Source organism: Cryobacterium sp. N21 (genome assembly GCF_002929575.1).
Classification (GTDB): Bacteria; Actinomycetota; Actinomycetes; order Actinomycetales; family Microbacteriaceae; genus Cryobacterium; species Cryobacterium flavum.
Genome location: NZ_PJJQ01000028.1, coordinates 55,019 through 112,287, shown reverse-complemented (window position 1 = coordinate 112,287; position 57,269 = coordinate 55,019). Strand labels below are relative to the sequence as shown.

The following is a 57,269-nucleotide window of genomic DNA, read 5'->3' as shown; positions in this document are numbered from 1 at the left end:
CTCTTGATATTGCCGCAGCCATGATCGGCGCCATGGAGGACCTCGACTCGCAGGTGCGCGAGTCCCTGGTAGCCGACCTGTCGGCTGAGGTGTCGGTGACCAGCCAATACATCGCCGAGCAGCTCGACGAGATGGACCAGGAGGCGATTGAGAACGCCATCATCTGGGATTCCGGCGACCAGCAGATCGACTTTCTGCGCTCACTGCGCCTGCAGCGCATCGGCTTTCACCCGCACCACAACGGCAGCGAGGCGCACTTCGCGGTGCTCGAGTACGCCATCAGCCCCGACGACACCGACGGCCTGCTGGTCGTGACGATCGACGTGCACGGCGACACGGTTCTGGTAGCCCTCGACAGCTGACCCTGCACGAGGTGCTTTATGGCCGGGTCCTTCAGGGACGGGGCCCGGGCCCCGTCCCTGGGCCCAGCTTATAAACTGGGCCCGTGGCTGGAAGGTGGGCCCGGAGCCCCGGACGGCTACCCCAGGTGCACCGCAGATCCCGCGCCGAGCAGGTCCTCCTTGCGCGGGCGCACCAGGAAGAACGCAATCGGCGCCGCCGCGAAGATGATGATGGCCGCCCACAGGAAGGCGGACTGGTATCCGCTCACGAGGGCGCCGAACTGCGCGGCCTGTGACGGTTCCTTATCGGCCAGATACGAGCTGACGGCTGCGGTGTACAGCGCGGTGAACAGGGCCGTTCCGAGCGATCCGCCGATCTGCTGCATGGCCGTCACTGCCGCGCTCGCAGCCCCGGCGTCGTGGTCGACGATTCCCGACAGTGCCACGTTCTGCAGTGGCACGAAGATCATCGCGAGGCCGGCACCGAGCAGGATCAGCCCGGGCAGCACCTCGAGTGTATAGTTGCCGCCCACCGTGATGCCGGTCAGCCAGAGCAACCCGGCCGCGCCGACGACCGGTCCGACGGTCATCGGAATGCGCACTCCGGTGCTGGCCAGAAACTTCGACAGCACGCCGGCACCGATCATGATCGTCACGGTCATCGGCAGCGAAGCAAGGCCCGACTGGATCGGGGTGTAGCCCAGCACGATCTGAAAGTAGAGCGTGAGAAAGAGCAGCCCGCCGAGCAGCGCCGCGCCCGAGAGCAGCGCGGTGAGAAAGGCGCCGCCGCGCACCTTGTTCGCCATAACGCGAAGCGGCAGCAGCGGATGATTAGACCGGCTTTCCACCAGCACGAACAGTCCCAGCAGCACGAGTCCCAGCGGGAGGCAGACGAGCACGGGCCACGTGCCCCACCCGTTCTCAGCCTGCGCGAAGCCGAAAACCAGGGATCCCAGGCCGAGTGCCACGAGAACAGCCCCCGGCACGTCATACCGCGTGTTGCCGTGCGCTTTGCTCTCGCCAATGACCGGGATCGCGGCCGCGATGGCCACGATGGCGATCGGTACGTTCACGTAGAGGCACCAGCGCCAGCTCGCATACTCGGTCAGCACGCCGCCGAGAATGAGGCCGACGGCCGCGCCGCCGCCGGCGATTGCGCCATAGACGGCGAATGCCTTGATGCGGTCCTTGCCGCCGGGAAAGTTCACCGTGAGCAGGGCGAGCGACGCCGGTGCGAGCAGCGCGGCGAACAGTCCCTGCAGACCGCGGGCGGCGAGTAGCTCCCAGGTGCTCTGGGCGGCACCGCCGAGGGCGGAGGCGATGGCGAACCCGGCCATGCCCACGATGAAGGAGCGCTTGCGTCCCCAGAAGTCGGCGATGCGCCCGCCGAGCAGCAGAAGGGCGCCGAACACGAGCGAGTACAGGGTGACGACCCAGGTGCGGTCGCCGTCGCTCATGCCGAGCGCTTCCTGCGCTTGGGGGAGCGCGATATTCACGATCGTGCCATCGAGCACCACGGTGAGCTGGGCGAGCGCCACGATGGCGAGCAGCAGCCACTTTCTGGGGTGGGGCGCGGTGGCCCTCGACGCGGGCGGAGCGGAACTGGACTGATTTGTGCTGATACCGGGCATGGGACCGACTCTATCGCGCAAACCGAACGAACCAGTTCGTTTTGAGTGAATATTTCGCTATGATCGAGATATGGCACGCGACGGAGCAGACCCCCAGACCCGGATTCTTGAGGCGGCACGCACGGAATTCGCCGCCTACGGCCTCGCCGGGGCGCGCATCGATCGCATCGCGAAGCGTGCGTCGGCGAGCAAGGAGCGCTTGTACGCCTACTACTCCAACAAGGAACGGTTGTTCCTCGAGGTGCTGGAACTGAACCTCCGTGAGTTCGCGAGCGACGCCGTACTCACCGACCACGATGTGCCGGCCTTCGCCGGCGCGCTCTTCGACCATGCGGTGCTGCACGGCGACCACCTGCGCATGATCGACTGGGCGCGGCTCGAATCCGACGGCACATGGCGGCCGGCCCTCGAAGTCATGCTCGGCTATCGCGACGAGCAGGTGCGCCGCATCCGCTTGGCGCAGGAGGCGGGACGGGTCGACGCTGCGTGGGACCCGGTTGAGCTCATGACGCTCATCTTCGGTATCGCCTCGGCCTGGGTGCACGAGCCTGGCGCTTCCCCGGCCCCCGGCGGCATTCCCGACCCGGCAGCCATGGCGGGCCGCCGCACCAACGTCATCCGCGCGGTCGAGCGCCTGATCGCACCGAGTGCAATTCGGCCGATAAACTGACACCATCATGGCAACTTTTGGAAACCTCTCAGATCGTCTTGCCGAGACGTTCAAAAACCTCCGCACCAAGGGCAAGCTCAGCGCAGCGGATGTCGATGGCACAGTCCGCGAGATCCGTCGCGCCCTGCTCGACGCCGACGTGGCCCTCGAGGTCGTCAAGGACTTCACCGGCAAGGTGCGCGAGCGCGCCCTCGGCGACGAGGTCAGCAAGGCCCTGAACCCGGCCCAGCAGGTCGTGCAGATCGTCAACGACGAGCTCATCACGATTCTCGGTGGCCAACAGCGTCGGCTCGAATTCGCCAAGAAGCCGCCGACCATCATCATGCTCGCGGGCCTGCAGGGTGCCGGTAAGACCACCCTCGCCGGCAAGCTCGCCAAGTGGCTCGCCAAAGACGGCCACACCCCGCTGCTCGTCGCCGCCGACCTGCAACGCCCCAACGCCGTCACGCAGCTGGAAGTCGTCGCGAAGCAGGCCGGCGTCGCCGTGTACGCGCCCGAGCCCGGCAACGGCGTCGGCGACCCGGTCAAGGTGGCCCGCGACGGCGTGAAGTACGCCCTGCAGAAGGTGCACGACGTGGTCATCGTGGACACCGCGGGACGCCTCGGCGTCGACGCCGAGCTCATGAAGCAGGCCGCAAATATCCGCAAGGCGATCGATCCCGACGAGGTGCTCTTCGTCATCGACGCCATGATCGGCCAGGACGCCGTCGCCACGGCGAAGGCCTTCCAGGACGGTGTCGACTTCACCGGTGTCGTGCTGACCAAGCTCGACGGTGACGCCCGCGGTGGCGCGGCCCTCTCGGTCGCGTCGCTCACCGGCCGCCCGATCATGTTCGCCTCGACCGGTGAGGGACTCGACGACTTCGAGCCGTTCCACCCCGACCGCATGGCCGGTCGTATCCTCGACCTCGGTGACATCCTCACCCTGATCGAGCAGGCGCAGGGCGCGTTCGACGAGGACGAGGCCCGCAAGGTCGCCGAGAAATTCGCGACCGACACCTTCACCCTCGACGACTTCCTCGGCCAGATGCAGCAGCTGCGCAACATGGGTTCGATCAAGAAGATGATGAGCATGCTCCCCGGCGCCGGTGCCATGAAGGCGCAGCTCGAAAACTTCGACGAGCGCGAGATCGTGCGCACCGAGGCCATCATCCAGTCGATGACCAAGCTCGAACGCACCACGCCGAAGCTGCTCAACGGCTCCCGCCGCCTGCGCATCGCGCGCGGATCGGGCTCGAGCGTCACCGAGGTCAACCAGCTCGTGCAGCGCTTCGAGCAGGCCGCCAAGATGATGAAAACCGTCGCCAGGGGCGGCATGCCCAACATTCCCGGAATGGGCCCGATCCCCGGCGCCGGCTACGGCGGCAAGCCCAAGCAGGTGGCCAAGAAGAAGGGCTCCAAGTCGGGCAACCCGGCCAAACGGGCCGCCGAGAACGCCGCGATCGCCTCGGGCGTCAAATCGACCGGAGAATCCGTCAAAGCGGATGCCGTCGGTTCCGGCTTCGGCCTCGGCTCCGGCGCCCAGCCCGGCAAGGGTAAAGCAGGCGGGCCGACGGAAGAGGAAATGGCCGCGCTTCAGAAAATGCTCGGCCGGTAGCATCCGCTCGTGGACGGGGCCCAGGCCCCGTCCACGGGCCCAGCTTATAAACTGGGCCCGTGGCCATAGGGTGGGCCCGCGAAAGGCTGGGAACCCGCGCTGAATTCGGCGCCGGGCGTCGCGACCAGCACTGGGCCCGGTCCTAGGCTTGAACCATGACTTCGACGACGAACCAGACGAACCGCAGCATGCGCCTGGGCGTACAGATCGCCCCGCAGCACGCCCAGTACTCCAAAATTCGTGACACGCTCACTGAAGTGGAGGCGCTCGGCGCCGACATCGCCTTCAACTGGGACCACTTCTTTCCGCTCACCGGCGAACCCGACGGCCTGCACTTCGAATCATGGACCATCCTTGCCGCCTGGGCCGAGCAGACCACGACCCTCGAATTCGGTGCCCTGGTCAACTGCAACAGCTATCGCAACGCCGACCTGCAGGCGGACATGGCCCGCACGATCGACCACATCAGCGGCGGACGCTTCATCTTCGGTACCGGCGCCGGCTGGTTCGAACGCGACTACCAGGAGTACGGCTACGAGTTCGGCACCCCAGGCACCCGCCTGAACGCGCTCGACGACAGCCTGAACCGCATCGAGGCCCGCTGGGCCAAGCTCAACCCATTGCCCACCCGCGATATCCCGGTGCTCATCGGCGGTGGCGGCGAGAAGAAAACCCTGCGCATCGTCGCCCAGCACGCCGACATCTGGCACTCGTTCTCGAACCCCGAAGTGCTCGAGCACAAGCTCGGCGTGCTCGGCGCCTGGTGCGACGAGGTCGGCCGCGATATCAGCGAAATCGAGATCTCCACGGAACTGCGGGGGCGCACGGTGGAAGACGCCAACGCGCTCTATGACCTCGGCACCCGCCTGTTCACGGTCGGCATCACCGGCCCCGACTACGACCTCGGCCCGGCGACCGACTGGCTGGCCTGGCGCGACAGCAAGAACGCCTGATTCGACTCGGCCCAGAAGCTGGACCAACGTCGGGCGTTGTAGGTTCGCAACCAGTAAAGCGGTCGGAGCGCGTGAGCGACAGCGGACGCCCCGTGCCGGCGGGAAGTCTTTGCCCTCGTCGAACGTTATCCGTGTAGGTCAGCCAATTGAAAGGAATATACCCATGAGCAAGACTTGGTTTATTACTGGCGCGTCCAAGGGGTTTGGCCGCCAGTGGACGGAAGCTGCGTTAGAACGTGGCGACAGCGTTGCAGGCACCGCACGAAAATTGGAAACTCTCGATGCTCTCGTTGAGAAGTACCCGAATACTTTTTTGCCGATGCGGCTCGACGTCACGGACCGGGACGCGGATTTCGCGGCCGTGCAAGAGGCGGCCGAGCACTTCGGCCAGCTCGATATCGTCGTCAATAACGCTGGGTTCGGTCACTTCGGCATGGTTGAAGAGTTGACCGAAGACGAGGCCCGAGCTCAAATCGAGACGAACCTGTTCGGCGCGCTCTGGATCACACAGGCGGCGGTGCCCGTCATGCGAAAGCAGGGTTCGGGTCACATCATCCAGGTCTCGAGTATCGGCGGTATTAGCGCCTTTCCCACCGTCGGTATCTACCATGCGTCGAAGTGGGCACTCGAGGGCTTTTCACAGTCGCTTTCCCAGGAGATCGCGGGCTTCGGCATTAACGTGACGTTGGTGGAACCCGGTAGCTTCTCGACCGATTGGTCGGGTCCCTCCGCCTCGCGCAGCGACGAGATGGCGGAGTACGCCGATGTGCGACAGGCGGCGGCGCGTCGTCCCTCTGCAAACGATCCCGGTGACCCGAAGGCTACCAGAGGTGCGATTCTCAAGGTCGTCGATGCACAGAAGCCGCCACTGCGCATCTTCTTCGGCAAGGCGCCCCTGGGCATCGCGACGAAGGACTACGAGTCACGACTGGCCACGTGGAACGAATGGCAGCCGGTGTCGATTGAGGCACACGGTGCCTGAGTCTCCAGGACCACCGCGCACTCAACGGTGAGCTGACGGAACCTTCAAGCGTATGAAATTTTCCCAGCCGCAGCGGGTGAATCAGCAAACTCTGCGTGCGGTTCCGGGATATTCGGCGACGAAACGAGGGCCAGAGTCGGGATTGTCAGGTGGTGGGCAGGGCGGCTGTCGTCTGTGCGGGATTCCAGACCGCGCGCTCGCGGTGGGCGAATTCGGCGAAGCGAATGGGCTCCCGGCCAAGGACCCCGCGCACCGTGTCGGTCAGCTCGCCCGCCATGCCGAGGCGGGCGGTGGTGTAGATCGCGGCAGTGACCAAAACCATTCCCCACGGCATGCCGAGGGTGCGGCGTGCGTGTTGGAGGTATCGCATGATGCCGGGCCGTGCATAGCGAATGGGGCGGCCGAGTTCGTCCGTCAAGATCTGGGCAACCTGCTGGTAGGTGAGGGCTTCACTCCCCGTCACCGTGTAGGCGGTGTCGGCGTGGGACGATGGTCGAGCAGGGCAGCCGCGGCGATCGCGCCGATGTCTTCCACATCGACGAATGCGGTCGCGCCCCGCCCGGCCGGAACCATGATCTCGTCGCGATCACGGATGTCGGTCAGGTGGGTGGTGGAGAGGCTCTGGTGGAAGAACGAGGCGCGAACGAACGTCCACGCGACCCCAGATGTGCGAAGCCAGGTTTCGATGGCGGCATGCGGTACGACCAGGATTGGATCGTTCGCCATTCAAAAACCTCTCGTATTGCTTCCCTACCCAAATTTTATCCGTCGTGATCGCTAGCGCACCCGCCGTAGCCGAATCGGGCCTTTCGCTGTCGACGGGTCGACCACGGCGCCGCCTTGGGTGATCTGCAGTTCACCGCGGGAGACCATGCGGCGGGCGGCTCGCCTGGCCGGTTCGATGAGATCGCGCCATTCCTCATTGCCGACAGCCTTCGCCGCGTCGGACGGACAGATCGTGGCGGTCTGTGCCCGGGCAGTGAGCAGGGTCGTGATCGATTCTTCCAACCGCAGATCGATCGCGGTGACCCCGCGGTTACGGCATGAGTCCGAGCAGTATTTCACCGAATCCCAGTCGCGCGCCCACTTCACGCGCCACTCGATCCGGCGTCCACACGACGCGCAGGTCTTCTCCGGGACGCGATCCGCAGGGGTCGAATCGGCCCGTCGATGGTGCATCATTCTAGCGGCCCAGCCCCTCGGCCAGCTCGTGGCTGAGCGCCGCAACGACCGCGGGCAGGCTGCCGCCGTGGGTGGCAGCCACGGCGAGCTGCCGCTGGTAGCTGCCGCCGTCGTCGATGATGCGGTGGAGGCCGAGCAGCTCCGGCAGGCAGCCGAGGCGCTCCGCGGTGGGGGAGAGCGTCTCGATGAGGCGACGCACGTCATCCGTTACCAGGCATTCGGCGCCCATTGCATCGAGGATGATCTCGGCGCCCAGCCCATAGCGGGCCGCCCGCCACTTGTTCTCACGCACGAACCACGGCTGCATGCGCGGTACGTCTTCGCCTTGGTCGAGGCGGGTGGACATCCACTCGACCAGGCACTGGATGAACGCGGCGATCGCGGCGAGTTCCACGGCGGTGGAGACTCCATCGCAGACGCGCACCTCGATCGTGCCCCAGCGCGGTGACGGGCGAATATCCCAGCGCACCTCGGTGACGTCCTCGATGATGCCGGTCACCGCCATGTCGTCGACGTAACGCTCCCAGGCGTCCCAGTCGGGCAGGTCCCACGGCAGGCCGGCGGTTGGAAGCTGCTGGAACATGAGCGAGCGATTGCTCGCGTAGCCGGTGTCGACGCCGGCCCAGAACGGGCTCGATGCGCTGAGCGCCTGCAGGTGCGGCACATAGGTGAGCAGGCCGTTCATGATCGGAATCACTTTGGCCTTGTTCTCGATGCCGACGTGCACGTGAATGCCCCAGATCATCATGTTGCGCCCCCACCACTGCGTGCGGTCGATGAGCTTGTGATAGCGAGCCTTGTCGGTGATGGTCTGGTCAAACCACTGCGCAAACGGATGCGAGCCGCTACAGATCACGTCCACCTCACGACCTTCCAGAACGCGACGTACCTCACCGAGCTGGCCGGCGACATCCGCTACCGCGTGGCCGACGGTGTCGTGCACGCCGGACACCAGCTCGACCGTGTTGAGCAGCAGCTCACCGGTGATCGTGGGGTGGACCGAACCGTCGGGACCGCGCAGGGCGTCGAGCACCTGGTCGGCGATATTTGCCAGATCGCCGGTCTCGCGGTCGACGAGGGCGACCTCCCACTCGATGCCCACGGTCGAGCGGGCGGATCGGGCGAAGTCGAGTGGCACGGGTGCTCCTTGGGTGGACCGGTGACGGCCGTTGAGGTTCGATTATCACAATGACAGCAATCTCTGACACAATGATTAGTCGCGATCCGTTGTGCCCGACCCTCTATCTCGGTGCAACGTGATCCTATAGAGCTTATGCCGAGTGTGCCCCCACGCTCACGGCCCAAGGTTCGCCAAACAACGAATTAACACTGGAGAATTGTGGCTGTCAAAATCCGTCTAAAGCGCATGGGCAAGATCCGTGCACCGTACTACCGCATTGTCGTTGCCGACGCGCGCACCAAGCGCGACGGTCGTGTCATCGAAGAAATCGGCATCTACCACCCCACGGAGGAGCCCTCTGTCATCGAGGTTAAGTCCGAGCGTGCGCAGTACTGGCTCAGCGTCGGCGCTCAGCCGACCGAGCAGGTTGCTGCACTCCTCAAGCTCACGGGCGACTGGGGCATCTTCAAGGGCGACAAGAACGCCAAGAGCACCGTCAAGGTGAAGGAACCGAAGGCTGCTTTCGTCGCTGACGAGAAGAAGAAGCCGGTTCTCAAGCCCAAGGCTGAGAAGCCGGTCGCCAAGGCCCCCGAGGTCGCTGCAGAAGCAACCGAAGAGGCGTAACTGTTGCTTGCTCCCGCGCTCGAACACCTTGTCAAGGGGATCGTTGATCACCCGGACGATGTGCACGTTGCAGAAAAGAATTCTGCAAGAGGCGAGGTGCTCGAGGTTCGTGTGAACCCCGAGGATCTCGGCCGGGTCATTGGTCGTGCGGGTCGCACCGCCAAGGCCCTGCGCACCCTCGTTGCAGCTCTGGCCGATGGTCGCCGCGTTCGCGTCGACGTCGTCGACACCGATTTCTAGTTCAGTGAACGATGCAACTGTGGACGACAGCGAGAAGGACCGCACCCAGCAGTTACGGGTGGGGCGCCTGACCAAGGCTCACGGGCTCAAGGGAGCAATCAAGCTCGAACTGTTCACGGATGACCCGGGACGACGTTTCGTCCCGGGCGCCGTGTTCACCCTGCAGGTTCCGACCGGTTCGGCCTGGCACGGCAAGACGATCGAACTCGTCGAGCTCCGCTGGTATAACCAGCACGCGGTCGGTTTTTTCAAGGATGTCGTCGATCGCAGCGCGGCGGAAACGCTCGCGAAGGCGATCCTCTGGATCGACGCGGACGTCGCCGAGCAGTCGGATGAAGAAGACGCCTGGTACGACCACCAGCTGGTCGGCCTCGCCGTCATGCGTGACGGTGTGCGCATCGGTACCATCGGTCGCCTCGAGCACATGCCCGCGCAAGACTTGTTGATCGTGAAAACGCCCACCGGCGACGTCATGATCCCGTTCGTGAAGGCCATCGTGCCGAGCGTCGACGTGAAAAACGGCGTAGTCACGATCACGCCGCCGCCCGGGCTGCTCGAAGAGTTGCCCGAGGACCCGGCTGACGCTGAGCCCACTCTCGAAACTGACTCTGACACGGATGCCGCGGCATCCGCTCTTAAGACAGACTAAGACTCAGACCGCACCCCTGCCGGACTGTACCGATGTGTTTCACACGGGAACAGCCCGGCATCTGTGCGCCGAGGGCTAGACGTTGAGGCGGTAGCCGCGCTTGACCACCGTCGCGACCAGCCCGGGAATGCCGAGCGTCTGCCGCAGCCGGCTGAGCGAGACCTCCATGGCATGGTCGTCGGAGTCGCCGGACAGGGCCAGCGTGAGGTCCTCACGGGAGACGACCGCCCCGCGTGCCCGCATGAGCGCCCGCAGAATGGCGAGGGCCGTCGGCGGCAGCTGCACACGTTCCTCGCCGACCTGCACGAGCGAACCGCGCAGCTGCACGAGCCCGTTCTGGGTCTCGACCCGCTCGATCATGTTCTGCTCGAGGTGTTCGCAGACCAGCCGAATCAGCGCGCCCATGCGAAAACGGGTCGGCTGAATGGGTGCGATCCCCGCGGCGATCAGCGGGGCACTGGTCACCGGGCCGACCGCTGCCGCGCAGACCTGAGTCTGCAGCGCCTTGAGTAGCTCGGGGTAGACCTCCATGCCTTCCGCCGCGGTGAACAGCGCGTGCACGGCCGGCGCACTCGTAAACGTGACGCAGTCCAGCTGGCGGGCACAGATTGCCTCGACCAGCTTGTACACCCGCTCGTCGGTGTCGTCGACGGCGATCCACCGGTACGGCGCGACGACGAGCACGCGCTCGTGCACCGCGCGCAGCCGGTCGAGCTGCTGTTCGTCCGTGGCTCCGTGCACCTGGATTCCGATCGTGAGCCCGGGCGGGTACTCGGCCAGAACCTTGTCAACGAGCGAGGCCGTCGTCTCCGAATCGCTCATCCCGGAGTCACCCAGCCCGGTCGCCCGAATGCCCCCACGCGCTTTCGGCCCGCGCACCAGGATGGTCGTCTCGGCCAGGGCGTCGGTCAGGTCGGAGCCGAGACCATCGGCCTCGGCCACCTCGAACCAGCGGCGCACTCCGTAACCGGTGGTCGCGAGCAGAATATCGGGCCGCGCGGCGATCATGGTGCGGGTGTCATCGAGCAGCGGGCCGTCCTGCTGCGAGTGCGCGATGCGCAGGGTCGGCGCGTGCACAACGCGCGCACCGCGCCGCTCAAAGGCGTCGATCAGGTCGCTGGAACGCCGATCGCTCGTCACTCCGATGCGAAACCCCACGAGCTGGTTCGGCTGCAGAAACGGTGCCGCGACCTCGATCGGCTCGACGGCACCCGGCAGGCGCACGTGGTGCACGTACAGATCGGGTGCGGGTACATCGTTCGTTTCCGTCATCAGTCGGTGCCCGCAAACTCGGCCGCTCGGGCCACGAGGTCCTCGGCGGCGGCGTCGCCGCTGTAGGCGAGGCGTACGACCTCGCCGACGACCAGCACGGCGGGGCTGCGCACGCTGGCGGCAGCGGCATCGGCCAGCACCGCCGACAGTGTGCTCACGGTGGTGCGCTGGGTGGCGCTGAACCCGCGTTCAATAATGGCCACGGGCATCTCGGCCGACATGCCGCGTCGGAGCAGCCCCTGACTGAGGGTCGGCAGGGTGCCGACGCCCATGAGTACCACGATGGTGCTGCCGAGCAGGGTGAGTCCTTCGAGTTCGTTGTCGGTGAGTGGTGCGTGGCCGCTGATCACGGTGAAGGCGTGGCTGATGCCGCGGTGGGTCAGCGGGATTCCGGCCGCGGCCGGCACCGCAAGCGCACTCGTGACGCCGGAGATGACGGTGACGGCGATGCCATTGCGGTGGCAGGCGAGCACTTCTTCACTCCCGCGACCGAAGACATAGGGGTCGCCGCCCTTGAGCCGCACGACGCGTTTGCCGGCGAGGGCATGCTCGACCATGAGTTCTTCGATTCCGGTCTGCGAGACCGGGTGGCTGCCGGCGCGTTTGCCGACGTCGATGAGCGTCGCCTGGGGTGCGAGGGAGGCGAGGTCGTCGCTCGGCGCGAGGCGGTCGAACAACACGACATCCGCTTGCGCGAGGGCGGTCACCGCGGCCACGGTCAGCAGTTCAGCGGCACCGGGGCCGCCACCCACCAGGGTGACGGGACCGGTGGTCACTGGGCCGGCGGCTACTGAACTGGAGCTGACTGACCCAGCCGTACGGGAACTCTGGGCTGTCATCTGCCTACTCTTTTCGAACGGGAATGCGGCTTCCACTTAGGAGAACAGTACTCGACGAGGCCCGTTCGGCCGGAGTCGCCGGCCTTATTTGGTCACGCTCCGTAACGAGCGCGATGCTCGGGTCGGGTTCGGCCGGAGCGTTCACGAAGGAACGAAACCGGCGCAGTCGTTCCGGGTCGGCGAGCGTCGCCGCCCACTCGTCTTCGTAGTTGTCGACGTGGGCGAGCATGGCCTGCTCGAGCTCCTCGGCCAGTCCAAGCGAGTCGTTGATGACGACGTCGCGCACGTGCTCGAGGCCTCCCTCGAGGTCCTCCATCCAGCGGGCGGTGCGCTGCATCCGATCGGCCGTGCGAATGTAGTACATCATGTAGCGGTCGATGTACTTGATCAGGGTTTCTTCGTCGAGGTCGGTCGCGAGCAGCTGCCCGTGCGCCGGCTGAAAACCGCCATTGCCGCCGACGTACATGTTCCAGCCGTTGTCGCTCGCGATAATGCCGACGTCCTTGGCCCGGGCTTCGGCGCACTCGCGGGCGCAGCCCGACACCCCGAACTTGAACTTGTGCGGCGCGCGCAGGCCGCGATAGCGCAATTCGAGCCGAATCGCGAGGCCGACGGCATCCTGCACGCCGAACCGGCACCAGGTGGAGCCGACGCAGGACTTCACGTTGCGCAGCGCTTTGCCGTAGGCCTGCCCCGACTCGAAGCCAGCGTCCACCAAAATGCGCCAGATGTCGGGCAGCTGTTCCAGCCGGGCGCCGAACAGGTCGATGCGCTGTCCGCCGGTGATCTTGGTATACAGGTCGAAGTCGAGCGCGACCTGGGCGATCACGGCCAGTTTGGTCGGGGTGATCTCGCCACCCGGAATGCGGGGGACCACCGAGTAGGTGCCGTCCTTCTGCATGTTGGCCATGGCGCGGTCGTTGGTGTCCTGCAGGGTGCCGCGGCCGGCATCAAGAATGTAGGAGGTGTTCTGGCTGGCCAGGATGGAGCCGACGGCTGGCTTGCAGACATCACAGCCACGACCGGTGCCGAAGCGGGAGAAGATCTCGTCGCTCGACGTGAGCCCCAGCACCCGCACCGATTCGAACAACTCTTGGCGGCTCAGCTCGAAGTGCTCGCACAGGGCGTGCGAGACCGTTTGACCGGATGCCGTCAGCTCGGCCTCAAGGATCTTCTTGACCAGCGGCACGCACGAACCGCACTGGGTGCCGGCCCGGGTGCAGACTTTGAGCGCGCCGAGCTCGGTACAGGCATCGGTGTGGTCGTCGCCGCGAACGGCATTTCGCACCGCGCCGGCCGAGACCATGTTGCAGGAGCAGACCAGGGCGTCGTCGGGCAGTTCGTCGCCAGCCGGGGCCTCGGCGCCCGCGGCTGAGAGGTAGGCGGCGGGCTCGCTGCTGAGCTGTCGGCCCACCATCGGGCGGAGTGCCGAGTAGGGCGTGGCGTCACCGACGAAGATGCCGCCGAGCAGGGTTTTGGCGTCGTCGGTCATGACAAGCTTTTGGTACAGCCCACGGGCCGGGTCGGCGTAGACGATTTCCAGCGAGCCGGGCGTCGTCGCGAGGGCGTCGCCGAAGCTCGCGACGTCGACGCCGGACAGCTTGAGCTTGGTGGCATCGTCGACGGTCGTGAACTCGGCGATGCCGCCGAGCAGACGGTCGGCGACGACCTCGGCCATGGCGTTGGCCGGGGCGACGAGGCCCACGCAGCGATCGTTCCAGCTGGCGACCTCGCCGATCGCCCAGATGCTCGGGTCGCTGGTGCGGCAGTCGTTGCCGATCGTGACGCCGCCGCGGGTGCCCACGGTGAGCCCGGCATCGCGGGCCAGTTCGTCGCGAGGCGAGATGCCGATCGCGTAGACGACCATGTCGGCGGCGATGTCGCGGCCGTTGCCGAGCTGCAGGCCGGTCACGGCGGTGTTGTCGTCGTTGGTGAGGATGGTGCGGGCGCGGGTGCCGAGGTGCAGTTCGATGCCCTGGGCAACGATGAGCCGGCCGAGCGACTGTCCGCCGCCCTCGTCGAGCTGGGCGGACATGAGCCAGCCGCCGGAGTGCACGATGGCCGATTCGGCGCCGAGCTTGTGCAGTCCGCCGGCCGCTTCGAGGCCGAGCAGACCGCCGCCGGCCACGACGACCTTGGGGGTGCGGCCGAGTGAGGCGGTTAGAGCGGCGAGTTCGTCGACGAGGGCGTCGACGTCGTCGAGGGTGCGGTACACCCGAATATGTTCGCGGCCGGGCAGCTCCGGTACGGGGGCACTGGAACCGGTGGCGAGCACGAGGTCGTCGTACTGCAGCACCGCGCCGGTCGACGTCGTGACCGTGCGGGCGAGCCGGTCGATGCTTGTGGCCCGTTCGTTGATGCGCAGCGCGATGCGTTCGCTGTTCCACGGGGCCGTGGGCTCGAGGGTGAGGTCGATCAGGCCGGCCAGGCGCTGGCTCAGCGCGACCCGGTCGTAGGGTCGGTGGTTTTCTTCGGCCAGCACGGTGATCGAGAGGGCGTGCTCGGTGTCGCGGGAGTGCAGCGCGTCGGTGAGGCGGTGCGCGGCCGGGCCGCCGCCGATAACGATGACGCGGCGCGGGGCGTCTGGATCGGCGCTGGCGGCATCCGCTGGGGTCGTCGATGTGACGGCGTGCGTCAAATCCATAGCGGGAACCGCAGGGTCTGGGGCAGAATACGCGGAGGCGGTTTCACGAGAAGCTGGCATCAGCATCCTTTCAAAGCGGGGCGATCATGAGCGTAGTTCGGGGCAGTTTCACCCTCGTGTCGCACGTGTGTCCCGTACTGGTCGAAAGCCCCACAGTGCGGCGTTCCCGCTGTGAGGCGGGTTTCACTCGGGGGAAACATAGGGGGCGACTGGCCGAAATATGGCTCGCCTACCGTGGTACCAACGCACAAACGCGACAACCCCCGATAGAAACCCCCTGGGAGCGCACCATGACGATGACCGACATGACAACGACCATGACCCGCCCCACAGTGGTCTGGGAGCGCGCCTGCGCCGTGACCGATCTGGAACCCAGCTGGGGCGAAGCCGCACTGATCCGCATGAAGCAGATCGCCTTATTTCTGCTCTCGCCCACCGAGATCTACGCCGTCGACCACCGCGACCCGCACACCGAGGCCAACGTCATGGCCCGCGGCATCGTCGGGTCCAAGGGAGACCGCCCCACCATCGCTTCACCGCTGCACAAAGAGGTCTACGACCTCGGTACCGGCGAATGCTTCACCAACCCGACCCTCGTGCTGAACACCTACGAGACCCGCATTGTCGGCGGCTATATCGAGGTCGCGGTCGAGACTGAACTACTCGCTGCGGCATGACCCTGCTTGGGGAACGGCGCGACACTGAACGGCGCAGCACCTTCGGGCGCCGCGCTGCGATCAGCACGCCGCTGCCCGCCGCGCTCGTCGCCATCTCGCACGGCACCAACTCGCCTGACGGCCAGGCGGCCATCGCCGCTCTCGTCTCAGCCGTCTCCCTCGCCCGCCCCGATCTGGCTGTGACCGGGGGTTTCGTTGATGTGCAGCAACCGGATGTCGCGGCGAGCCTTGGCGCGGTACGCCCGGACTGCGCCGCTGTCGTGGTGCCCCTGCTGCTCTCGGCCGGGTACCACGTCCACGTCGACCTCCAGCGTGAAACCCGCGAGCACGACCGCGTGACGACGGTATCGCGCGCGCTCGGCCCGGACGACCGACTCATCGACGTGCTGGTGCAGCGCCTTCTGGCCGACGGGTTCGACAGGCGGGTACGCGGCCAGGAGATCGTGCTCGCCGCCGCCGGCTCGAGCGATGCACGCGCAGTGCACGACTGCCGCACGGTCGGCGCCCTGCTGGAACAGCGCCTCGGCGTGCGCGTCACCGTAGGCTTTCTCTCGGCCGCAACGCCGCGACTGGCCTGCGCCGTCACCGGGGCCCGGCTCCGGGGCGCCAACGTCACCGTCAGCACCTATCTCGTGGCTCCCGGATTCTTCTTCGACCTGACCCGCGCCCAGAGCGTCGGCGCCGACCTGGTCACCGCTCCGCTGCTCCTGCCGGGGGAATCCGCCCCCGCTCCGTTGGTTGATCTGGTCCTCGACCGGTACCTCGAGGCGAAAGAGAGCGCCGGACTCTTCTAGAATTTGACCATGCGCATCGATATTGTCACCATTTTTCCCGAATTCTTCGATGTGCTCGATCTGTCTCTGCTCGGCAAGGCCCGGCAGAGCGGACTGATTGATCTGGGCGTGCACAATCTGCGCGACTCCACCATTGACCGGCACCACTCGGTCGATGACACCCCCTACGGCGGCGGTGCCGGAATGGTCATGAAGGCGGAGCCGTGGGGCGCGGCCCTGGATGCCATTCTCGGTTCCGATGCGCCCGCTGCTGCGCCCGCTGCTGCGCCCGCTGCACAGGCCGAGGGCGGCCCCATCCTCATCTTTCCCTCACCGGCGGGCGACCAGTTCACCCAGGCGATGGCCCGCGAGCTGTCCCTCGAGCAGCACCTCGTCTTCGGCTGCGGCCGCTACGAGGGCATCGACCAGCGTGTGGTCGACCACTACTCACAGCGCGGCCGGGTGCGCCTGGTCAGCCTCGGCGACTACGTGCTCAACGGGGGAGAGGTCGCCGTCATGGCCATGATCGAAGCGATCGGCAGGCTCATTCCCGGTGTCGTCGGCAATCCCGCGAGCCTCGTCGAGGAATCCCACGAAGACGGCCTGCTCGAATACCCGAGTTACACCAAGCCGGCCAGCTGGCGCGGCCTCGAAGTGCCGCCGGTGTTGCTCAGCGGCAACCACGGCGCCATCAGCACCTGGCGGCGCCAGCAGCAGATCGAACGCACCGAACGGGTGCGCCCCGATCTATTGCCGCGCACAATCTAGAGCACAACCTTCTGCCTCCAGCGAACGCCAAGGTTAGTGTCAGTCCCCGTCGATAAACTCGGGGTCGTGATCATCCGCCGTGCCTTCTACCACTGGCAATTTATTGCCGCCGGAGCCCTGCCGCTCTGGCTTCTCGTCGGTTCCGCCATATTTGGCTCCGGTGCCTGGGCGGTCCTGGGCATCTTCTTCGGAGCCGTTCTGATCGGCCTCGGGCTACTGCTGGTGGCACTCGTCATCTACGCGCGCAAAGAGGTCCGCGAAACCCGGGCGGTCTCCTATGCCGATGTCGGCGTGCTTGCACTCTGGCACCTGCTCATCATCGCAATTCCCTTTTCAACGGATGCCGCCGGCTGGCTCAGTGTGCTCGTCATCATCGGCGGGCTGGCCGTGTTCTGGTTCGCCGTCTGGGAGCTGTTCGCCGCTGCCCGGCGTCGCATGCGCGCCATGGTCGACCTGGTGGAACAGCAGGCGCGCGGGCAGTCTGCGCCGGGCCGGCCTTCACCGGCCGGGCCGCAGCATCCACTGCCCGGCCGCGGCGCACCCTTCGGACGACCCGGCACCCCCGAGACCATCATTATCGAAGAAAAGCGCGACCGGCCCTAACCTGCCCGCCCCGCTTTGCAGTGCGCGCCAGTTCATGGCAGAATAGGCGATTGTGCCGCTGCAGGACTCTGCCACAGGGGAGCCTGCTTTGTGCGGCGCACATCCTCATACTGATTGCTTCGAATGAAGCACCTAGCGTAGTCGACCTGTGGCGGGTACAGAGAGCGAAACAACATGCATATTCTCGACGCGGTAGACGCCCCATCGCTGAAGACAGATCTTCCTGACTTCCGTGCCGGCGACACCGTCAAGGTTCACGTCAACATCATTGAGGGAACCCGCTCTCGTATCCAGGTCTTCCAGGGAGTCGTCATCGGCCGCTCCGGCGAAGGCGTGCGCGAAACGTTCTGCGTTCGCAAGGTCAGCTTTCAGATCGGCGTCGAGCGTACCTTCCCGGTGCACTCCCCGGTCATCGACCACATCGAGATCGTGACCCGCGGCGATGTTCGTCGCGCGAAGCTGTACTACCTGCGCGACCTGCGTGGCAAGAAGGCCAAGATCAAGGAAAAGCGCTAACTCTCGCGCCTACTAAGATCCAACCGGATTCTTCACTGAGCTCCCCATCACCTAAACTGATGGGGAGCTCAGGCGGTTAAATGACAGATGAAGTGCTCGCCTCCAGGTCCGATCATCGGGTGACAGGGTCGAAGAAGTCTCGCAGTAAGAAGGCGTCCAGCAAGAATCGCAGCGTCTTACTGTTCATCCGCGACCTCCTGATCATTTTCGTGGTCGCACTGCTCATCTCCTTCCTGATCAAGACCTTCCTGATCCGGTCGTTCTATATCCCCTCCGGGTCGATGGAGAACACCTTGCAGATCAACGACCGCATCATCGTGAACCAGCTCGAACCGGAGCTGATTCCGATCACTCGCGGCGACGTCATCGTGTTCAAGGATCCGGGCGGATGGTTGCTGCCCCAGGCGGACGTGGTGCAAAACCCGATCGTGGCCGGCGCCGACTGGCTGCTCTCGGTCGTTGGACTCTCAGCTCCCGACAGCAATGATCACCTCATCAAACGCGTCATCGGGCTGCCCGGCGACCACGTCGTGTGCTGTAACGCCCTCGGCCAGATGAGCGTCAACGATGTTCCCCTCGACGAGTCGGCCTACGTGCTGCTGCCGGCCGGCGAGACCACGGTGTCCAAGGACGACTTCGACGTCACCATCCCGGCGGACTCGCTCTGGATGATGGGCGACAACCGCTACAACTCCAAGGACTCCCGCTACAACGGTGACACCGCCGGCAAGGGCTACGTCCCCATCGAAAACGTGGTCGGTCGTGCCCTCGTCGTGAGCTGGCCGCTGGCCCGCTGGGCCTGGCTGGATGACTACCCCGATGTGTTCCGCGAGGTGGAACAAGCCGGCAAAGGCTCCGAGTAGTGGCCGTGTCCGACCCCACCCTCGAGGTGGAGTTCGACCTGCTGCGCACCGGCGCCAGCTTCGTGATCGGCTGTGACGAGGTGGGCCGCGGCGCTCTCGCCGGGCCAGTGGCCGTAGGATTTGCCGCGGTGAACGCATCCGTTCTGGCCATGCCGGTGGGACTACGCGATTCCAAGATGCTCAGCGAACCGCGCCGGGAACTTCTCGCCCCCCTCGCCTCGCAGTGGGCGACGCACTCGGCCGTCGGGCTCGCCTCGGCCGCCGAGGTCGATGAACTCGGCATCATCGCCTGCCTCGGGCTGGCCGGTAAGCGTGCCCTGTCCGATCTATACCTGCAGGGTGTCGATGTGGCCGGCAGCATCGTGCTGCTCGATGGCAGCGACGACTGGCTGAACAAGGCCCTGGCCACCCCGTTGAGCGTCGTGACCCGCATCAAAGCTGACCGGGATTGCGGGTCGGTGGCGGCGGCATCCGTTATTGCGAAGGTGCACCGCGACCGCCTGATGATCGCCGCACACGATGGCGCTCCCGGCTACGGCTGGGCGTCGAACAAGGGCTACGGCAGCTCGGCGCACATGAGCGCGATCGACCTGCTCGGGCCGAGCCCTCTACACCGAAAATCGTGGCTCAAAATCTCAGCGTAAGATGAGATCACCATGGAAGAAGACGAATTCGAGGACTACGACCGCGAGGTCGAGTTGGCCCTGTACCGGGAATATCGAGACGTCGTTGGTCAGTTCCAGTACGTCGTCGAAACCGAACGACGCTTCTACCTCGCGAACGAGGTCGAACTGGTGCGCCGTGACACGGAACACGATTTCTACTTCGAACTGACCATGAAGGACGTCTGGGTCTGGGACGTCTACCGCTCCGATCGATTCGTGAAATCGGTGCGCGTGCTGACCTTCAAGGACGTCAACGTGGAAGAGCTCGCGTCGAAAGACTTCGAACTTCCCAAGGAACTTGCGCTCGACGAGTGAGGAATGACTCCGGGGCCTCGGGTGGCCGGACAGGACCGACGAAGGTTTAGGAAGGCAACCCTGTGATCCAGGACGCTGATCGTGCCCGTGCTCTGTGGAGCAACCGCGAGGCTCTCGCCGAGGCGATGATTCCTCTGATCGGGCGCCTCTACCGGGACAACACCGTGGTGACGAGCGTCTACGGACGCGGTCTGGTCAACAAATCGGTCGTCGGCCTGCTCAAAGCACACCGCTTCGCCCGTCACATAGCGGATGTCGAGCTTCCGCTCGAAGAGACCCTCCCCATTTTGCAGGCCATCGATGGCCTCAATCTGGGGGCTGCGTCGATCGACCTCGCGCGCCTCGCGCTCGGTTTTCGCGAGCAAAACGGCCGCGTCACCCTGGAAGAGTACCTCCGCGCTGAACTCGCCGACGTCGTCGGCCAGCACGGACTCGACGGTCGCACCAGCACCGACGTTGTGCTCTACGGTTTCGGCCGTATCGGGCGCCTGCTCGCGCGCATCCTGATCGAACACGCCGGCGGCGGGCAGGGCCTGCGCCTGCGCGCGATCGTCGTGCGCCGCGGTTCGGCCAACGACCTGGTCAAGCGGGCCAGCCTGCTGCGCCGCGACTCGGTGCACGGCCCGTTCGAGGGCACGATCACCATCGACGAGGAGAACAACACCATCCTCGCCAATGGCACACTCATCCAGGTGATCTACTCCGGCGACCCGGCCAGCGTCGACTACACGCAGTACGGCATCCACGATGCCATCGTCGTCGACAACACCGGCAAGTGGCGCGACGAGGAGGGCCTCTCCCAGCACCTGAAATGCCCCGGCGTTGCCCGGGTGCTGCTCACCGCGCCGGGCAAGGGCGCGCTCAAGAACATCGTGCACGGCATCAACCACGGGGACATTCTGCCGACCGACCGCATCATCACCGCGGCGTCCTGCACCACGAACGCGATCACCCCGGTCCTGAAGGCCGTCAACGATCGCTACGGAATCATCGACGGCCACGTCGAAACCGTGCACTCGTTCACGAATGACCAGAACCTCATCGACAACTTCCACTCCGGTGACCGTCGGGGCCGTTCAGCCGCGCTCAACATGGTGATCACCGAGACCGGTGCCGCCAAGGCCGTGGCCAAGGCCCTGCCGGAGCTGGCCGGTAAGCTCACCGGCAACGCGATCCGCGTTCCCACGCCCGACGTGTCGATGGCTATCCTCAACCTGAACCTGGCCAGCGCGACCGACAAGGAGGAGCTCAACACCTACTTGCGCACGATGTCCTTGCACTCCTCGCTGCACCGCCAGATCGACTTCATCGACTCGCCCGAGGTGGTCTCGAGCGACTTCCTCGGCTCGCGTCGCGCTGGCATCGTCGATGGCCTGGCCACCATCGTCACCGACCAGAAGGCCGTGCTCTACGTCTGGTACGACAACGAATACGGCTACAGCTGCCAGGTGATTCGGGTGCTCGAGGAGATGTCCGGCGTGCACGCGCCGATCTTCCCGCCCATCCTGGTCGAGGCGCTCGAGCCGGTCGCCTAGTGCTCTGAGTCGGACGGGGCCCAGGCCCCGTCCGTATTTTAGGGGCGGGGGTCGCAGATGACCACGGGGATGTCGCGGTCGGTTTTCGTCTGGTACTTCCGATAACCGGCGTAGGCGGCGACGATGCGCGGCCACAGCTCGGCTTTCTCGGTGGATGTCGCGGTGCGCGCCCGAAACGGCCGCGTCACTCCGCGAATGGTGAGCTCTACATTGGGCTGGGCCACGAGATTGCTGTACCAGAACGGATGCCGGTCGTCGCCGCCCTTGGACGCCACGAGCACATACCTTCCGCCCTCGTGCACCGGTGCTGTCAGCATCGTCGACCGACGCTGCCCGCTTGTGCGGCCGATCGTGTGCAGCTCGACGGCGGCCATGGTACCGATAGTCCAGCCGAGGCGTCCGCCGGAGACGAAAAGCAGCATCCGGTGTACGCCGTTCATCGCGCGCATGCCCAGATCGGTCAGCCGGTTGCCCACAGTCATAAGCCCAGCGTACGTCGCGTCGGGCGTTAGGTTGGAACAATGACTCCAGCAACGATGCTCAGTACGATTCTTCGCGAAGCCGGCACCTCGCGCCCCTATGCACAGAGCCGACCGCTGACGCTCGAACGGATTCCGGTGCCGACGCCGCGGACCGGCGAGGTGCTTGTGCGCATCGAACGCGCCAGCCTGTGCCACTCCGACCTTTCGGTCATCGATGGGTCGCGCCTACGCCCGCTGCCGATGGCGCTCGGCCACGAGGCCGCCGGCACAGTGACGGCACTCGGCGACGGCGTCGACGATCTGGCCATCGGCGACCGGGTCGTGCTGGTCTTCGTGCCGAGCTGCGGTGACTGTCGGGCCTGCCTGGCTGGGCGCCCGGCGCTGTGCCACCGCGGCGCCGAGGCCAACGGATCCGGCGACCTGTTGCACGGACCGGCCGTGCTGATCGGCGGCGAGGGCGAACGCGTCAACCACCACCTGGGGGTCTCGGCGTTCTCGCAGTACGCGGTCGTCGCCCGCGAATCGGTCGTGCCGATCGACCAGGATGTTCCGTTCGACATCGCCGCCATGTTCGGCTGCGCGGCCCTCACCGGCATCGGCGCCGTGCTCAATACCGGCGCCCTCACGTCCGGCCAGTCCGTGATCGTGTTCGGACTCGGCGCGGTCGGCCTGATGGCTGTCATGGCCGCCGCCCAGGTCGACGGCACCACCGTCATCGCGATCGATCCGCTGCCCGAAAAGCAGGCGCTGGCCATCCGCTGCGGCGCCGACCATGCCGGCTCGCCCCAACAGGCCGCCGAACTGGTGCGTGAATACGCGGGCGACGGCGTCGACCTCGCGATCGAGGCCGTCGGCAGCGCCCGGGTGATGGAGGCGAGCCTCGCCCTGCTCACCCGGGGCGGCGCGCTCGTCTCGGTGGGCCTGCCGCACCCCGAGCAGACCATCACCACCCCGGCGTTGCAGTTCGCCGGGCTAGGCCGCCGGCTGCTCGGCTCGTACATGGGCGACTCCGTGCCCAGCCGCGACGTCCCGGCCTACCTGCAGCTGTGGCGGGACGGCAAACTGCCGGTCGAACTGCTGCACACCGACACCCGACCGCTCACTGACCTCAACGAGAGCCTCGACGCGCTCGTTGCCGGCGACGTCGTGCGCCGCCTGTTCGTCATGCACGACGAATAGCCTCTCCTCCACAGGGGCCGGGCCGCGCGACTGTCCACGAATGTGGCGGCGGCCCACCCTCGGCCACGCGTGAGCGCGCACTCTGGTGTTCGGAGGCACTCGTGGCGCGCAAGGACGAACTCGGCAAACTCGGCGAAGAGCAGGCCGCGCTTTTTCTTCAGGGTGCCGGCTACACCATCCTCACCCGCAACTGGCGGTGTGCGGAGGGAGAGATCGACCTCGTCGTACAGCGCGGCGCGGCAGTCGTCTTCGTCGAGGTGAAGACGCGCAGTAGCCTGCGCTTCGGGCATCCGTTTGAGGCGGTCACCGTGAAAAAGCTGGCCCGGATGCGCCGACTCGCAGCCGCCTGGTGCGCGGCGGCCGAGCGCTGGCCGCGCCAGATTCGGCTCGACGTCATCGCTGTGATCGCGCCGAGGGGCCGTGAACCGGTCATCGAACACCTCGAGGGTGTGTTCTGATGGGAATCGCCCGCACCCACGCCGTCGCGATGCTCGGCCTGACCGGAGCACTCGTCGAGGTCGAGGCCGACATCTCCGCGCAACTACCGGGCATGATTTTGATCGGTCTGCCCGATGCCGCCCTGGCGCAGGCGACTCAGCGGGTGCGCGCCGCGGCGGCCAACAGCGGATGCCCCCTCACCGTTCACCGTCTCACCATCAATCTGTCGCCGGCCGCGTTGCCCAAGCACGGCGCCGGCTTCGACCTCGCGATCGCGTTGGCTTGCCTGGCGGCTGACAGCACCGTTTCGGGCGAATCGGTCGGTAAGGTCGTGCATTTCGGCGAACTCGCCCTCGATGGTCGGCTGCGGCCGACGCCGGGCATTCTTCCCGGGGTGATGACGGCCGCCCGCCTCGGTCACACCACTGTGATGGTGCCGATCGGCAACGAGGCCGAGGCCCGACTCGTGCCCGACGTTCGGGTGATCGGTGTCACGTCGCTGCGCGATGCGGCGATCTTTCACGGCGCCCAACTGCCCCCGATACCGGTTGAGCCGATTCTGGCCGCAACAGTGCCGACCGATCTGGTTGCCGAGCCCGACCTGGCCGACGTGATCGGCAACGACGACGCCATTTTGGCCCTGCAGATTGCCGCCGCCGGCGGTCATCACGTGTTTCTGCTCGGCCCGCCCGGAGCCGGAAAGACAATGCTTGCGGCCCGCCTGCCCGGGCTGTTGCCTGACCTCGACCCGGCGAGCTCGCTCGAGGTCAGCTCGCTGCGCTCGCTCAGCGGCCTCGGACTGGGCGACACCCTGATTACTCGGCCGCCGTGGGAAGCACCACATCACACCGCGACAGCCGCCGCCATGGTGGGCGGTGGCAACGGGCAGATTCGGCCGGGGGCCGCGTCGCAGGCCTCGCACGGCGTTCTGTTCCTCGACGAGGCTCCCGAATTCGCCTCACCGGTGCTTGACGCCCTGCGTCAGCCGCTGGAATCCGGCTGGATCAGCATTCACCGGGCCAATGCCGTCGCGCACTTTCCCGCCCGGTTTCAACTGGTCATGGCGGCCAACCCGTGCCCGTGCGGGCAGTATGGCGCTGGCGATCTGAGCTGCACCTGCCCGCCGAACGCCCGCCGCCGCTACCTCGCCCGCATCTCCGGGCCGTTGCTTGACCGCATCGACATTCAACTCAACGTCAAACGAATCACCGCCGCCCAGCTGCGCCTCGCCGCGGGCACCCTGCGGATGACGAGTGTCATCGCCCGAGAGCGGGTGGTCACCGCGCGGGCTGCCGCGGCCGAGCGGCTTCGCAGCACCGCCTGGAGTCTGAACTCCCAAGTTCCGGGCCCCTGGCTGCGCGGCGCGGCGGTGCGCCTGGCCCCGAGCACCACCGCCGGCCTCGACCGCGCGCTTGAACGTGGCGGAATCACCATGCGCGGCTACGACCGGGTGCTGCGAATCGCGTGGACCCTGGCCGACTACGACGGTCTTACCATTCCCGGCCCTGACCAGGTCGGCCAAGCCCTCTACCTACGCAAAGGAATGACATCATGACGCTGTTCGGGCTCGACGAAACCCGGGTGAGTCAGCTCACTGCCGGCGTACGCCGTGGAATGCCGGTTGACGCTGGCGACAACGCTGACTCCGCCGCGGCCGGCGAGGTCTTCGCCCGCGCGGCCTGGTCGGGCATTGCCGAACCCGGTGACGGTACGGCGGGCTTGCTCGTGGCGAGCCTTGGCGCGAGCGTGGCCCTGACCGCCATTCTCGAGTCGTGGAGCCCGGTGCGCATCGGCGCGCTCGTGCGAGACGCGCTCGGCGAAGACCCGGACGGGCCCGATCTCGTCTTTGCGGCCGGTCCCAGCGCCGATCCCACCGAAGCGGATGCTCACACCAGCGCCGAGCTGGAGCTGGCTCTCGACGCGGGACTGCAGCGCTGGCGGCCGCGGCTCAACTCGGGTGACGTCATCCGCTCGCTGCAGCAAGCGGCCCGCGTCGATGCACGGTTGCTGCTGGCCACGGATGCCCTGTGGCCGTCTTCGCTCGGCGACCTCGAACAGCATGCGCCGCTCGCGTTGTGGTGGCGCGGCGTACCCGGTGCCCTCGCCGCGCTGCCTAACTCGATCGCGCTGGTCGGGGCGCGGGCGGCCACCGGCTATGGCGAGCACATCGCCATGGAAGCCTCGGCCGGGTTGGTCGACCGCGGATTCGCGGTCGTCTCCGGTGCCGCCTATGGCATCGATGGGATGGCCCACCGGGCCGCACTGGCCAGCGACGGCGTGACCGTGGCCTTTCTGGCTGGGGGAGTCGACCGGTTCTACCCGAGTGGCCACGACTCCCTGCTCACCCGAATCGTCGCCTCCGGGGCGGTGATCTCCGAGCTGCCCTGCGGCGCCGCACCCACGAAGTGGCGCTTTCTGCAGAGAAACCGGTTGATCGCCGCAGCGAGCGCGGCGACGGTCGTACTGGAGGCGGGCTGGCGGTCGGGCTCCCTCAACACGGCCGGACACGCCTCCGCGCTGGGTCGGCCGCTCGGCGCCGTACCGGGTCCCATCACGAGCCCCACCTCGGCCGGCTGCCACCGTCTCATTCGCGAATTCGCCGCGGTCTGCGTGACCAGCCCGACCGAGATGGCCGAGCTCGTCGGGGAGCGGTCGATCCAGGTGCCCCTCGACTTTGCTGTCACCGATGCCGGGCCGGGTCCGATACCGCGCACGAGCGACCAGATCCGCGTGTTCGATGCCCTGAGCGGACGCTCGCCGCGCACGGTCGCCGACCTGTCCCGTCGGGCCGGGCTGTCAAGCGCGGCAGTGCGCGGTGCCCTCGGCGGGCTCGATCTCGACGGGGCTGCCCAGGAGCGGGAGGCCGGCTGGGTGCGGCGGGCCTAGGGCTCAGTCTTGATCGTCGGTCGCGTGGGGAGTGCTCGCTGCTGTCGGCTGGGGCGGGATCGCCTTCGCGTCCGCTGATCGTGCAGGGTTAGCATCCACTGCCGCGCAGGCCCGCGCCACTGCGGCGAGGGAGAGCGCGACGTCCGCGGCATCCGTCGACCAGTTGCTCACCGAGATGCGCAGGATGTCCCGGTCGTGCCAGCGCGACCCCGACATCCAGGCCGAACCGTCGGCAATGAGTTGCTGGGTCACTTGTCGGGTGCGATCGTCGCTGCCGAAGCTCACGCACACCTGCGTGAACAAGACCTCGTTGAGCACCTTAACGCCCGGCATGGCCCGAAGGCCGTCGGCCAGGGCCTTTGCGTTCGCGGCGAGACCGTCGACCAGAGCAATCGTGCCGGCGCGGCCGAGGGATCGAAGCGCCGCCCAGACCGGAACGCCCCGTGCCCGACGGGATAATTCGGGCACCTTCTCGAACGGGTCGCCGGGGCTGCGGTGTTCGCCTGCAGCGTCCGCGGCGATGAGGTAGCTGGTGTGCACGCCGAAGACCCGGCGCACCACCTCGGGCCGCGACACGATCGCCACCCCGCAGTCGTAGGGAACGTTGAGGGTTTTGTGGGCGTCGGTGGCCCAGGAATCAGCCCGTTCCAGACCGGTTAGCTGGTCGCGAAACCGCGGACTGGCCGCCGCCCACAGGCCGAACGCGCCGTCGACGTGCACCCAGGCTCCGTGCCGGCGGGCCACGTCGATCGCCGCACCCATCGGGTCAGACGCTCCGGAATGCACGTTGCCGGCCTGAAGGCAGACGATCGCCGGGCCGGAGCCGGCATTCAGTAGCTCGGCGAGGGCGTCGGGCCGTAACCGCCCCTCAGCGTCGACATCCACCACGATCGGCGCCCCGAGACCGAGGTAGCGCAGCGTGAGATCGATGACCTCGTGACGCTCGGCGCCCACAAAGACCCGCACCCGGGGACCGCCCGTCAGGCCGTCCCGGTCGATTTCCCACCCGGCCTGCTCGAGTACCCACTGTCGACCGGCGGCGAGACCGACGAAATTGGCCATGGTCGCGCCCGTTGTGAATCCGACATCCGCTCCCGGCGGAAGCCCCAGCAGGTCGAGGAGCCAGCCGGCGGCGGTCTCCTCGAGCACGGCGGTCGCGGGCGTGGCGAAGCGCATTCCGGCATTCTGATCCCATGCGGTGACCAGCCAATCGGCGGCGAGGGCCGCCGGCAGGGTTCCGCCAATGACCCAGCCGAAGAACCGGCCGGACGGCATCGCCATCAGGCCGGGTTCGGCAAACGAAGCGAGTTCATCGATGACGTCAGCCGCAGGGGTCGGGGCAGGGGGCAGCGGGCCAGCCGACAGCGCGGCCAGGGTATCGGCGTCGACGCGGGGGCCGACCGGGCGGGAAGGAAGCGACGCAAGCCAGGCCTGGGCGTGCAGCAGCGCACGATCCAGAGCCTCGAAATAGGCGTCCGGCTGGGCAGACATGGAGCCATGATAGCCCGCCCATGCGCCCATGCGCCCTTGTCGCCGGTCGGTGACGGGGCTACTGTAACCCGCAACATCGCCAATTGCCCCACCCTGTCGACTGTCAGAATTTTCAGAGAAGTGGATGTCATGAGCGCACCAGTAGCCGTCCAACGTCGAGGCCTCGGCTTCGCACTCACCGTTCTCGCCGTTGGAGCGGCCGTCCTGGCCTCCGCTCCGGCGGCGCTCGCAAACCCCGCGACCAGCGCGCCCCGCACGATGAGCCAGCCGACCGCGATTCAGCCCGCAGCCAGCCAGTTGACCGCAACGCCGATTCCCACCATCAGCGGTGTACCGCAGGCCGGTCGGCGGCTGACCGCCTCGCCGGGCACCTGGAAACCGGCTCCGGTAACGCTGTCCTACCGCTGGAAGGTGAACGGTGTGGCGGTATCGGGCGCCACGGCATCCACTTTCACGCCCTCCAACACCCAGGTGGGCAAGCGCGTCACCGTGACCGTCACCGGCACCAAGACCGGGTATCAGACGGTCTCGAAGACGAGCGCGTCGACCAAGCCCGTCGCTCCGGCCACGATCGCCGTCGGTGCCAATCCGCGCGAGCTCATCGTGACGAAAAACGGCCGCTGGGCGTACGTCGCCAACGCCGGCGCGCGTACGGTCTCGGTGATCGACACGGCCACCGGCACAGTCATCGCCACCATTCCGCTGGGCGGCACCCCCCGAGCTCTCGCAGTGTCTACCAACCAGAAACAGGTGTTCGTGAGCACCTGCAGCGACGAAAAGATCTACGCCCTCAACATTGCCACAAACACGGTCGCCTACTCCTTCCAGGCCGGCGCCTGCGGTGACCTCGTGGCCACCCCCGACGGCAAATCGCTCTACATCGGCGGTTCGCCCTCACTGTTCGATATCACTGTGGCGACCATCGCCACCCGCTCGCTCGCCGAGCCGATCTTCACCGGTGCCCCGGTCGGTGAACTCACTCCGAGCGCTGATCGAAAGAAGGTCTACCTGAGCAACGGCGACGACTACGGCGTGCTGATCATTGACACGGCCGCGCCCCAGGGACCGCTGCAGGAGTTCAACACCTCGCACCCGCCGATCGCGTCGGCACCATCACCCGACGGTAAGACGGTCTACGCCAGCCTCGGACGCGACCTGCTCACCGGGCCGTCCAATGCCGTGGAAGTCATCGACACCGCCACGAATCGGGTGCGGGCCAGCATCGCCATCACCGCCCCCGGCGCCCTGACGGTGAGTCCAGACGGAACGAAACTCTACGTGCTGTCGACCGAGAACAACACCATCGTCACGATCAGTACCGCCACCAACCGGGTGCTCAGTCGCATCCCGGTCGGGCATACCCCGACGAGCCTCGCGGTCACCCCCGACGGCAGCAAGGTGGGCATCACCAATTACGACGACAACACGGTGTCGGTGCTGCCGGTGTTCTGACACGGCTGTCGGTGGCTGCCCGTAGTCTGAAGACCGACGAAAGGTGATTCATGGCAGCCGTGCAGCTGGGTCAGTACGCGCCCGCCGAGAAAATTCTGGTGCATGTCAGTGACACCCATTTTCTGCGCGACGGCGCGACGCTCTACGGAGCCGTCGACACCGACCAGACCGTGCATCGTGCCTTCGAGCAGCTGCACCGCTCGGGCATTCGCCCCGACGCGTTCATCCTCACCGGTGACGTGGCCGATCGCGGCGAAGCGGATGCCTACCGCCGCATTCGCGGCATCGTTGAGGCTGCAGCCGCGCAATGGGGGGCGGCGATCGTCTGGGTGATGGGAAACCACGATCAGCGCGAACCGTTTCGTGCCGAGCTTCTCGGCGAGACGCAGTCGGGCGGCGTTGGGGAGCCCGTCGATCAGGCCCCCGTCGATCAAGTGCACGACCTCGATGGCCTGCGCATCATCGTCCTCGACACGAGCGTTCCGGGCTATCACCACGGCGAGATCACCGATGACCAGCTCGAATGGCTGCGCGCGATTCTGTCAACGCCGTCCCCGCGCGGGTCAATTCTGGCCCTGCACCACCCGCCGATACCCACCCCGCTGCCGTTGATGAGCGTGCTCGAACTGCAGGACCAGCCGCGACTGGCCGCCGTACTGGCGGGCAGTGATGTGCGGGCCATCCTCGGCGGGCACCTGCACTATTCCACCCAGGGTCTGTTCGCCGGTATCCCGGTATCGGTCGCGGCTGCGACCTGCTACACGATGGACCTCGGCGCCCCCGACCGTGAACTCACCGGGGTGAACGGCGCTCAGACGCTCAACCTCGTGCACGTCTACACCGACCAGATCACGCACTCCCAGCTGCCGATCGGAGAGTTCGTCGCCGTCACGCACTTTCCCGCTGCCTATGTCGATCAGCTGGCTGTGCTCACCCCCGAAGGCCGCCGGGAGGCCTTTTCTCGCCAGCAGTGAAGGGAACCACAGGGTGGAGCTGAACAACGACATCGACGAGTTTCTGCGCTACCTCAGCGCTGAGCGCGGCTACTCGGTGCACACGCTGCGGGCCTACCGCACCGACCTGAACCAACTGGCCGGGTTTGCCGGCGACCGGGGCGTCGAGGCATCCGCTGACCTCAGTCTCGAACTGCTGCGGGAATGGCTCTGGGCGGCCACCCAGGCCGGCCTGGCCCGGGCCACCCTGGCTCGCCGGTCGGCGTCGGCGCGCAGCTTCACCGCGTGGCTGGCGCGCAGCCATGACGACAGCGCCGACCCGGCGGCCCGCCTGCGCTCGCCGAAGCCGGGGCGCACCCTGCCGCGGGTCATCACCCACACCCAGATGACCGATCTGCTCGATCTCTTGGCGGCGCGCGCCAGTGGTGGAGAGGCGCTCGCACTGCGCGATCTCGCGATTGTCGAGCTGCTCTACGCCTCGGCGCTGCGCGTCTCCGAGCTCGTGGGTCTCGATCTGCCCGACGTTGACCTGGATCGGCTGACCGTGCGGGTCACCGGCAAGGGCGCCAAGGAACGCGTGGTTCCGTTCGGGGTGCCGGCAAAACGCGCCCTCGTCGAGTACCTGCGCCAAGCCCGGCCGGCGCTGCTTGCACAAGCTGGAGCGCCGCCCAACAGCGCGACGGCGCCCAATACCGTCGCGTTGTTCCTGGGCCGCAAAGGCCAGCGCCTCGGCGTGCGCGGGGTCTATCGCCTCGTTGCTGCCCTCCTCGACGCAATCGGCGGCACCGGCCCGGCCGGACCGCACGCCCTGCGCCACACCGCTGCCACCCACCTGCTCGACGGCGGAGCCGACCTGCGCGCCGTACAGGAACTGCTCGGTCACGTCAGCCTCGGTACCACCCAGATCTACACCCACGTCTCGGCGGAACGCCTCAAAGCCAGCTACGGACTCGCCCACCCCCGTGCCTGACCGCATGACCCAGTCGCGGTCATGGCACGGCGGGCAACAACACCGCGCGCGGCACATTCCCCAGGAAGAGTAGTGGCGACACGTACCAGCCGTGCTGACGAACACCGAAGTGCAGGCACCCGGGCGGGCAATGACCGCCGCTCGCGACGGTGCCGATCAGCTGCCCGGCCCGAACATGATCGCCCACCGCGACTACGGCGTCCACCGGCTCGACCGTCGTGATCACATCGTTCGGCTGCATGATCGACAGCACCGACCGATCGACGACTCGGCCCGCAAAGGACACCACGCCGTCGTGGGCAGCAAAGACCTTCTCGTTCGCCGCGGCCGCCAGATCGATCCCGCGATGGCCGCCCGCATACTGTGATTCCGGCGCCACAAACCCCCGGATCAAACGGTGGGGTTCCGCGAGCGGCCAACGCCAAGCATCCGTTGTGGTCGCTGCGGCTGACGACGAAGTCCCGGCTGACACGGCGTCCGACGCCGGCCCAGCACCAAACACGACGATCACAGTAACGAGAGCGGATGCCGCCAGCGCGCGCAGATTCTGCATGCCTCCACCCTGCCGCCGGGCTCCGGCAACCGCCGGGCCTCGGCTGCATTGGTGTACATCTCCAGAGGTCAGGTCCTGTGGAGGAGCCGGTCACACGGCACGGTCGCCCGAGCACTCCCGTCGGTGATACGCTATCCCCAGCAGCGCTTTGTGCGCTGACTACGCGTGCCCATTTGGCCGCCATGTCCAATCGGTCCCGTCTCACGAGTAACCAGCGTGAACAGGGCGGACATGTGCCGGGCACCAGGAGTGATGATCGACCGATCATCGCACAAACCGATTGGTGGGGCCTCTCGAGGCCTGCATCAGAACAGGAGTACGGCACATGGCCGTCGTCACAATCCGCCAGCTGCTCGACAGCGGCGTGCACTTCGGGCACCAGACCCGCCGTTGGAACCCGAAGATGAAGCGCTTCATCTTCACCGAGCGTTCCGGCATCTACATCATCGACCTGCAGCAGTCGCTCGGTTTCGTTGACAAGGCCTATGACTTCGTCAAGGAGACGGTTGCCCACGGCGGCACCATCCTCTTCGTCGGCACCAAGAAGCAGGCCCAGGAATCCATCTCGGAGCAGGCGCAGCGCGTGGGCCAGCCGTACGTCAACCAGCGTTGGCTCGGTGGACTTCTCACCAACTTCCAGACTGTTTCCAAGCGTCTGGCCCGCATGAAAGAACTCGAAGAGCTCGACTTCGAAGACACCGCCAAGAGCGGTTTCACGAAGAAGGAAATGCTCATCAAGAAGCGCGAACTCGTCAAGCTGCACAAGAGCCTCGGCGGAATCCGCAACCTCACGAAGACCCCGTCTGCCCTGTGGGTTGTCGACACCAACAAGGAGCACCTCGCCATTGACGAGGCGCGCAAGCTTGGCATCCCGGTTATCGCCATCCTCGACACCAACTGCGACCCCGACGACGTGCAGTACCCGATCCCGGGCAACGACGACGCCATTCGCTCCGTTGGGCTGCTGACCCGCATCATCGCGGACGCCGCAGCCGAGGGCCTGATCCAGCGCCACGCCAAGCCGGAGGCCGAAGTTGAGCCCCTCGCCGCGTGGGAAGCTGAACTGCTCCAGGCGTCCGACGTCGAGACCACCCCCGCGCAGTCCTCTGCCGAGACCGAGAAGGTTGCCGACGCTACCATCGTGGCCGACGTGGCCGTCGTTGCAGAGCCCACCATCGCCGATGCAGTCGCCGACGCCGACGTTGCCGCCGTTCTGGCTGCCGTCGCTCCGGTTGCCGACGAGACCGTCCCAACCGACGAGACCAAGTAAGGAACCCGGTATGGCAAACTTCACACTCGAAAACGTCAAGGCTCTTCGCGAGAACCTCGGCACCGGAATGGTCGACACCAAGAATGCCCTCGTTGAAGCTGACGGCGACATGGACAAGGCCATCGAGATCCTGCGTCTCAAGGGTGCCAAGGGCAACGCCAAGCGCGCTGACCGTTCCACCTCTGAGGGACTCGTCGCCGCCAAGGAAATCGGCACAACCGCGTACATGATCGAACTCGCCTGCGAGACCGACTTCGTCGCTAAGGGCGACAAGTTCGTCGTTCTGGCCGACAAGGTTCTCGACGCGATCGCCGCCGCTGGCGCGACCACGGTCGAGGCCGGACTGGCAGCATCCGCTGGAACCCAGACCGTTGCCGAGCTCATCGACGGCGAAGCCGCAATCATCGGCGAGAAGTTCGAACTTCGCCGTGTTGCGGCCGTCACCGGCGAGTCGTTCTCGATCTACCTGCACAAGACCAGCAAGGACCTGCCCCCGCAGGTCGGCGTTGTTCTGGGCTTCTCCGGCACCGATGTGGAGACCGCGCGCAGCGTGGCCCAGCACATATCGTTCGCCAACCCCGAGTACCTCGCAGCGAGCGACGTTCCGGCCGATCTGGTGGAGACTGAGCGCAAGATCGTCACCGAGATCTCGAAGAACGAGGGCAAACCGGAAGCGGCACTGCCCAAGATCGTTGAGGGACGCGTCAAGGCGTATCTCAAGCAGGTCGCCCTGCTCGAACAGGACTACGCCAAGGACAACAAGGTGTCCGTTGCGAAGGTTCTGGACGATGCAAAACTGACCGTGTCGGGCTTCGCCCGGTTCAAGGTCGGCGCCTAACAATAAATGTCGGAGGTCGGATTGCGAAAGCAATCCGGCCTCCGTTTGTGTGTGTGCCCCCGCTGGGGTATGCGCGTGCACTTGGTAGTTTGGTAACACTCCCTCTCGGAAGGCCCCGCACGACATGACTGACACGGCCAGCTCGCCCACGACCCACACCAGCCCGACCGCGGTCGTCAAGAAACGACGGGTGCTCCTCAAACTCTCCGGTGAGGCCTTCGGCGGTGGCGCCGTCGGCGTCAATCCGGATGTCGTGAGCTCGTTGGCCCGTGAAATCGCCGAGGGCGCCAAGCAGGTCGAGGTGGCCATCGTGGTCGGCGGCGGAAACTTCTTTCGCGGTGCCGAGCTCTCCCAGCGCGGCATGGACCGCGGCCGCGCCGACTACATGGGTATGCTCGGCACTGTCATGAACGCCCTGGCCCTGCAGGACTTTCTCGAACAGGCCGGCGCCGAAACGCGCGTACAGTCCGCCATCTCGATGACCCAGGTGGCCGAGCAGTACATTCCGCGGCGCGCCGAACGCCACCTGGAGAAGGGCCGCGTCGTCATCTTCGGTGCCGGCGCCGGACTGCCCTACTTCTCCACCGACACCGTCGCCGCGCAGCGCGCCCTCGAAATCGACGCCGACGTCGTGCTGGTGGCCAAGAACGGCGTTGACGGCGTCTATTCCGACGACCCCCGCACCAACCCCGACGCCCAAAAGATTCACCACATCACCTACCTGGAAGCCCTGCAGCGCGGCCTCAAAGTGGTCGACTCCACCGCCTTCAGCCTGTGCATGGACAACCACATGCCCATGCAGGTCTTCGGCATGGCGCCGGAGGGCAACGTGACCGCAGCCATCCTCGGCACCGATCTGGGCACTCGCGTCTCCAACTAGAATTGTTCCACCACCAATAAAGGAGTCACCGTGATCGCGGATGTTCTTTCCGACGCCACTGCGCGCATGAACCGGGCCCTCGAGGCCGCCAAAGACGACTTTGGTACCGTGCGCACCGGGCGAGCCAACCCGCAAATGTTCGCGAAAATTCTGGTGAGCTACTACGGCACCCTGACGCCGCTCGAACAGCTCGCGTCGCTGCAGAACCAGGAAGCACGCACCATGCTGATCGGCCCGTATGACAAGGCAGCGCTGCGCGACATCGAAATCGCCATTCGCGACACCCCGAACCTGGGTGCCAACGTCGGCAACGACGGCACCACCATTCGCGCCACCCTGCCCGAACTCACCACGGAACGCCGCAAGGAGTTCGTGAAGATCGTCAAGGCCAAAGCAGAGGATGCCCGCATCTCGGTGCGCAACATTCGCCGCAAGGCCAAGGATGAACTCGACGCCCTCAAGAGCGAGGTCGGCGACGACGAGGTCGGTCGTGCCGAGAAGGAACTCGAGCTGATCACCAAGAGCCACGTGGACGGTATCGACGACGCTTTCAAGCGCAAGGAAGCCGAACTCCTCGAGATCTAGGAGCTTCAGATGACCGAGAAACCGGAGAATGACCAGCCGCACAAACGCGGTCGCGGCGTCAGTCGCGCCGAGTTCCGGGCGCAAGTGAAAACCACGCGCGCTGATTTCGAACGCCAAGTGCAAACCACCAAGGCCGATTTTGAACGCCAGGTGCAGGCCACACGGGCTCAACTCGACCAGGCCAACGAACGCATCGAAGCGCGTACTGGGCGCAACCTCATTCTGGCCATCCTGATCGGACTGGTGCTCGGCGGCTCCATGCTGGTGAGCCTCATCATCATCAAACAGCTTTTCATGATCTTCGCCGTCGTGATCGTCGGTTTCTGTGCGTTCGAGCTGGCCCAGGCCCTGCGGCATGCCGGACGCAACGTTCCGCGCATCCCCGTGATCATCTCGGCCATCGCGATCGTTCCGGCCGCGTTCTATGGCGGGGCAACCGGCCAATGGCTGGTCATGCTCGGCGGCATCGTGCTGATCGGCCTGTGGCGTCTGGCACTGCTGGTCATTCCGTCACATCGCGCCTTGGCCCGATCCATCGTTGGCGACGTGGGCGGCGGCATCCTGATTCAGGTCTACGTGGTCTTTCTCGCGAGTTTCGCCGTGCTGCTCGTGGCCCAGGACCACGGACAGTGGTGGACGCTCGCCTTTCTGATCTTGGTTATCTCTGCCGACACGGGAGCCTACGTCAGCGGCCTCAACTTCGGCAAGCACCCGATGGCACCGTCGATCAGCCCGAAGAAGACCTGGGAAGGCTTCATCGGGGCCGGCCTGATCTGCATGATCGCTGGTGTGCTGCTGTCGATCTTCATGCTCCAGCAGCCGTGGTGGTTCGGACTGGTGTTCGGCGCTGTCATTCTGCTCACCGCCACCTTCGGCGACCTGGCCGAATCACTGATCAAGCGTGACCTCGGCATCAAAGACATGAGCTCGTGGCTGCCAGGGCACGGCGGCTTTCTGGACCGGCTCGACTCGATCCTGCCGTCGGCCGCTGCCGCCTACGCGCTCTACCTGGTCTTTGCATGAGCCGGGCCGATTCTTTTCCCACGAACTTCGTACGAGACAATGAGGCTATGAGCACCATATTTCCCCGAGTGGTCAAGAAGTCTCTCGGCTACAACGTCTCCCAGGTCGACGCGTTCCTGGCCGCAGCCCGACGCGCGTACGACCAGCCTGACCACCCGGGCGACGACCTCGATGCCGATACCGGTGTCGTGGAGTCCGTCGACGAGATCGCCGCCGGCACCGAGACTGCCGACACCGAGACCGTCACCACGCCGCCGCCGACCACGGACGACGAAGCCGGCGCCGCCGACGGGACCGAGGCCATCCACGCGATTGTCGCGGAGAAGGCCGAGGCGGAAGCTGCCCGCACCGGTGCAGCATTGACGGCCGAGGGGATCCGTCATACCGCCTTCGCCATGCACAAGGGCGGATACTCACCCGAACACGTCGACGCGGCGCTGGAGCGGCTCGAAGACGCCTTTGCGGCTCGGGAACGCGATCAGGCGACGCACGACCGGGGCGAGCAGGCCTGGATGGCTGACGCCGAGGGCACCGCCGACGTGATCGTGGCCCGACTCAGCCGCACCCCCGGGCACCGTTTCACCCGCACCAGTGTGCTTGCGGTTGGCTATAAACGAGTGGATGTCGACCGCCTCGCGAACAAATTGGTGAAGTATTTTCAAGACGGTCGCGAGCTCACCGTTGACGAGGTTCGCACCGCCGTTTTTCGCCCTGAACGGGGCGGATACCGGGAAGCGCAGGTGGACCTCGTGCTCGACAGCGTCGTCGACGTCATGCTCGCGGTCCGCTGATTTGACCGCCGTTACTTGGTCGTTACCTAATTTGTCAGCTAAGGTCGTCTACTAATGGGTAGGCATCTGCAAGTTATCGACACTGTCCCGGCCGCGGCCCGGCCGAAAGTTCGTCGTACCCGACGCCGGGTGAAGCCCGCGCACTTCATGTTCGGCTTCACCGCCGCCTGTGCGTTCGTGCTCGTCACCGTGGTCGACCCCTACTCCGGCGCTACGGCGTCACCGTATTTTCAGATAGCCGGCAGCACGACCGATACTGGGCCGGCCCAGGCCGTTCTCGTCGCCGGCAGCTACGCCAACACCATTACCCGCGACGGCTATGCCGTTACCGAGAAGCCCCAACCGGTGCCCGTCGTCGTCGCGGTCGAAAAGAAAACGCAGAGCTTCACCGCCCCCTCTGCCGCCGTGCCCGATCCCGGCTCGGCCCAGGCCTACGCCTACGACGCCGTTGCCGCTCGCGGCTGGGGCGAAGACCAGTACAACTGCCTCGTCTCGCTCTGGCAGAAGGAATCTGGCTGGCGCGTCAACGCCCAGAACGGTTCGAGCGGAGCCTATGGGATTCCGCAGGCGCTCCCCGGCTCCAAAATGGCCACGGCGGGCGAGGACTGGGCCACCAATGCCGGAACGCAGATCGAATGGGGCCTGGGTTACATCACCGGGCGCTACGGCACCCCCTGCGGCGCGTGGGCGAAGTCGCAGGCCTCGGGCTGGTACTAGCCGCACTTCGGCTGTCGAGCGGCGCCAGGTGCGCACTTTAGACTGGAATCATGGCGCGCAGCAATCGACCCCGAGGCCGCAAAGCCCAGCAGCCGGTCGACGACGACGAAGCCGTTGACCTGAATCATCTGCTCGCGGGGTGGCGGCGCAGTGAGGTGCGGCGGGACGGCCTTTGGCACGTGCAGCCGGTTCCCGCCAAGCAGGCGGTCAAAACGTATCTGTGCCCGGGGTGCACCCAGGGAATCCTTCCCGGCACCGCTCATATCGTCACCTGGCGCGGGGATGGAGTGCTCGGCGACAACGCCGACCTCTCCAACCGGCGGCACTGGCACACCCACTGTTGGAAGATCAAATGACCCGCGAAAGTTCAGGAGAACCCGTGCCGGTTGATATTCGTGGTGGCATCGAACTGCCCGCCACCATCGAACACATCGAGCTGCGCACCAGCGACGGCCTCACCCTGGTGGGCGAGCTGGCGACCCCGGTGGATCGTGCGCCGGTAGCGACACTCGTGACGCTGCATCCGCTGCCCACCGCCGGCGGCTTCATGGACTCGCACATTCTGCGAAAGGCCGCCAACCGGCTGCCAGCCCTGGCCGATCTGGCCGTGCTGCGCTTCAACACCCGCGGCACGTCATCGCCGCGCGGCACCAGCGAGGGTGATTTCGGTCATGGCCTCACCGAACGGGCCGATGTCGCCGCGGCAATGACTTTCGTCGCCGAACGCCACCTTCCCAATCCCTGGCTGGTCGGCTGGTCCTTCGGCACCGAACTGGCCCTCAAGTACGGCCTGGAGCATCCCATCCGCGGGGCCATCCTGCTGTCACCGCCGCTGCACCGCACGACCAACGAAGAGCTGGCAGCGTGGGCCGGCAACGAACGCGAACTGGTCGCGTTGATCCCCGAGTTCGACGACTACCTGCGACCGGATGCCGCCCGCCTGCGGTTCGCCAGCGTGCCCGGTATGCGTCTGGTCGCCGTCGAGGGTGGCAAGCACCTCTGGGTGGGCGAGAATCTGACCCGTCGGGTGCTCACCGAGATCGTCGCCACCATCAACCCCGGCGCACTGCCGTTGCCGACCGAGTGGACCGCGCCGCTGCCCGCTGACTCCTGAGGCAGGTCGTCGGGCGTCAGAGTTCGTTCTGGCGGGGGATGACGACCTGTTTGACGATCATGATGACCGAAGCGGCCACCGGGATCGCGATCAGGGCACCGAGAATGCCGAGCAGGCTGCCGCCGGCCAGAGCCGCGATCACGACGACCGCGCCCGGCACAGAGACGGCCCGGTTCATGATGTTGGGGCTGAGTACGTATGCCTCGACCTGCATATAGATGAGGTAGTAGATCGCCGCGGCCAGCGCGGTCTGCGGAGAACTGCCGATCTCGGGAATCAGGCAGGTCAGCACGATGATGACCGAACCGGAGATCGTACCGACCAGCGGAATCAGCGAAAGCAGGAAGGCGATGAACGCCAGCAGCGCCGGGAACGGCGCGCCGATGATCGACAGAAAGATGAAGCTCAGCACGCCATTGACCGAGGCCAACGCCGCCTGGCCGACGATGTAGCGGCCGACGGCCGTGGTGATCTGTTCGCTGATGTCGGTGAACCGTTCCCGCTTGGACGCGGGAACCAGCTGGTAGGTGGCGCGTTTCATGTTGTTCAGCGAGGCCGTGAAGTAGAGCGTGAGAATCAGGATGATGAGCCCGCCGAACAGCCCGTTCACGAAGGCCAACCCCGACTGCACGACCGTCGCCGTGATGTTGGTGAGGTTTCCGCCGAGAAAATTAGTGATCGTCTTGGTGATCTCGGTGATGTCGAGACCGGGGAACTGCTTCTGCAGATCGCTCAGGAAAGTTGAGCTGTTCACGGCCGTGACGAGCTCGGGAATGAGCTTGGACAGCTTGGAGACCTGGTCGACGATGATTGGCACGATCGCAAAGATCACGCCGGTGAGTACGCCGAGGACGCCCGCGACGACGATGAGAATGGCCGCCCAGCGCGGGAACTTCTTCTTCTCCAGCCAGGAGACCGCCGGGTCGAGGCCGAGCGCAATGAACAGCGCGGCCCCGACATAGATGATGATCGTCTGCAGGGTGATCACCGAGGTGATGATCAGCAGGCCCAGGCCTACGCCCAGGGTTCCGACGAGTCCGAATCGAAAGGCGTTCTGAATTTTCACGTGTCGTCTCCAAGATAGGGAATTACTCGGCTGCGACCCGTTCTGCCTGGGTCAAAACGCTGCGTAGGCTTTCAAAATAACCGGCAACGGCGTCGCGCTCAATCCTAATCTGGGACAACCGGTCTTCGGCGTCGGCAACGAGGGTACGTGAGCGTGTCGTGGCGTCGGTGACGAGCGCGGTTGCCGTGGTGTGGGCGTCGCTGAGAATGCGCGCGGCGCTCTCTTCGGCCAGTTCCTTGTTGGCTTTGGCCTCTTCGCGAGCGCCAGCATCGAGCTGGTCGTTGAGCGTGCGCAGTTCCGCGGTACGCTCGGTCGTCTCGGTGAGCTGTTTGGCAGCATCGAGCTGGAACTTCTGCGCCTGCGCCACGGCTTCCTGGTGCCGGGCGAGGTGCTCCTGCTCGGCCTCGTCACGGCGGGCCTTCAGCTCCACGTCGAAGTCGGCTCGCGCCTGGTCGATCTCCCGGGCCAGACGGCTAGCTTCGTGCTCGCCCTTCTTGCGCGTGGCGGTGAGCTGGTTCTCCAGATCGATGCGGGCCTGCTCGGCCTCGGCCTCGGCGTCGATGCGGGCCTGCTGGTTCTCGCGGGCCAGGTCGGCGGCGGCCTGCTCCACCTCGGCGGCGAGGGCCGCGCGGCCCTGTTCGATCTCGCGGGACAGACCGGCACGCTTGCGATCAAGTTCGCGGGCCAGATCGGTCTGAGCCTGCTCGCGTTCGACCTCGGTCACTGCGTGTGCCTGTTCGATCTCGCGGGCCAGGTCAATGCGCCCCTGTTCGATCTCGGCGGCGAGCAGGGTGCGCGCCTGGTCTGCCTCGTGGGCGCCAGCCAGCCGGGCGAGCTCGGACTCCCGAGCCAGATCGACTCTGGCCTGGTCGGTCTCGGCGGCCAGATCGACGCGGGCCTGCTCGGTTTCGCGCTGCAGGTCAGCCCGCTGCTGGTCGAGTTCCAGGGCTACTTCGGCGCGGGTGAGTTCGGTCTCGTTTGTCAGACCGGCCGCGATCTCGCGGGCTTCGGTGGCTTCACGCTGAGCGACCACGCGTACTTCTGCCGCTTCACGATCGGCTTCAGAGCGGATGGCCGCAACCTCACGCTTGACCGTGGCACGGGCTTCCGCAGCCTCGGTGGCGACAGCGCCCCGAATCAGGGAGGCATCGCGAACCGCATCCTGAACGATCTGGGCCTGGTCGTCCTGGGCACGGGCGCGCACGTCATCCGCTTCGACCCTGACGTCATCGAGCACCCGACGCGCCTTGACTGCGGCGTCGGACAGGGTGCGTTCGGCCTGCTCGAGGGCATTGTGACGGAGCAGTTGCACCTCGTCAGTGGTAGCGGCCCGAAGCTTTTCGGCGTCGATATCGGCCTGGGCGATGACGCGAGTGGACTGCTCTTCGGCGACGCGAAGGGTGTTCTCCAACTTGGTTCCAAGTCCGGAGAAGGTGGGGCTTCCAACCTCTTCGATCTCGGCGTTGAGATCGTCGATGCGCGCCGCCAGGCGTTTGACCTCGCGGCCGGCCTCGGCGTTCTGGGTGTTCGCTTGAATCAGTTCGCGACGCAGCGACTGGATAGCCTTGGCCACCTCGTCCTTGTCGTAGCCGCGAAATACCTGGGTGAAATCAGCTTCGTCGTCAGACACTTTTACTCCTTACAGATGGGGCCCCGGCCCTCGATGGATCATGCATGACGGGGAACGCCCCCAATTTTAGTGTCTCGCCGCCGTCGCGAATACCCGATCATCGGCTGGCCGGGCCTCGGCTGCTATTAGGCACCTTTCAGGTGAACGCAGTAACGTAGAAGGTCCGTGTCTGAGGACTTTCAGTCACGTGAGTCAGCCAGAGTGACTGAACAGTACCAACCAGCTCAAATGCTGAAGGGTGATACGTGCGTTTTGTTCTTGCCATTGCGGCCTTCGTTCTTGCTGCCGTGATGATCGTTCTCGGCATCGCACAGCGCACGATCCTGCTCGAGCCCGCTTTCACGTCCCTGAGCTCGACCGTCACCGGAACGGCGAAGTACACCGTGATCGACCCGAGCGCCCTCGCAGCCTCTTCGGGCAGCCAGACCATCAACGTGCGCGGAGACGGGCCCATCTTCGTGGCCTACGGGCGGTCGGAAGACGTCGCGGCCTGGATCGGTGACGACTCATTTGCCACCGTCGGCCTGAGCGAGAAAACCGGTGAGCTCACCTCCACCATCACTGCGGCGGTCACGCCCGACGATTCTGAGGGGGCCACGGGCGGTGGCGCAGGGACGGATGCCGCCACAACGGATGCCGCCGCCGCGATCATGAATCCGGCCGGCTCCGACCTGTGGCTCGACGAATACTCCGGCACGAACTCCGTGACCACCACGCTGACCCTGCCGGAGGGCATCTCGGTGATCGTCGCGTCGGACGGAATCGAACCGGCGCCCGCCAGCATCCGTTTATCGTGGGCGTCCGACAATTCCACGCCGTGGGCGGGCCCGCTGCTGGCCGGTGGTGCCTTGCTGCTATTGGCCGGCCTGGTGTTGTACCTACTGGCCCTGCTGCATCTGCGTCGATCCCGTCGTCCGCGCCGCAATGTTCCGCGCGGTCCGCGTATGCCCAGGTTGCCGCGCGCGCCGCGTCCGAAGGCGATCAAGGCCAGTCAGATCACGTCACGGCGAGGAATCGCTCGCCGGGTCGCCATCCTTCCCATGATCGTGGTTTCCGGTCTGGCGTTGAGTGGCTGTTCGGCAGATCTGTGGCCGGATTTCAGCACGGCCAACACCGCCACAGCGACCCCAACGCCGACGCCCCAGTCCACCGATTCCGTCGAAGCTGCCGCCGAGCTGCCACCGCCCGCCGTGACCGTCTCCCAGCTTGAGACGATCATGAGCGAAATTTCGCTGCTCACTGCGGATGCCGATGCGAACCTGAATACCGAGACCCTCGCCACGCGATTCACCGGCCCGGCCCTGGAACAACGACTGGCCAACTACAAGATTCGCGCCGTGGATCCGGCCGTGGCGCCGCTCGTCGCTCTGGCGGGTGCTCCGCTCACCTTCACCTTGCCGCAGCAGACGAATTCCTGGCCGCGGGTGGTCATGACCGTCATCCAGGATGAAAACGACCCCAGCATTCCGACGATGGCGGTCATCCTCAAGCAGGAATCGCCCCGCACGAACTACCAAGTGGATTACCTGTTCGCGCTCGAGCAGTCGGCGCACGTTCCCAAGGTGGCTCCGGCCATCGTCGGTGCTCCGGCCATCGCTCCCGACAACAAGTTGCTGTTGCTGCCGCCGGATGAATTGGCCGCCGCGTACGCCGACATCCTGGTGCAGGGCGAAGCCAGCCCCTCCTTCGGGCTGTTCGAGAGCGAGGGCGATAATTTCCGGGTGCAGGTCGCCGACCTGAATGCGGCCAAGATCGCCGCCCTGCCGTCGACCGCGTCGATCGAGTTCGCGGCTGCCGCGGGCAGCGATGAAGCCGTCGCCCTCGCGACCAACGACTCGGGCAGCATCGTGGCGGTCAGCATGACCGAGACCGAAACGGTCAAGCCGGTGGATGCCGGTGCCACCGTGGGTCCGGCGGCCGATGCCCTCGCCACGAAGGCGCTCTCCGGCATCACCACCACGGCCAAGGGCTTCTCGAACACCTACCGCGACCAGCTGTTGTTCTATGTGCCCACGGCCGGTTCGAGCGACAAAATCGTGCTTCTGGGCTTTGCCCAGGGCCTCATCACATCGGCGGAGCTTCCATGACGAATATGCCCCCTTCCGGATCGAACCTGCGCGGAGCGGTCGACCTCTCCTCGCTCGTGAACCGTGCCCCGACGGGCGCGCCCCCGGTGGCCACGAACGGGGCGCCCGTGACCGGTGCACCCGTGGGGGGAGCGCCGGCGCCGTCCGGCCCCGTCATGGTTCCGAGTCTCGTCATCGACGGCACGGACGCCAATTTCGGTGAGCTGCTCGAGCTCTCGTCCCGCGTTCCCGTGATCGTCGGGCTGTGGGCACCCCGCAGCGAGCCTTCGACCCAGCTTCTGGCGGTGCTCGAGAAGCTCATCACCGGCCTCGACGGCCGGTTCGTGCTGGCCCGCGTTGACATTGACGCGAATCCGCAACTCGCTCAGGCGTTCCAGGTCCGGACGGTGCCCACGGTCGCCGCCGTCATCACCGGTCAGCCGGTACAGCTCTTCAACGGCCCGCTCGGCGAGGAGCAGATCGCGGAGCTGCTCGTTCGGGTGCTCGAGCTCGCCGCCCAGCAGGGCGTGACCGGCACGGCCGAGGCCGCCGACGCGAACGCCGGCACCGAGCCGGCCGTTGCCGTCGATGAGCCGTTGCCACCGCACCACCTGGAGGCGTACACCGCCATCGAGGCCGGCGACTACGCCACCGCCCAGAGCGAATACCGCACTGCACTGGCGCAGAACCCGAACGACACGATGGCCGTGGCCGGACTGGCCCAGGTTAGCCTGCTGGCGCGGCTGCAGGGCAAGACCATCGACCAGATTCGCAATGGGGCGGCATCCGCTCCCGACGATCTCGACGCCCAACTTCTGGTCGCCGACCTCGATCTGTCCGGCGGCCACATCGAGGACGCTTTCGATCGGTTGCTCGGCCTCTTTCCGGCCCAGCCAGCCCCCGGGCGCAACGCCATCCGCGAGCGCATCCTCGAGCTGTTCGAGGTCGTCGGCCAGGACGATCCCCGCGTCCCCCCGACACGCTCGCGCCTCACCGCCCTCCTCTACTAACTTTCCATTTCGCTCTCGCGGGATAGTTAGCGGCGGAGGCGCAACCAGAGACCGGCCAGAGGCGGCAGGGTCACGGTCGCCGAGGCCGGGCGACCGGCCCAGGGCTCGTTATACGCCTCCACACTGCCCTGATTTCCCACACCGGAGCCGCCGAAGTCGCCGGCATCCGTGTTGAGGATTTCCTCCCACTGCCCGGCGAACGGAAGGCCGACCCGGTAGTCGGTGTGCGGCTGGCCGGCGAAGTTGAAGAAGCACGCGACCGGAACGCCGTGGTTGTCCCAGCGCAGAAACGACACGACGTTCTGGCTGGCAGCGCCGCCGTCGAGCAGTTCGAAGCCGCCCGGGTCGTTGTCCCGGCTCCATAGGCTCGCGTTGTCGCGGTAGACCCGGTTGAGCTGGCCGACGAGATTGAACAGGCCGCGGTGTGCCGGCTGGTCGAGCATCCACCAGTCCAATCCGCGCTCTTCGCTCCACTCCGAACGCTGACCGAACTCGCTGCCCATGAACAATAGCTGCTTGCCGGGGTGCGCCCACATGAACGCGAGGTAGGCGCGCACATTGGCGAGTTGCTGCCAGGAGTCACCGGGCATCTTGGAGACCAGGGCGCCCTTGCCGTGCACGACCTCGTCGTGGCTGATCGGCAGCAGGAAGTTCTCGCTAAAGGCGTAGATGAACGAGAACGTGATGTCGTTGTGATGGTATGAGCGGTACATCGGGTCGACCTGCATGTACTCGAGCGAGTCGTGCATCCAGCCCATGTTCCACTTGAACCCGAAACCGAGGCCGCCACCGCTGGTCGGCGCCGTCACTCCGCCCCAGTTGGTGGATTCCTCGGCGATCATGATCGTGCCCGGATTGCGCTTGTACGCCGTCGCGGTGATCTCCTGCAGCAGGCTGATCGCCTCAAGGTTCTCGTTGCCGCCGTACTGGTTCGGCTCCCACTGGCCGTCTTCGCGCGAATAGTCGAGGTAGAGCATGGAGGCGACGGCGTCGACGCGCAGGGCGTCGATGTGGAATTCTTCGAGCCAGTACAGCGCGTTGGCGACGAGGAAGTTGCGCACCTGCATCTGCCCGAAGTCGAAAATGTAGGTGCCCCAGTCCAGCTGCTCACCGCGACGCGGGTCGGGGTGCTCGTACAGGGCCTGGCCGTCGAACCGGGCCAGGGCGAAGTCGTCCTTGGGAAAGTGACCGGGCACCCAGTCCATGATCACGCCGATGCCGGCCTGGTGCAGCTGGTCGATCAGGTAGCGCAGGTCGTCGGGGGAGCCGAACCGGCTGGTCGGTGCGTAATAGCCGCTGACCTGGTAGCCCCAGGAACCGCCAAACGGATGCTCCGCCAGGGGCATGAATTCCACGTGCGTGAAGCTCAGTTCCTGCAGGTAACCGACGAGCTCATCGGCCAGGTCTCGGTAGCCGAGGCCGGGGCGCCAAGAGCCGACGTGCATCTCGTAGACGCTCATGGCCTGGATGTGCGGATCGTTGGCCTTGCGATTGAAGAGCCAGGCGTCATCCGCCCACTCGTAGTGGGACTCTGTGACGACCGACGCGGTCTGCGGTGGTACCTCGGCGAGACGGGCCATCGGGTCGGCCTTTTCCACCCAGGCGCCGGACTGCGCGAGCAGCTGAAACTTGTAGTTGGTGCCGAGTTCGAGGCCCGGAATGAACAGCTCCCAGACGCCGGTGCTTCCCATGTTGCGCATGGCGTGGGTCACGCCGTTCCACCCGTTGAAGTCGCCGATCACCCGTGCGGCGCGGGCGTGCGGTGCCCACACCGCGAACGAAGTGCCGGTCGATGACGCCGTGATGCCCTGGTGCTGACGGTGGTGGGCGCCCAAAACGTCCCAGAGGCGCTCGTGGCGGCCTTCACCGATGAGGTGCAGGTCCAGCTCGCCGAGGGTCGGGATGAATCGGTACGGGTCATCGCAGATCCAGGTGAGGGCGTCCTCGTAGCGGGCCTCGATCGTGTAGTCGCTGAGTCCGAGGGTGCTTTCGCCCTGCCAGATGCCGTGCGCGAGGTGCGCCAGCTCCACGTGGGAGCCGTTGGCGAGAATGGCGAAGACCTCGGTTGCAAGCGGGCGTAGGGCGCGAATGATCACGAGCGGGTCGGAGACGCCAGTCTGGTGGGCGAGGTGCTGGCCGAGAATTTCGTGGGGGTTGTAGTAGCTGCCGGCGGCGACGGTCTCCAGGATGTGATCGTCGATCGCAGCCGGCTCGGGCGGGGCGACGTGCTTTTTCACAGACGGTGTCTTCGGGGACTGAGCCTTCTTAGCGTCGATTTTCTTTCCCTGACCCTTCTTGTCCGTGGACTTGTTCTTCTTCTTGTGTTTCTTCTTGCCGTCGCTCATGCGCGGCCCTGGCCAGGATCGTGGGGAGTGACGTGCAGAATGTGCACCGGTTCGGTGAAAGCATCGAGCCGCACGAAGTTATCGGCCGACCAGGTCCAGGTGGCACCCGAGACGAGGTCGTGCACGTCGAAGGTGTCGCCGCGCGCAATGCCGAACCGGGTCACGTCGAGGTGCACCACGGTCTGGCGCACCGAGTGCGGGTCGACGTTGGCGACGATGAGGAGGGCATCCGCTTGGCCGGTGCCGGTGAACGCCGCGTCGAGGTACTTGCTGTAGACGAGGATCGAATCGTCGTCGCTCGAGTGGATGTCGAGGTTGCGCAGTTGGCCGAGCGCCGGATGCTCGGAGCGGATGCGGTTCAGCAGCGTGAGGTACGGCGCAAGGGACTGACCTAGCTCCTCGGCCTTGCTCCAGTCACGCGGCCGGTACTCGTACTTCTCGTTGTCGATGCTCTCTTCGGCGCCCGGCCGTGCGACGTTCTCGAACAGATCGAAACCGGCGTAGACCCCCCAGCTCGGCGCCGCCGTCGCGGCCAGTGCCGCTCGAATCTTGAAGGCGGCCGGCCCGCCAAATTGCAGGTATTCGGTGAGAATATCGGGGGTGTTCACGAACAGGTTCGGGTGCAGAAAGTCGGGGGTGTCGGTGGCGAGGCCGTCGAAGAACTCCTCGAGCTCGATCTTCGTGTTGCGCCAGGTGAAGTAGGTGTACGACTGCTGGAAGCCGACCTTGCCGAGCGCCTGCATGAGGGCCGGGCGAGTGAACGCTTCGGCCAGAAACACCACGTCGGGGTCGGCCTGGTTGACTTCGGCGAGCAGCCATTCCCAGAAGTCGAGCGGTTTGGTGTGCGGGTTGTCCACCCGAAAGATACGCACGCCGAGGCTGATCCAGTAACGCAGCAGGCGCAGCGCCTCGGCGCGGATGCCGTCCGGATCATTGTCGAAATTGATCGGGTAGATATCCTGATATTTTTTCGGCGGGTTTTCGGCGTAGGCGATGCTGCCGTCGGGCAGCGTCGTGAACCACTCCGGGTGTTCCGTGACCCAGGGATGGTCGGGGGAAGCCTGCAGCGCAAAGTCGAGGGCGACCTCGATGCCGAGGGAGGCGGCCTTCTGCAGAAAGAACGTGAAGTCGGCCACCGTGCCGAGGTCTGGGTGGATGGCGTCGTGGCCGCCGTCTTTCGAGCCGATCGCCCAGGGCGAGCCCGGATCGCCGGGGGCGACCTCGAGCGAATTATTCGGCCCCTTGCGAAAGGCCTGCCCGATCGGGTGAATCGGCGGAAGGTAGAGCACGTCGAAGCCCATGGCGGCCACTTCGGGCAGTCGCTTGGCTGCGGTGCGGAACGTTCCGCTTTTCCAGCTGCCGTCGGCGCGCCGCACGGCGCCCTCCGAGCGTGGAAAGAATTCGTACCAGGAGCCGACCCCGGCTCTGGCCCGTTCGACGATAATCGTGCGCTCGGCCGATAGCGAGGCTAGTCCGGCGAGGGGGTGGGCACTGATGGCCTGCAGGAGGGCGGCATCTGCCACGGCGAGAAAACGCTCGGTGGCCGGCTTACCGGTGTCGGCGAGGGTCTTCGCGGCCGCTTGAAACAGACGGCGGGCGGCGAGCGGGCGGGCTTTGTCGACGCCGGCCTGGGTGAGGAGTTCGCCGCCGATGGTGAACATGAGTTCCACGTCAATGCCGGCCGGTATCTTGATCGCGGCATTGTGTTCCCAGGTGGCGAAGTCGTCGGCGTAGGCTCGCACCCGATAGGTCCAGTGGCCAGCAGCGCCGAGTTGGGCCTCGGTGCCGTAGCGGTCGGTGCCGTCGGCCTGCAACGCCATCGGATGCCGCGTGGTGCTGCCGTCGGGCGCCGTCAGCTGCAGATCGACGCCGATGAGGTCGTGTCCCTCACGAAAAGCGGTCGCGCCAAACGGCACCACTTCGCCCACGAAGGCGCGGGCCGGCCAGAGGTTGTCGTTCAGCTGGGGAGACAGGTCGAGAACGGGGATTCGACCAACGGATGCGGCGGCGCGGCTTCCCGCAGCCGCGCCCGCAGACGCGCGCGCGGGGGCGCTGCTCGATGCTGTCGTCAGGATCGTTTTTTTTGCTGCTGTCTTGGCCACACCACGACCGTAGCGTGAAAGCGTGGCAATGGCTTCCGCGTTCTGCCCTCCTGGCGTGCGCGCGGTGAAGTTTGACTGTTACGTGTTGGACACGTGGCACCCCTAAGGTTGACCTCGTGAAGGCCATCCGTAAATTTACCGTCCGTGCCGTTCTCCCCGAGCCGCTCGCGGCTCTGGAGGAGCTTGCCGGCAATCTCCGCTGGTCGTGGCATGAGCCCACACGGCAACTATTCGAGCACATTGCCCCCGAGCTCTGGCGCGAGATCGGCACCGACCCGGTCGCGCTGCTCGGTGCCGTCGCCCCGCGTCGCCTCGACGATCTCGCGCAGGATCACGACTACGTCGCCGAGGTCAACGCCACCCGTGACGGGTTGCGCGACTATCTCGAGCAGCCACGCTGGTACCAGGGGCTCGAGGGCGAGAAGCCGGCCGCCATCGCCTACTTCTCACCGGAGTTCGGCATCGCCGCTGCCCTGCCGCAGTATTCGGGGGGCCTCGGCATTCTCGCCGGTGACCACCTGAAGAGCGCTTCGGACCTTGGCCTGCCTTTGGTCGGCGTCGGCCTGTTCTATCGCGCCGGCTACTTCAGCCAGGCCATCTCTCCTGACGGCTGGCAGATGGAAAGCTATCCGCTGCTCGACCCCGACGGGCTTCCGCTCGCCGTGCTGCGCCGGGCCGACGGCTCCGCCGTACAGGTGTCGCTCGCGCTGCCCGACGACCGCACCCTGCATGCCCGGGTCTGGCAGGCCAAGGTGGGCCGAGTGCGTTTGCTGTTGCTCGACGCCGACATTCCGGAGAACGCCGACGACCTGCGCCTGGTCACCGACCGCCTGTATGGCGGCGGCGGCGAACACCGCCTGCTGCAGGAACTGCTGCTGGGCATCGGCGGTGCTCGCGCGGTGAAGCTGTGGAGCTCGCTGCACGGACTGCCGGAGCCCGAAGTGTTCCACACCAACGAGGGTCACGCCGGTTTCCTCGGCCTCGAGCGCATCTCCAGCCTGATCGGCGAGGGCCTCAGCTTTCAGGAAGCTCTGCAGGTGGCCCGCGCCGGCACCGTTTTCACCACCCACACTCCGGTCGCCGCCGGCATCGACCGCTTCGAGCGGTCGCTCGTGCGACGCTACTTCGGCACCGACCTGCTGCCCGGCGTCGATGTGGAAGATCTGCTCGCGCTCGGCGCTGAGAGCTACGATGGCGGTTCCAACGACGTGTTCAACATGGCCATTATGGGGTTGCGGCTCGGCCAGCACGCCAACGGTGTCTCGACCCTGCACGGCGAGGTCAGCCGTCGCATGTTCAACGGCCTGTGGCCTGGCTTTGATTCAGCGGATGTTCCGATCACGTCGATCACGAATGGCGTGCACGCGCAGAGTTGGACCGACCCGGCGCTGAAGAGCCTCGCCCACACCAAGCTCGGCACGAGCGACACCTCGACGGCCAACTGGGCCTCTGCGGATGTCTCCGACCAGGACCTGTGGTCGGTGCGCGGTCAGATGCGCCTGCAATTCGTCGAGGATGCCCGCCGCCGACTGCTGAACGCCTGGCGGGACCAGAACCCGGGCGGCATCCCCCCGACCTGGATCAATCGTGTCTTCGACCCGAACGTGCTGACCATCGGGTTCGCCCGCCGTGTTCCTACCTACAAGCGGCTCACCCTGATGTTGCACGACCCTGAACGTTTGCGCGCCCTGCTGCTGCACTCGGAGCATCCGATTCAGATCGTCATCGCCGGCAAGTCGCACCCCGCCGACGAAGAGGGCAAACGCCTGATCCAGAAGATCGTGCAGTTCGCGGCCGACCCGGCCCTGCGCACGCGCATCGCTTTTCTGCCCGACTACAACATCGCCATGGCCCAGCTGATGTACCCGGGAACGGATGTTTGGCTCAACAATCCGCTCCGTCCGCTCGAGGCCTGCGGAACGAGCGGCATGAAGGCTGCCCTCAACGGTGCCCTCAACCTGTCGATCCTCGACGGCTGGTGGCCCGAATACTACGACGGCAAGAACGGCTGGGCGATTCCGTCTGCCGATTCGGCCGGCGACTCCGCTGAACGCGACCGGCTCGAAGCCGAAGCGCTCTACGACCTGATCGAGCATCAGGTCGCCCCGACGTTCTACGAACGGAACGCCGATGACGTGCCCGAACGGTGGGTCTCGAATATTCGGCACACCCTCGCCACCCTCTCGCCGGCACTGTCCGCCGACCGTATGGTCAGCGAGTACGTGCAGCGGCTGTATCGCCCGGCCGGACACTACGAAGGGCTGATGTCGGCCAACAACTACCGCGCGGCCCGCGAACTGGCCGCGTGGAAGGGCCGGATCGTGTCGGCCTGGCCGCAGGTCGCGGTGACCCACGTGGAATCGGGCGGTGTCTCGTCGGTGCCCGAAGTGGGCGACGACCTGCACCTGCGCGCACACGTGCAGCTCGGCGGACTGGCGGCAGAGGACGTGACCGTCGAGGTCGTCTACGGCAAGAGCCTGGGCACCGACGAGCTGCGCGACGTGGCCATTCAGGCGCTCGAACCGGCACCGCTGAAAGAAGCATCGACCGGCGGCGCCACCCTGTTCACCGGAACGGTCGAGCTCGACCGGGCCGGAGCCTTTGGGTATACCGTGCGTGTCGTTCCCCGCAATGACCTGCTGATCAGCCCGGCCGAAATGGGTCTGGTCGCCATCGCGAACTAGCCGGTCAGGCGCGCCGTGCGCGGCGCGGAACGAACGCGCCGTGCGCCCGCATCAGCTGCATCGACGCACCGGACACGAACAGGGCAGTGCCGGGCGCGTGCTCGATCACCGAGTCGCGCAGGTCGTCGTGACCGGAATCCCAGAGCAGTGTGTAGGCATCCACTCCCTCGTGCGCTGGCAGGGTGACCGTCTCGTCCTGCTCGCGGGCGTTCACCACGAGCAAAATACGGTTGAAGGCTTCGTGTTCGGGGGTGGACGCTGCCATGTACTGCAGGGTGCGCTCGGTCGGCGAGTTCCAGGCCTCCCCGGTGAGCGCTTCGCCGGCGATGTTGTACCAGTCCAGCTGGCTGGCGCTCGGCGTCGTCTCGCCGAAGCGACCGAAGTGCACGGGGCGCAGGGCCGGGTTTTCCCGGCGCAGCTGCAGAAGGCGGCGGGTGACCCGGTGCAGGTCCTGCTGCCAGTCGTCGAAGTCCCAGTTGAGCCAGGTCAGCTCGCTGTCCTGGCAGTAGGCGTTGTTGTTGCCGCGCTGGCTGCGGCCGAACTCGTCGCCGGCGGTGAGCATGGGAATGCCGGCCGAGAGCAGCAGTGTGCCGAGCAGGTTGCGCATGGCCTTCCGCCTGGTGGCCAGAATGGCCACGTCGCGGGTCGGACCCTCGACGCCGTGGTTGTAGGAGCTGTTGTTGTCGGTGCCGTCACGGTTCGACTCGCCGTTGCCGAGGTTGTGCTTCGTATCGTAGGCGGTGAGATCGGCGAGGGTGAAGCCGTCGTGCGCGGTGATGAAGTTGAGCGAGGCGAGCGGGCCGCGCGCTTCCGAAAAAGTGTTCGACGACCCGGCGACGCGGGTCGCAAAGCGTCCGATGCCGCTGCCGGCCGAGCCGGTCAGACGCAGACTCTTCATGTCGGAGAGCCAGAAGTCGCGCATCCGATCGCGGTAGCGGTCGTTCCACTCGGTCCACCCGGGCGGAAAATTGCCGGTCTGCCAGCCGCCCTGCCCGACATCCCACGGTTCGGCGATGAGTTTCACACCCGCCAGCTCCGGGTCGTCGCGAATCTCGGTGAGCAGCGGATGCTGCGGGTCGTAGACCACGCCGGCGTCCCGGCCGAGCGTAGCGGCCAGGTCGAAGCGGAACCCATCGACCTGCACCTCGTTGGCCCAGTACCGCAGGGAATCGAGCACGAGGCGCTTCGGCACGTCGTGGCTGAAATTGACCGTGTTGCCGCACCCGGTCACGTCGATATACGCCCCGGAATCGTCCTGACGGTAATATGCCGCGTTATCGATGCCGCGCAGGCTCGTGACCGGGCCGTTGCGACCCTCCTCGGCCGTGTGGTTGTAGACCACGTCCAAAATGACTTCGAGCCCGGCCTCGTGCAGCAGCTTGACCATGCCTTTGAACTCGCGCAGCACAGCGGCCGGACCGGCCGACTGCGCTGCCTGGGTGGCGTAGTCGGCGTGCGGCGAAAAAAAGTTGAGGGTGTTGTAACCCCAGTAGTTGATTAGGCCCTGTTTGATGAGACGCTGCTCCGACACGAACGCCTGCACCGGCAACAGCTCGACCGCGGTCACGCCGAGGTCTTTTAGGTAGGCGATGGTCGATTCGTGGGCGAGCCCGGCATAGGTGCCGCGCAGGACGGCCGGCACCAGCGGATTGAGCCGGCTGACGCCGCGCACGTGCGCCTCATAGACCACCGTGTGGTCGAGGGCGACTTTCGGTTTCGTGGCGCCGTTCCAGTCGAAATAGTCATCGACCACCGAGGACTGCCAAAGTCCGGCCCCGACCCGCACCAGACCACGAGAATACGGTTCGATCAGGGTTTTCTCCGGGTGAAACGAGTTCTTCGAGCTGGCCGGGCCGGAGACGCGGATACCGTAGCGGCGCCCAGGGGACAGCGTGCGCGATTTGCCGGACCACACGCCGTGCACGTCCTTGGTCATCGGCACGCTCTTGACGATCCAGTTCGGGTCGGTGTCGTCGAAAAGACACAGGTCCATGGCGTCGGCGTGTTCGGCCCACACCCGTAGTTCGCCGCCGGCGCTGGTTAGTCGCACACCGAGGTTGCGCAGGGGATCGGTGGAACTCATGGGTTCAAGAATAATCAGTGTGCGGGAAGCTGACGACCACCGGCATCCGCTCGACGGTAAATTTGGGGTGCGTAAAATTTGGGGGCGTAAAATAGGGGGCATGGTTGTCTATTTGGACCATGCGGCGACCACGCCCATGCTCCCCGCCGCTATTGCCGCCTACGCCGAAGCGATGGGTGTCGTCGGTAACCCCGCTTCGGTGCACAGCCAGGGGCAGAATGCCAAGCGGATGCTCGAAGAGTCGCGCGAAATCGTGGCCGCCAGCCTCGGCTGCGACCCGATCGAGGTTGTTTTCACCGGCAGCGGCACCGAGGCCATCAACCTCGGAATCAAGGGGCTGTACTGGGCGCGCGCCCCGCGCCGGCGCATTCTGGTGCCCGGCGGCGAACACCACGCCACCCTCGACACCGTCGAGTGGCTCGCCGAGCATGACGGTGCCGTGATCGAGTGGATTCCGCTCGACGACCAGGGCCGCGTCGACCTCGCCGCGCTCAAGGCTGCTATTGCCCGGGACCCGTTTGATATTGCGCTGGTCAGCGTGATCATGGCCAACAATGAGGTCGGCACCATCGAACCCGTCGCCGAGGTGGCGGCGCTCGCCGCGGTGCACGGCATTCCGGTGCACGTCGACGCCGTTGCGGCGTACGGCTATATTCCGGTGGACTTTCGCACGCTGGCCGCCGCCGGGGTGTCGGCGCTCAGCGTCTCGGCGCACAAGGTCGGCGGACCGGTCGGTATCGGCGCTCTCGTGCTCGGTCGCGCCACCACCGTCGAACCGCTCATCCACGGTGGCGGACAGCAGCGTAAGGTGCGCAGCGGCACGCAGGATGTCGCGGCAGCGGTGTCGTTCGCGGTGGCGGCATCCGCTCTGTCGGCTGAGCTGTCTGCGGCTGCCGGCGGCGAAACCGCGCGCCTGGCAGCCCTGCGCGACCGGGTGATCGCAGGCGTGGCGCGGGTCGCACCCGATGCTGTGCTCAATGGCGACCCGATCATTCGGCTGCCGGGTAACGCGCACTTCAGTTTTGCCGGCTGCGAGGGCGACTCGCTGCTGTTTCTGCTCGACGCCGCCGGAGTGTCGGTGTCGACCGGGTCGGCCTGCCAGGCCGGGGTGCCCGAACCCTCGCACGTGCTGCGGGCGATGGGGCGCAACGAGATCGAATCCCGCGGTGCTCTGCGGATCACCCTGGGCCACACGTCGACCGATGCCGACGTCGACGCGCTGCTCGCGGCGTTGCCGGCCGCGCACGCCCAGGCGCTCCGGGCCGGAATGGCCGATCGGGTGCCCGGGCGCTGACCTTGGCCGTGTCAGATACTCCGCGTACACTCGTTGGGTGAAGGTTTTAGCAGCAATGAGTGGCGGTGTTGATTCCGCCGTCGCAGCCGCGCGCGCGGTCGAAGCGGGGCACGAGGTGGTCGGCGTGCATCTCGCACTGAGCCGAATGCCGGGCACGTTGCGCACCGGCAGTCGCGGCTGTTGCACCGTTGAAGATTCAATGGATGCCCAGCGCGCCGCCAACATCATGGGCATCCCCTACTACGTCTGGGACTTCTCCGAACGGTTCAAGCTCGACGTCGTCGACGACTTTATCGCCGAATACGCCGCCGGCCGTACCCCGAACCCGTGCATGCGCTGCAACGAAAAGATCAAGTTCGCCGCCCTGCTCGAAAAGGCCATGGCCCTCGGCTTCGACGCCGTCTGCACCGGCCACTACGCGAGCATTCTGACGGATGCCGATGGCAACAAGGAGCTGCACCGCGCGGCCGCCTGGGCTAAAGACCAGTCCTACGTGCTCGGCGTGCTCACCGCTGACCAGATTAACCACTCCATGTTTCCGCTCGGCGCCACGCCGACCAAGGCCGAGGTGCGGAAAGAAGCCGCCGAACGCGGCTTCTCGGTGGCGAACAAGCCCGACTCCTACGACATCTGCTTTATTCCAGACGGCGATACCAAGGGCTGGCTCGGCGAACGCGTCGCCCCGGTAACCGGCGACATCCTTGACCGGGAGGGCAACACCCTCGGGCAGCACGACGGCGCCGTCGCGTTTACGGTCGGCCAGCGCAAGGGCCTCTCCATTGGCACTCCGGCCGCCGACGGCAAGCCGCGCTTCGTGCTTGAGGTGCGCCCGATCACCAACACGGTCGTCGTCGGTCCGAAGGAGGCGCTCGCCATCAAGGAGATCGCCGGCAACAAGTACACCTGGGCCGGGCTCGCCCCCGAGCATCCAGAGGTGGAATTCGCCTGTCATGTGCAGATTCGCGCCCACGCCGACCCGGAACCTGCCGTAGCCCAGGTCGTTTCAACCGCCGCCGTCACCGGCGTCGACGGCACGGTCGAATTGCGCATCATTCCGAACCAGCCGCTCGCCGGCGTCGCCCCCGGGCAGACCGCCGTCGTCTACGTCGGCACCCGGGTACTCGGCCAATGCACCATCGATCGCACGGTCAGCGCCGTACCGATTTCATCAGGCAGTTCCGTCTCAGCACCTACCGCTTCGGCCAGCCCCGTCCCGGTCAATGCCTGAGTCCGTCGCCGACACCACCCCTGACGACCTCGTCGCCGCAGCCGCCGAGGCTGCCGACATCACCACCCGCGTACTCGCCGCCCGGGACGCCTACTACGGGCAGGACACGGTCGTCATCTCCGACGCCGACTACGACCTGCTCGTGCGGCGCCTCGGCGAGCTGGAGCGGCTGCACCCCGAGCTGCAGAGCCAAGACAGCCCCACTCAGACCGTCGGCGGCCGCGCCGAGGTCACACTGTTCGACCCGGTCACCCACGCCGAACGGATGCTCAGCCTCGACAACGTCTTCTCCCTCGACGAGTTCGACGCCTGGGCCCGCAAGGCCGCGGAGAACTCGGGCCGCGCGGTGCACTATCTGTGCGAGCTCAAGATCGACGGCCTCGCCATCAATCTGCGCTACGCCGATGGAGTGCTCGTCTCCGCGGCCACCCGCGGTGACGGGGTCGTCGGCGAAGACGTCACCGAGAACATAGACCTCGTGCCCGGCATCCCGTCTCGCCTGGACGGCACCGGGCATCCGTCGTTGATGGAGGTGCGTGGCGAGGTGTTCTTTCCCACTGCCGCCTTCGACGAGCTGAATGCCGCACAGTCCGCAGCGGGCGAGCGAGTGTTCGCGAATGCCCGCAACGCGGCGGCCGGGTCGCTGCGCCAGAAGGCGGCCGGCAAGAACACCGACCAAC

General features: G+C 66.2%; 55 protein-coding genes (2 of these 55 running past the window's edge). 39 read left to right on the top strand and 16 right to left on the bottom strand.

Annotated elements, in window-relative coordinates; genetic code table 11:
* Positions 1-362, top strand: the 3' portion of a protein-coding gene (locus CXY77_RS04810) for a DUF2004 domain-containing protein (RefSeq protein ID WP_092341209.1). Its footprint begins 142 nt before the window's first position; the window shows 362 of its 504 coding nt (coding positions 143-504); the start codon falls outside the window, past its left edge; its stop codon occupies positions 360-362.
* A 116-nt stretch (positions 363-478) separates the two neighbouring features.
* Here the strand turns inward: CXY77_RS04810 and CXY77_RS04805 are convergent, their stop codons facing one another.
* Positions 479-1,972 (bottom strand): MFS transporter, encoded by a 1,494-nt coding sequence (locus CXY77_RS04805; protein WP_104088249.1) that lies wholly within the window; start codon positions 1,970-1,972, stop codon positions 479-481.
* 70 nt (positions 1,973-2,042) lie between these two features.
* Here CXY77_RS04805 and CXY77_RS04800 point away from each other — a divergent pair, with 70 nt between their 5' ends.
* The 4 genes from CXY77_RS04800 (at position 2,043) to CXY77_RS04785 (ending at position 6,174) form a co-directional block, all read left to right on the top strand.
* Entirely contained in the window at positions 2,043-2,642 is a 600-nt protein-coding gene (locus tag CXY77_RS04800) for a TetR family transcriptional regulator (RefSeq protein ID WP_092341207.1), read from the top strand.
* A 7-nt stretch (positions 2,643-2,649) separates the two neighbouring features.
* Entirely contained in the window at positions 2,650-4,239 is a 1,590-nt protein-coding gene (gene ffh / locus CXY77_RS04795) for a signal recognition particle protein (protein ID WP_092341206.1), read from the top strand.
* Positions 4,240-4,394: 155 nt separating this feature from the next.
* On the top strand, positions 4,395-5,192 hold the full coding sequence (locus CXY77_RS04790; RefSeq protein WP_104088247.1) for an LLM class F420-dependent oxidoreductase: 798 nt from the start codon (positions 4,395-4,397) through the stop codon (positions 5,190-5,192).
* A 163-nt stretch (positions 5,193-5,355) separates the two neighbouring features.
* Entirely contained in the window at positions 5,356-6,174 is an 819-nt protein-coding gene (locus CXY77_RS04785) for an SDR family oxidoreductase (RefSeq protein ID WP_092341204.1), read from the top strand.
* A 145-nt stretch (positions 6,175-6,319) separates the two neighbouring features.
* On the opposite strand, the gene CXY77_RS04780 is transcribed toward CXY77_RS04785, so the two are convergent.
* The 4 genes from CXY77_RS04780 to CXY77_RS04765 are packed head-to-tail and all read right to left on the bottom strand — an operon-like array spanning position 6,320 to position 8,494.
* On the bottom strand, positions 6,320-6,637 hold the full coding sequence (locus tag CXY77_RS04780) for a hypothetical protein (protein WP_104088246.1): 318 nt from the start codon (positions 6,635-6,637) through the stop codon (positions 6,320-6,322).
* Entirely contained in the window at positions 6,634-6,900 is a 267-nt protein-coding gene (locus CXY77_RS04775; protein ID WP_092341202.1) for an NmrA family NAD(P)-binding protein, read from the bottom strand. The genes CXY77_RS04780 and CXY77_RS04775 overlap by 4 nt, the downstream gene beginning before the upstream one ends.
* Positions 6,901-6,951: 51 nt before the next feature.
* Positions 6,952-7,353, bottom strand: coding sequence for a DUF2256 and DUF3253 domain-containing protein (locus tag CXY77_RS04770; protein ID WP_199181886.1), 402 nt, complete (start codon positions 7,351-7,353; stop codon positions 6,952-6,954).
* Positions 7,354-7,357: 4 nt separating this feature from the next.
* The gene (locus tag CXY77_RS04765) at positions 7,358-8,494 is read right to left on the bottom strand and encodes a glutamate--cysteine ligase (protein WP_092341200.1); all 1,137 of its coding nucleotides are present in this window, start codon (positions 8,492-8,494) and stop codon (positions 7,358-7,360) included.
* 201 nt (positions 8,495-8,695) lie between these two features.
* On the opposite strand from CXY77_RS04765, the gene rpsP reads away from it, so the two are divergent.
* The 3 genes from rpsP to rimM are packed head-to-tail and all read left to right on the top strand — an operon-like array spanning position 8,696 to position 9,989.
* Positions 8,696-9,100, top strand: coding sequence for a 30S ribosomal protein S16 (gene rpsP, locus CXY77_RS04760; protein ID WP_092341199.1), 405 nt, complete (start codon positions 8,696-8,698; stop codon positions 9,098-9,100).
* A 3-nt stretch (positions 9,101-9,103) separates the two neighbouring features.
* Entirely contained in the window at positions 9,104-9,340 is a 237-nt protein-coding gene (locus CXY77_RS04755) for an RNA-binding protein (protein WP_092108900.1), read from the top strand.
* 19 nt (positions 9,341-9,359) lie between these two features.
* Complete coding sequence (gene rimM, locus CXY77_RS04750; protein ID WP_233197231.1) at positions 9,360-9,989, top strand: ribosome maturation factor RimM; 630 nt, start codon at positions 9,360-9,362, stop codon at positions 9,987-9,989.
* A 75-nt stretch (positions 9,990-10,064) separates the two neighbouring features.
* Here rimM and CXY77_RS04745 read toward each other — a convergent pair whose 3' ends face one another.
* From CXY77_RS04745 to nirB, 3 genes are read right to left on the bottom strand one after another with little or no spacing between them, the layout of a single operon-like run.
* The gene (locus CXY77_RS04745) at positions 10,065-11,261 is read right to left on the bottom strand and encodes a uroporphyrinogen-III synthase (protein WP_092341197.1); all 1,197 of its coding nucleotides are present in this window, start codon (positions 11,259-11,261) and stop codon (positions 10,065-10,067) included.
* Positions 11,261-12,100, bottom strand: coding sequence for a uroporphyrinogen-III C-methyltransferase (cobA, locus tag CXY77_RS04740; protein ID WP_104088243.1), 840 nt, complete (start codon positions 12,098-12,100; stop codon positions 11,261-11,263). The genes CXY77_RS04745 and cobA overlap by 1 nt, the downstream gene beginning before the upstream one ends.
* 4 nt (positions 12,101-12,104) lie before the next feature.
* Positions 12,105-14,744: a nitrite reductase large subunit NirB gene (gene nirB / locus CXY77_RS04735; RefSeq protein WP_092341195.1), complete on the bottom strand. Its 2,640-nt coding sequence runs from the start codon at positions 14,742-14,744 to the stop codon at positions 12,105-12,107.
* A 290-nt stretch (positions 14,745-15,034) separates the two neighbouring features.
* On the opposite strand from nirB, the gene nirD reads away from it, so the two are divergent.
* From nirD to CXY77_RS04690, 9 genes are all read left to right on the top strand, one after another.
* On the top strand, positions 15,035-15,421 hold the full coding sequence (nirD, locus tag CXY77_RS04730) for a nitrite reductase small subunit NirD (RefSeq protein ID WP_092341194.1): 387 nt from the start codon (positions 15,035-15,037) through the stop codon (positions 15,419-15,421).
* Entirely contained in the window at positions 15,418-16,215 is a 798-nt protein-coding gene (locus tag CXY77_RS04725; RefSeq protein WP_104088242.1) for a sirohydrochlorin chelatase, read from the top strand. The genes nirD and CXY77_RS04725 overlap by 4 nt, the downstream gene beginning before the upstream one ends.
* Before the next feature lie 9 nt (positions 16,216-16,224).
* On the top strand, positions 16,225-16,962 hold the full coding sequence (gene trmD / locus CXY77_RS04720) for a tRNA (guanosine(37)-N1)-methyltransferase TrmD (RefSeq protein WP_104088240.1): 738 nt from the start codon (positions 16,225-16,227) through the stop codon (positions 16,960-16,962).
* 66 nt (positions 16,963-17,028) lie between these two features.
* A complete protein-coding gene (locus tag CXY77_RS04715) occupies positions 17,029-17,565 on the top strand; it encodes an MFS transporter (RefSeq protein ID WP_140425482.1) in 537 nt (178 codons plus the stop codon).
* Positions 17,566-17,739: 174 nt separating this feature from the next.
* Entirely contained in the window at positions 17,740-18,081 is a 342-nt protein-coding gene (gene rplS, locus CXY77_RS04710; RefSeq protein WP_092341190.1) for a 50S ribosomal protein L19, read from the top strand.
* Positions 18,082-18,161: 80 nt separating this feature from the next.
* Entirely contained in the window at positions 18,162-18,944 is a 783-nt protein-coding gene (gene lepB / locus CXY77_RS04705; protein ID WP_092341189.1) for a signal peptidase I, read from the top strand.
* The gene (locus CXY77_RS04700) at positions 18,944-19,588 is read left to right on the top strand and encodes a ribonuclease HII (protein ID WP_104088238.1); all 645 of its coding nucleotides are present in this window, start codon (positions 18,944-18,946) and stop codon (positions 19,586-19,588) included. The genes lepB and CXY77_RS04700 overlap by 1 nt, the downstream gene beginning before the upstream one ends.
* A 12-nt stretch (positions 19,589-19,600) precedes the next feature.
* The gene (locus CXY77_RS04695; protein ID WP_022886464.1) at positions 19,601-19,924 is read left to right on the top strand and encodes a DUF2469 family protein; all 324 of its coding nucleotides are present in this window, start codon (positions 19,601-19,603) and stop codon (positions 19,922-19,924) included.
* A 62-nt stretch (positions 19,925-19,986) separates the two neighbouring features.
* Positions 19,987-21,459 carry a glyceraldehyde-3-phosphate dehydrogenase gene (locus CXY77_RS04690; protein ID WP_092341187.1) on the top strand — a complete coding sequence of 491 codons (1,473 nt, stop codon included), beginning with the start codon at positions 19,987-19,989 and terminating at the stop codon, positions 21,457-21,459.
* Positions 21,460-21,497: 38 nt separating this feature from the next.
* Here CXY77_RS04690 and CXY77_RS04685 read toward each other — a convergent pair whose 3' ends face one another.
* Positions 21,498-21,941: a nitroreductase family deazaflavin-dependent oxidoreductase gene (locus CXY77_RS04685; RefSeq protein ID WP_092341186.1), complete on the bottom strand. Its 444-nt coding sequence runs from the start codon at positions 21,939-21,941 to the stop codon at positions 21,498-21,500.
* A gap of 39 nt (positions 21,942-21,980) precedes the next feature.
* Here CXY77_RS04685 and CXY77_RS04680 point away from each other — a divergent pair, with 39 nt between their 5' ends.
* From CXY77_RS04680 to dprA, 4 genes are all read left to right on the top strand, one after another.
* The gene (locus CXY77_RS04680) at positions 21,981-23,120 is read left to right on the top strand and encodes an alcohol dehydrogenase catalytic domain-containing protein (RefSeq protein ID WP_104088236.1); all 1,140 of its coding nucleotides are present in this window, start codon (positions 21,981-21,983) and stop codon (positions 23,118-23,120) included.
* 101 nt (positions 23,121-23,221) lie between these two features.
* Positions 23,222-23,578, top strand: coding sequence for a YraN family protein (locus tag CXY77_RS04675; RefSeq protein WP_092341184.1), 357 nt, complete (start codon positions 23,222-23,224; stop codon positions 23,576-23,578).
* Positions 23,578-25,113, top strand: coding sequence for a YifB family Mg chelatase-like AAA ATPase (locus CXY77_RS04670; RefSeq protein ID WP_092341183.1), 1,536 nt, complete (start codon positions 23,578-23,580; stop codon positions 25,111-25,113). The genes CXY77_RS04675 and CXY77_RS04670 overlap by 1 nt, the downstream gene beginning before the upstream one ends.
* Positions 25,110-26,444, top strand: a complete 1,335-nt coding sequence (dprA, locus tag CXY77_RS04665; RefSeq protein ID WP_092341182.1) for a DNA-processing protein DprA — start codon at positions 25,110-25,112, stop codon at positions 26,442-26,444. The genes CXY77_RS04670 and dprA overlap by 4 nt, the downstream gene beginning before the upstream one ends.
* A gap of 3 nt (positions 26,445-26,447) precedes the next feature.
* Here dprA and CXY77_RS04660 read toward each other — a convergent pair whose 3' ends face one another.
* Entirely contained in the window at positions 26,448-27,935 is a 1,488-nt protein-coding gene (locus CXY77_RS04660) for a pyridoxal-dependent decarboxylase (protein WP_104088235.1), read from the bottom strand.
* 129 nt (positions 27,936-28,064) lie between these two features.
* Between CXY77_RS04660 and CXY77_RS04655 the strand changes: the two genes are divergently transcribed.
* The 3 genes from CXY77_RS04655 to CXY77_RS04645 are packed head-to-tail and all read left to right on the top strand — an operon-like array spanning position 28,065 to position 31,310.
* Positions 28,065-29,387, top strand: a complete 1,323-nt coding sequence (locus CXY77_RS04655) for a YncE family protein (RefSeq protein WP_158252780.1) — start codon at positions 28,065-28,067, stop codon at positions 29,385-29,387.
* Positions 29,388-29,437: 50 nt separating this feature from the next.
* A complete protein-coding gene (locus CXY77_RS04650; RefSeq protein WP_092341179.1) occupies positions 29,438-30,361 on the top strand; it encodes a phosphodiesterase in 924 nt (307 codons plus the stop codon).
* Positions 30,362-30,374: 13 nt separating this feature from the next.
* On the top strand, positions 30,375-31,310 hold the full coding sequence (locus CXY77_RS04645; RefSeq protein ID WP_233197230.1) for a tyrosine recombinase XerC: 936 nt from the start codon (positions 30,375-30,377) through the stop codon (positions 31,308-31,310).
* A 19-nt stretch (positions 31,311-31,329) separates the two neighbouring features.
* Here CXY77_RS04645 and CXY77_RS04640 read toward each other — a convergent pair whose 3' ends face one another.
* Complete coding sequence (locus CXY77_RS04640) at positions 31,330-31,863, bottom strand: M23 family metallopeptidase (protein WP_104129765.1); 534 nt, start codon at positions 31,861-31,863, stop codon at positions 31,330-31,332.
* A 325-nt stretch (positions 31,864-32,188) separates the two neighbouring features.
* Between CXY77_RS04640 and rpsB the strand changes: the two genes are divergently transcribed.
* The 9 genes from rpsB (at position 32,189) to CXY77_RS04595 (ending at position 39,081) form a co-directional block, all read left to right on the top strand.
* On the top strand, positions 32,189-33,133 hold the full coding sequence (rpsB, locus tag CXY77_RS04635) for a 30S ribosomal protein S2 (RefSeq protein WP_104129764.1): 945 nt from the start codon (positions 32,189-32,191) through the stop codon (positions 33,131-33,133).
* Between the two features lie 10 nt (positions 33,134-33,143).
* Positions 33,144-33,971, top strand: coding sequence for a translation elongation factor Ts (gene tsf, locus CXY77_RS04630; protein ID WP_092341175.1), 828 nt, complete (start codon positions 33,144-33,146; stop codon positions 33,969-33,971).
* 124 nt (positions 33,972-34,095) lie between these two features.
* Entirely contained in the window at positions 34,096-34,851 is a 756-nt protein-coding gene (gene pyrH / locus CXY77_RS04625; protein WP_092341174.1) for a UMP kinase, read from the top strand.
* Between the two features lie 30 nt (positions 34,852-34,881).
* Positions 34,882-35,436, top strand: coding sequence for a ribosome recycling factor (gene frr, locus CXY77_RS04620; protein WP_092108831.1), 555 nt, complete (start codon positions 34,882-34,884; stop codon positions 35,434-35,436).
* A gap of 9 nt (positions 35,437-35,445) precedes the next feature.
* Entirely contained in the window at positions 35,446-36,459 is a 1,014-nt protein-coding gene (locus CXY77_RS04615; RefSeq protein WP_104129763.1) for a phosphatidate cytidylyltransferase, read from the top strand.
* A gap of 47 nt (positions 36,460-36,506) precedes the next feature.
* Positions 36,507-37,250 carry a DivIVA domain-containing protein gene (locus CXY77_RS04610; RefSeq protein WP_104088227.1) on the top strand — a complete coding sequence of 248 codons (744 nt, stop codon included), beginning with the start codon at positions 36,507-36,509 and terminating at the stop codon, positions 37,248-37,250.
* Between the two features lie 54 nt (positions 37,251-37,304).
* Positions 37,305-37,967 carry a lytic transglycosylase domain-containing protein gene (locus CXY77_RS20565; protein ID WP_233197229.1) on the top strand — a complete coding sequence of 221 codons (663 nt, stop codon included), beginning with the start codon at positions 37,305-37,307 and terminating at the stop codon, positions 37,965-37,967.
* A gap of 50 nt (positions 37,968-38,017) precedes the next feature.
* Positions 38,018-38,323 (top strand): hypothetical protein, encoded by a 306-nt coding sequence (locus CXY77_RS04600; RefSeq protein WP_092341171.1) that lies wholly within the window; start codon positions 38,018-38,020, stop codon positions 38,321-38,323.
* Positions 38,320-39,081: an alpha/beta hydrolase gene (locus tag CXY77_RS04595; RefSeq protein ID WP_092341170.1), complete on the top strand. Its 762-nt coding sequence runs from the start codon at positions 38,320-38,322 to the stop codon at positions 39,079-39,081. The genes CXY77_RS04600 and CXY77_RS04595 overlap by 4 nt, the downstream gene beginning before the upstream one ends.
* Positions 39,082-39,097: 16 nt before the next feature.
* Here the strand turns inward: CXY77_RS04595 and CXY77_RS04590 are convergent, their stop codons facing one another.
* Together CXY77_RS04590 and CXY77_RS04585 are read right to left on the bottom strand one after the other, a co-directional pair.
* Entirely contained in the window at positions 39,098-40,147 is a 1,050-nt protein-coding gene (locus CXY77_RS04590; protein WP_092341169.1) for an AI-2E family transporter, read from the bottom strand.
* A 22-nt stretch (positions 40,148-40,169) separates the two neighbouring features.
* A complete protein-coding gene (locus CXY77_RS04585) occupies positions 40,170-41,777 on the bottom strand; it encodes a hypothetical protein (RefSeq protein WP_092341168.1) in 1,608 nt (535 codons plus the stop codon).
* Positions 41,778-42,022: 245 nt separating this feature from the next.
* On the opposite strand from CXY77_RS04585, the gene CXY77_RS04580 reads away from it, so the two are divergent.
* A complete protein-coding gene (locus CXY77_RS04580) occupies positions 42,023-43,864 on the top strand; it encodes a hypothetical protein (RefSeq protein WP_104088224.1) in 1,842 nt (613 codons plus the stop codon).
* Positions 43,861-44,853, top strand: a complete 993-nt coding sequence (locus tag CXY77_RS04575) for a tetratricopeptide repeat protein (protein WP_092341166.1) — start codon at positions 43,861-43,863, stop codon at positions 44,851-44,853. Before CXY77_RS04580 ends, CXY77_RS04575 begins: the two co-directional genes overlap by 4 nt.
* A gap of 26 nt (positions 44,854-44,879) precedes the next feature.
* Here CXY77_RS04575 and glgB read toward each other — a convergent pair whose 3' ends face one another.
* Together glgB and CXY77_RS04565 are read right to left on the bottom strand one after the other, a co-directional pair.
* Positions 44,880-47,198, bottom strand: coding sequence for a 1,4-alpha-glucan branching protein GlgB (gene glgB, locus CXY77_RS04570; protein ID WP_104129762.1), 2,319 nt, complete (start codon positions 47,196-47,198; stop codon positions 44,880-44,882).
* Complete coding sequence (locus CXY77_RS04565; protein ID WP_369831288.1) at positions 47,195-49,300, bottom strand: alpha-1,4-glucan--maltose-1-phosphate maltosyltransferase; 2,106 nt, start codon at positions 49,298-49,300, stop codon at positions 47,195-47,197. The genes glgB and CXY77_RS04565 overlap by 4 nt, the downstream gene beginning before the upstream one ends.
* A gap of 116 nt (positions 49,301-49,416) precedes the next feature.
* Here CXY77_RS04565 and glgP point away from each other — a divergent pair, with 116 nt between their 5' ends.
* Positions 49,417-51,984, top strand: a complete 2,568-nt coding sequence (gene glgP, locus CXY77_RS04560; RefSeq protein ID WP_092341164.1) for an alpha-glucan family phosphorylase — start codon at positions 49,417-49,419, stop codon at positions 51,982-51,984.
* 4 nt (positions 51,985-51,988) lie between these two features.
* Here the strand turns inward: glgP and glgX are convergent, their stop codons facing one another.
* Positions 51,989-54,067: a glycogen debranching protein GlgX gene (glgX, locus tag CXY77_RS04555; RefSeq protein WP_092341163.1), complete on the bottom strand. Its 2,079-nt coding sequence runs from the start codon at positions 54,065-54,067 to the stop codon at positions 51,989-51,991.
* A gap of 100 nt (positions 54,068-54,167) precedes the next feature.
* On the opposite strand from glgX, the gene CXY77_RS04550 reads away from it, so the two are divergent.
* The 3 genes in view from CXY77_RS04550 to ligA are tightly spaced (at most 37 nt apart) and all read left to right on the top strand, a layout consistent with a single transcriptional unit that may run on beyond the window.
* A complete protein-coding gene (locus CXY77_RS04550; protein WP_092341162.1) occupies positions 54,168-55,361 on the top strand; it encodes a cysteine desulfurase family protein in 1,194 nt (397 codons plus the stop codon).
* Positions 55,362-55,398: 37 nt separating this feature from the next.
* Complete coding sequence (gene mnmA / locus CXY77_RS04545; protein ID WP_194088293.1) at positions 55,399-56,589, top strand: tRNA 2-thiouridine(34) synthase MnmA; 1,191 nt, start codon at positions 55,399-55,401, stop codon at positions 56,587-56,589.
* Positions 56,582-57,269: the start of an NAD-dependent DNA ligase LigA gene (gene ligA / locus CXY77_RS04540; RefSeq protein ID WP_104088219.1), read on the top strand. The gene runs 1,574 nt beyond the window's last position; the window shows 688 of its 2,262 coding nt (coding positions 1-688); its start codon is at positions 56,582-56,584; its stop codon lies off the right edge, out of view. Before mnmA ends, ligA begins: the two co-directional genes overlap by 8 nt.

Coding starts and splice junctions, on each gene's coding strand:
- CXY77_RS04805 (WP_104088249.1), bottom strand. CDS start 1,972: ATGCCCGGTATCAGCACAAATCAGTCCAGTTCCGCTCCGCCCGCGTCG.
- CXY77_RS04800 (WP_092341207.1), top strand. CDS start 2,043: ATGGCACGCGACGGAGCAGACCCCCAGACCCGGATTCTTGAGGCGGCA.
- ffh (WP_092341206.1), top strand. CDS start 2,650: ATGGCAACTTTTGGAAACCTCTCAGATCGTCTTGCCGAGACGTTCAAA.
- CXY77_RS04790 (WP_104088247.1), top strand. CDS start 4,395: ATGACTTCGACGACGAACCAGACGAACCGCAGCATGCGCCTGGGCGTA.
- CXY77_RS04785 (WP_092341204.1), top strand. CDS start 5,356: ATGAGCAAGACTTGGTTTATTACTGGCGCGTCCAAGGGGTTTGGCCGC.
- CXY77_RS04775 (WP_092341202.1), bottom strand. CDS start 6,900: ATGGCGAACGATCCAATCCTGGTCGTACCGCATGCCGCCATCGAAACC.
- CXY77_RS04770 (WP_199181886.1), bottom strand. CDS start 7,353: ATGCACCATCGACGGGCCGATTCGACCCCTGCGGATCGCGTCCCGGAG.
- CXY77_RS04745 (WP_092341197.1), bottom strand. CDS start 11,261: ATGACGGAAACGAACGATGTACCCGCACCCGATCTGTACGTGCACCAC.
- cobA (WP_104088243.1), bottom strand. CDS start 12,100: ATGACAGCCCAGAGTTCCCGTACGGCTGGGTCAGTCAGCTCCAGTTCA.
- nirB (WP_092341195.1), bottom strand. CDS start 14,744: ATGGATTTGACGCACGCCGTCACATCGACGACCCCAGCGGATGCCGCC.
- nirD (WP_092341194.1), top strand. CDS start 15,035: ATGACGATGACCGACATGACAACGACCATGACCCGCCCCACAGTGGTC.
- CXY77_RS04725 (WP_104088242.1), top strand. CDS start 15,418: ATGACCCTGCTTGGGGAACGGCGCGACACTGAACGGCGCAGCACCTTC.
- trmD (WP_104088240.1), top strand. CDS start 16,225: ATGCGCATCGATATTGTCACCATTTTTCCCGAATTCTTCGATGTGCTC.
- rplS (WP_092341190.1), top strand. CDS start 17,740: ATGCATATTCTCGACGCGGTAGACGCCCCATCGCTGAAGACAGATCTT.
- lepB (WP_092341189.1), top strand. CDS start 18,162: ATGACAGATGAAGTGCTCGCCTCCAGGTCCGATCATCGGGTGACAGGG.
- CXY77_RS04695 (WP_022886464.1), top strand. CDS start 19,601: ATGGAAGAAGACGAATTCGAGGACTACGACCGCGAGGTCGAGTTGGCC.
- CXY77_RS04685 (WP_092341186.1), bottom strand. CDS start 21,941: ATGACTGTGGGCAACCGGCTGACCGATCTGGGCATGCGCGCGATGAAC.
- CXY77_RS04680 (WP_104088236.1), top strand. CDS start 21,981: ATGACTCCAGCAACGATGCTCAGTACGATTCTTCGCGAAGCCGGCACC.
- CXY77_RS04670 (WP_092341183.1), top strand. CDS start 23,578: ATGGGAATCGCCCGCACCCACGCCGTCGCGATGCTCGGCCTGACCGGA.
- dprA (WP_092341182.1), top strand. CDS start 25,110: ATGACGCTGTTCGGGCTCGACGAAACCCGGGTGAGTCAGCTCACTGCC.
- CXY77_RS04660 (WP_104088235.1), bottom strand. CDS start 27,935: ATGTCTGCCCAGCCGGACGCCTATTTCGAGGCTCTGGATCGTGCGCTG.
- CXY77_RS04655 (WP_158252780.1), top strand. CDS start 28,065: ATGAGCGCACCAGTAGCCGTCCAACGTCGAGGCCTCGGCTTCGCACTC.
- CXY77_RS04650 (WP_092341179.1), top strand. CDS start 29,438: ATGGCAGCCGTGCAGCTGGGTCAGTACGCGCCCGCCGAGAAAATTCTG.
- CXY77_RS04640 (WP_104129765.1), bottom strand. CDS start 31,863: ATGCAGAATCTGCGCGCGCTGGCGGCATCCGCTCTCGTTACTGTGATC.
- rpsB (WP_104129764.1), top strand. CDS start 32,189: ATGGCCGTCGTCACAATCCGCCAGCTGCTCGACAGCGGCGTGCACTTC.
- tsf (WP_092341175.1), top strand. CDS start 33,144: ATGGCAAACTTCACACTCGAAAACGTCAAGGCTCTTCGCGAGAACCTC.
- pyrH (WP_092341174.1), top strand. CDS start 34,096: ATGACTGACACGGCCAGCTCGCCCACGACCCACACCAGCCCGACCGCG.
- CXY77_RS04615 (WP_104129763.1), top strand. CDS start 35,446: ATGACCGAGAAACCGGAGAATGACCAGCCGCACAAACGCGGTCGCGGC.
- CXY77_RS04610 (WP_104088227.1), top strand. CDS start 36,507: ATGAGCACCATATTTCCCCGAGTGGTCAAGAAGTCTCTCGGCTACAAC.
- CXY77_RS20565 (WP_233197229.1), top strand. CDS start 37,305: ATGGGTAGGCATCTGCAAGTTATCGACACTGTCCCGGCCGCGGCCCGG.
- CXY77_RS04600 (WP_092341171.1), top strand. CDS start 38,018: ATGGCGCGCAGCAATCGACCCCGAGGCCGCAAAGCCCAGCAGCCGGTC.
- CXY77_RS04595 (WP_092341170.1), top strand. CDS start 38,320: ATGACCCGCGAAAGTTCAGGAGAACCCGTGCCGGTTGATATTCGTGGT.
- CXY77_RS04575 (WP_092341166.1), top strand. CDS start 43,861: ATGACGAATATGCCCCCTTCCGGATCGAACCTGCGCGGAGCGGTCGAC.
- glgB (WP_104129762.1), bottom strand. CDS start 47,198: ATGAGCGACGGCAAGAAGAAACACAAGAAGAAGAACAAGTCCACGGAC.
- glgX (WP_092341163.1), bottom strand. CDS start 54,067: ATGAGTTCCACCGATCCCCTGCGCAACCTCGGTGTGCGACTAACCAGC.
- CXY77_RS04550 (WP_092341162.1), top strand. CDS start 54,168: ATGGTTGTCTATTTGGACCATGCGGCGACCACGCCCATGCTCCCCGCC.